35 protein-coding genes (1 of these 35 running past the window's edge) are annotated in these 57,671 nt (G+C 73.1%); 11 read left to right on the top strand and 24 right to left on the bottom strand.

What is annotated here, in order from left to right; all coding sequences use genetic code 11:
* Positions 1–370, bottom strand: partial view of a UvrD-helicase domain-containing protein gene (locus ACI2L3_RS37815; RefSeq protein WP_404756994.1) — the start only. It extends 1,697 nt beyond the left edge of the window; only the first 370 of its 2,067 coding nucleotides appear in the window; the start codon lies at positions 368–370; its stop codon lies off the left edge, out of view.
* Between the two features lie 63 nt (positions 371–433).
* Entirely contained in the window at positions 434–1,858 is a 1,425-nt protein-coding gene (locus ACI2L3_RS37810) for a dihydrolipoyl dehydrogenase family protein (protein WP_404756993.1), read from the bottom strand.
* Positions 1,859–2,022: 164 nt separating this feature from the next.
* On the opposite strand from ACI2L3_RS37810, the gene trxA reads away from it, so the two are divergent.
* Complete coding sequence (gene trxA, locus ACI2L3_RS37805) at positions 2,023–2,406, top strand: thioredoxin (protein WP_404756992.1); 384 nt, start codon at positions 2,023–2,025, stop codon at positions 2,404–2,406.
* Between the two features lie 38 nt (positions 2,407–2,444).
* On the opposite strand, the gene ACI2L3_RS37800 is transcribed toward trxA, so the two are convergent.
* Entirely contained in the window at positions 2,445–3,479 is a 1,035-nt protein-coding gene (locus tag ACI2L3_RS37800; protein ID WP_404756991.1) for a LacI family DNA-binding transcriptional regulator, read from the bottom strand.
* A gap of 117 nt (positions 3,480–3,596) precedes the next feature.
* Here ACI2L3_RS37800 and ACI2L3_RS37795 point away from each other — a divergent pair, with 117 nt between their 5' ends.
* Positions 3,597–5,033, top strand: a complete 1,437-nt coding sequence (locus ACI2L3_RS37795) for an amidase (protein WP_404756990.1) — start codon at positions 3,597–3,599, stop codon at positions 5,031–5,033.
* Here ACI2L3_RS37795 and ACI2L3_RS37790 read toward each other — a convergent pair whose 3' ends face one another.
* A complete protein-coding gene (locus ACI2L3_RS37790) occupies positions 5,034–5,837 on the bottom strand; it encodes an SDR family oxidoreductase (protein ID WP_404756989.1) in 804 nt (267 codons plus the stop codon).
* Between the two features lie 135 nt (positions 5,838–5,972).
* Between ACI2L3_RS37790 and ACI2L3_RS37785 the strand changes: the two genes are divergently transcribed.
* A complete protein-coding gene (locus ACI2L3_RS37785) occupies positions 5,973–6,911 on the top strand; it encodes a helix-turn-helix transcriptional regulator (protein WP_404756988.1) in 939 nt (312 codons plus the stop codon).
* On the opposite strand, the gene ACI2L3_RS37780 is transcribed toward ACI2L3_RS37785, so the two are convergent.
* Positions 6,809–8,212: a M20/M25/M40 family metallo-hydrolase gene (locus ACI2L3_RS37780; protein ID WP_404756987.1), complete on the bottom strand. Its 1,404-nt coding sequence runs from the start codon at positions 8,210–8,212 to the stop codon at positions 6,809–6,811. The genes ACI2L3_RS37785 and ACI2L3_RS37780 overlap by 103 nt on opposite strands.
* Before the next feature lie 140 nt (positions 8,213–8,352).
* On the opposite strand from ACI2L3_RS37780, the gene egtA reads away from it, so the two are divergent.
* The 4 genes from egtA to egtD are packed head-to-tail and all read left to right on the top strand — an operon-like array spanning position 8,353 to position 12,750.
* Complete coding sequence (gene egtA / locus ACI2L3_RS37775; protein WP_404756986.1) at positions 8,353–9,693, top strand: ergothioneine biosynthesis glutamate--cysteine ligase EgtA; 1,341 nt, start codon at positions 8,353–8,355, stop codon at positions 9,691–9,693.
* Positions 9,690–11,036, top strand: coding sequence for an ergothioneine biosynthesis protein EgtB (egtB, locus tag ACI2L3_RS37770; RefSeq protein WP_404756985.1), 1,347 nt, complete (start codon positions 9,690–9,692; stop codon positions 11,034–11,036). Before egtA ends, egtB begins: the two co-directional genes overlap by 4 nt.
* Positions 11,036–11,791 (top strand): ergothioneine biosynthesis protein EgtC, encoded by a 756-nt coding sequence (egtC, locus tag ACI2L3_RS37765; RefSeq protein ID WP_404756984.1) that lies wholly within the window; start codon positions 11,036–11,038, stop codon positions 11,789–11,791. Before egtB ends, egtC begins: the two co-directional genes overlap by 1 nt.
* The gene (gene egtD, locus ACI2L3_RS37760; RefSeq protein WP_404756983.1) at positions 11,788–12,750 is read left to right on the top strand and encodes an L-histidine N(alpha)-methyltransferase; all 963 of its coding nucleotides are present in this window, start codon (positions 11,788–11,790) and stop codon (positions 12,748–12,750) included. Before egtC ends, egtD begins: the two co-directional genes overlap by 4 nt.
* A gap of 54 nt (positions 12,751–12,804) precedes the next feature.
* On the opposite strand, the gene ACI2L3_RS37755 is transcribed toward egtD, so the two are convergent.
* Positions 12,805–14,085 (bottom strand): extracellular solute-binding protein, encoded by a 1,281-nt coding sequence (locus ACI2L3_RS37755; RefSeq protein ID WP_404756982.1) that lies wholly within the window; start codon positions 14,083–14,085, stop codon positions 12,805–12,807.
* Between the two features lie 299 nt (positions 14,086–14,384).
* Between ACI2L3_RS37755 and ACI2L3_RS37750 the strand changes: the two genes are divergently transcribed.
* Positions 14,385–14,606: a dodecin gene (locus ACI2L3_RS37750; protein ID WP_362998956.1), complete on the top strand. Its 222-nt coding sequence runs from the start codon at positions 14,385–14,387 to the stop codon at positions 14,604–14,606.
* Between the two features lie 374 nt (positions 14,607–14,980).
* Here ACI2L3_RS37750 and ACI2L3_RS37745 read toward each other — a convergent pair whose 3' ends face one another.
* Positions 14,981–15,469, bottom strand: coding sequence for an HAD family acid phosphatase (locus tag ACI2L3_RS37745; RefSeq protein ID WP_404756981.1), 489 nt, complete (start codon positions 15,467–15,469; stop codon positions 14,981–14,983).
* A gap of 23 nt (positions 15,470–15,492) precedes the next feature.
* Between ACI2L3_RS37745 and ACI2L3_RS37740 the strand changes: the two genes are divergently transcribed.
* Positions 15,493–16,089: a hypothetical protein gene (locus ACI2L3_RS37740; RefSeq protein WP_404756980.1), complete on the top strand. Its 597-nt coding sequence runs from the start codon at positions 15,493–15,495 to the stop codon at positions 16,087–16,089.
* Here ACI2L3_RS37740 and ACI2L3_RS37735 read toward each other — a convergent pair.
* The 3 genes from ACI2L3_RS37735 to ACI2L3_RS37725 are packed head-to-tail and all read right to left on the bottom strand — an operon-like array spanning position 15,974 to position 20,726.
* The gene (locus tag ACI2L3_RS37735; RefSeq protein WP_404756979.1) at positions 15,974–17,332 is read right to left on the bottom strand and encodes an MFS transporter; all 1,359 of its coding nucleotides are present in this window, start codon (positions 17,330–17,332) and stop codon (positions 15,974–15,976) included. The two genes, ACI2L3_RS37740 and ACI2L3_RS37735, sit on opposite strands and share 116 nt — an antisense overlap.
* Positions 17,329–19,341 (bottom strand): PEP/pyruvate-binding domain-containing protein, encoded by a 2,013-nt coding sequence (locus ACI2L3_RS37730; protein ID WP_404756978.1) that lies wholly within the window; start codon positions 19,339–19,341, stop codon positions 17,329–17,331. Before ACI2L3_RS37730 ends, ACI2L3_RS37735 begins: the two co-directional genes overlap by 4 nt.
* Positions 19,338–20,726, bottom strand: a complete 1,389-nt coding sequence (locus ACI2L3_RS37725; RefSeq protein ID WP_404756977.1) for an acetyl-CoA carboxylase biotin carboxylase subunit family protein — start codon at positions 20,724–20,726, stop codon at positions 19,338–19,340. Before ACI2L3_RS37725 ends, ACI2L3_RS37730 begins: the two co-directional genes overlap by 4 nt.
* A 223-nt stretch (positions 20,727–20,949) precedes the next feature.
* On the opposite strand from ACI2L3_RS37725, the gene ACI2L3_RS37720 reads away from it, so the two are divergent.
* A complete protein-coding gene (locus ACI2L3_RS37720; protein WP_404756976.1) occupies positions 20,950–21,963 on the top strand; it encodes a PAS domain-containing protein in 1,014 nt (337 codons plus the stop codon).
* 15 nt (positions 21,964–21,978) lie between these two features.
* Here the strand turns inward: ACI2L3_RS37720 and ACI2L3_RS37715 are convergent, their stop codons facing one another.
* Positions 21,979–22,494, bottom strand: a complete 516-nt coding sequence (locus ACI2L3_RS37715) for a lytic polysaccharide monooxygenase auxiliary activity family 9 protein (RefSeq protein WP_404756975.1) — start codon at positions 22,492–22,494, stop codon at positions 21,979–21,981.
* A 157-nt stretch (positions 22,495–22,651) separates the two neighbouring features.
* Here ACI2L3_RS37715 and ACI2L3_RS37710 point away from each other — a divergent pair, with 157 nt between their 5' ends.
* Entirely contained in the window at positions 22,652–23,656 is a 1,005-nt protein-coding gene (locus ACI2L3_RS37710; RefSeq protein WP_404756974.1) for an MsnO8 family LLM class oxidoreductase, read from the top strand.
* 174 nt (positions 23,657–23,830) lie between these two features.
* Here the strand turns inward: ACI2L3_RS37710 and ACI2L3_RS37705 are convergent, their stop codons facing one another.
* From ACI2L3_RS37705 to ACI2L3_RS37645, 13 genes are all read right to left on the bottom strand, one after another.
* The gene (locus ACI2L3_RS37705; protein WP_404756973.1) at positions 23,831–25,072 is read right to left on the bottom strand and encodes an ABC transporter permease; all 1,242 of its coding nucleotides are present in this window, start codon (positions 25,070–25,072) and stop codon (positions 23,831–23,833) included.
* A complete protein-coding gene (locus ACI2L3_RS37700; protein WP_404756972.1) occupies positions 25,069–25,812 on the bottom strand; it encodes an ABC transporter ATP-binding protein in 744 nt (247 codons plus the stop codon). Before ACI2L3_RS37700 ends, ACI2L3_RS37705 begins: the two co-directional genes overlap by 4 nt.
* On the bottom strand, positions 25,809–27,227 hold the full coding sequence (locus tag ACI2L3_RS37695) for a peptidoglycan-binding protein (RefSeq protein WP_404756971.1): 1,419 nt from the start codon (positions 27,225–27,227) through the stop codon (positions 25,809–25,811). Before ACI2L3_RS37695 ends, ACI2L3_RS37700 begins: the two co-directional genes overlap by 4 nt.
* Complete coding sequence (locus ACI2L3_RS37690; protein ID WP_404756970.1) at positions 27,224–27,817, bottom strand: hypothetical protein; 594 nt, start codon at positions 27,815–27,817, stop codon at positions 27,224–27,226. Before ACI2L3_RS37690 ends, ACI2L3_RS37695 begins: the two co-directional genes overlap by 4 nt.
* A gap of 146 nt (positions 27,818–27,963) precedes the next feature.
* Positions 27,964–29,331, bottom strand: coding sequence for a cation:proton antiporter (locus ACI2L3_RS37685; RefSeq protein ID WP_404756969.1), 1,368 nt, complete (start codon positions 29,329–29,331; stop codon positions 27,964–27,966).
* Between the two features lie 5 nt (positions 29,332–29,336).
* A complete protein-coding gene (locus ACI2L3_RS37680) occupies positions 29,337–29,864 on the bottom strand; it encodes a flavin reductase family protein (RefSeq protein ID WP_404756968.1) in 528 nt (175 codons plus the stop codon).
* A gap of 9 nt (positions 29,865–29,873) precedes the next feature.
* A complete protein-coding gene (locus ACI2L3_RS37675) occupies positions 29,874–31,436 on the bottom strand; it encodes a tryptophan halogenase family protein (RefSeq protein WP_404756967.1) in 1,563 nt (520 codons plus the stop codon).
* Positions 31,433–31,660 (bottom strand): ferredoxin, encoded by a 228-nt coding sequence (locus ACI2L3_RS37670; protein WP_404756966.1) that lies wholly within the window; start codon positions 31,658–31,660, stop codon positions 31,433–31,435. Before ACI2L3_RS37670 ends, ACI2L3_RS37675 begins: the two co-directional genes overlap by 4 nt.
* A 34-nt stretch (positions 31,661–31,694) precedes the next feature.
* Positions 31,695–32,900, bottom strand: a complete 1,206-nt coding sequence (locus ACI2L3_RS37665; RefSeq protein ID WP_404756965.1) for a cytochrome P450 — start codon at positions 32,898–32,900, stop codon at positions 31,695–31,697.
* A gap of 8 nt (positions 32,901–32,908) precedes the next feature.
* Positions 32,909–34,024 carry a cytochrome P450 gene (locus ACI2L3_RS37660; protein WP_404756964.1) on the bottom strand — a complete coding sequence of 372 codons (1,116 nt, stop codon included), beginning with the start codon at positions 34,022–34,024 and terminating at the stop codon, positions 32,909–32,911.
* An 86-nt stretch (positions 34,025–34,110) separates the two neighbouring features.
* Positions 34,111–35,316, bottom strand: coding sequence for a cytochrome P450 (locus ACI2L3_RS37655; RefSeq protein ID WP_404756963.1), 1,206 nt, complete (start codon positions 35,314–35,316; stop codon positions 34,111–34,113).
* 96 nt (positions 35,317–35,412) lie between these two features.
* On the bottom strand, positions 35,413–46,635 hold the full coding sequence (locus ACI2L3_RS37650) for an amino acid adenylation domain-containing protein (protein ID WP_404756962.1): 11,223 nt from the start codon (positions 46,633–46,635) through the stop codon (positions 35,413–35,415).
* Complete coding sequence (locus tag ACI2L3_RS37645; RefSeq protein ID WP_404757012.1) at positions 46,632–57,644, bottom strand: amino acid adenylation domain-containing protein; 11,013 nt, start codon at positions 57,642–57,644, stop codon at positions 46,632–46,634. The genes ACI2L3_RS37650 and ACI2L3_RS37645 overlap by 4 nt, the downstream gene beginning before the upstream one ends.
* Positions 57,645–57,671 lie beyond the last annotated feature (27 nt).

Genomic DNA, 57,671 nt, shown 5'->3' with positions numbered 1-57,671 from the left:
CGGCGGCCTTGGTGACGGCCAGGAGTCTGGCGGCGTGCTCGTCGCGCGGCTCGCCTCCGGCTCTCAGCCTGCCGTCCGCGGTCTCCGGGGCGGAGCGCCAGTTCTTGACGTCGATGACGAAGACACCGCCGGGCCCCACCAGCAGCATGTCCACGTTGGCGGTGCGCGTGCCGGGCCAGCGGCGGTCCACCAGCAGCCGCCAGCCGCGCTCCGTCAGCACCAACAGCTGGGCGGCGACGCGGCGTTCGCCCTCGCTCGCCGCCTCCCACCGGTGTGCCTGACTGCGGGCGGCCTGCCACTGTTCGCGCAGCAGCCGCTCTTGGCGCCGCGCCTCCTGCGCCCGCCGTGACGCCGACCAGCCTCCCGCCATGCCCTGCCCCCCTCGTACGCGGAGTGACGATCATAGGACCGTCCGCGACCGGAGCGGCAGGGCTCAGCCCCGGTACGTCTCCAGGAGCCGCAGCCACACCTCGCTGATCGTCGGATACGCGGGGACCGCGTGCCACAGCCGGTTCAGGGGGATCTCGCCCGCGACCGCCATCGTCGCCGAGTGGATGAGCTCGCCGACTCCGGGGCCGACGAACGTGACGCCGAGGAGGATCTCGCGGTCCAGGTCGACGACCATGCGGGCGCGGCCGCGGTAGCCGTCGGCGTAGAGGCCTGCGCCCGCGACGCCCGACATGTCGTAGTCGACGGCCCGGACGCGGTGGCCCGCGGATTCCGCTTCCGCGAGGGTGAGGCCCGCGGAGGCCGCCTCGGGGTCGGTGAAGACGACCTGCGGGACGGCGGCGTGGTCGGCGGTGGCGGAGTGGGCGCCCCAGCGGTCGGTTTCCAGGAGCGGGACGCCCTGGGCGCGGGCGGCGATGGCGGCGCCCGCGATGCGGGCCTGGTACTTGCCCTGGTGGGTGAGGAGCGCGCGGTGGTTGGCGTCGCCGACCGCGTACAGCCAGTCGCTGCCCTCCACGCGCAGGCTCTCGTCGACGGGCAGCCAGGAGCCGGGCTCCAGGCCTACGGTTTCCAGGCCGATGTCGTCCGTGCGGGGGGCGCGGCCGGTGGCGAAGAGAATCTCGTCGGCCTGGAGCGTGGAGCCGTCGTCCAGGGTGGCGGTCACCGTGCCGTTCTCGCGCTTGACGGCGGTGACCGAGACACCGGAGCGAACCTCGGCGCCCGCCTCCGTGAGCGCCTCCTGCACCAGCTCGCCCGCGAACGGCTCCATGCGCGGCAGCAGGCCGCCGCCCCGCACCAGCACCGTCACCCTCGATCCGAGCGCCTGCCACGCGGTGGCCATCTCGACGGCGACGACGCCACCGCCCACGACCAGGAGGCGGCCGGGCACGTGGTCGGCGGCGGTGGCCTCACGGCTCGTCCAGGGTTTGATCTCGGCGAGGCCCGGCAGGTCGGGCAGGGCCGCACGGGTGCCGGTGCAGACGGCGACGGCGTGGCGGGCCTGGAGCGTGTGCTCCGTGCCGTCCGTGCCGGTGACCGTCACCTTGCGGGGGCCCGCGAGGCGGCCGTGGCCCCGGTAGAGGTCGACTCCGATGCCGTCCAGCCAGCCGACCTGGCCGTCGTCCTTCCAGTGCGAGGTGTAGTCGTCACGGTGGGCGAGGACGGCGGTCGCGTCCAGGGGGCCCTGCACGGACTGGCGGAGGCCCGGGACGCGGCGGGCGTCGGCGCGGGCGATCACGGGGCGCAGCAGGGCCTTGCTGGGCATGCACGCCCAGTAGGAGCATTCACCCCCGACCAGTTCGCTCTCCACGATCGCGGCGCCGAGGCCGGCGGCGCGGGCCCGGTCCGCCACGTTCTCCCCCACGGGACCTGCTCCGATGACTACTACGTCGTACGTGATGGCATCCGTCATGAGGACAGTCTGTCGGCAGGTGTGCGCCGTGGCCACACGGGTACGCGCGCGGAACACGCCCATGTACGCACGGCACCGTCCGCGCATGCGCCGGGCGGAATACGTTCGCACCATCGGCCGTTGTGCACAGCGGCTACGCCCGACAGCAGGAAGTAGGGAACACCATGAGCAGCGCGACAGTGGAGCTCACCAAGGAGAACTTCGACCAGACGGTCACGGACAACGGATTCGTTCTGATCGATTTCTGGGCTGACTGGTGCGGGCCGTGCAAGCAGTTCGCCCCCGTCTACGAGCGGGCCGCCGAGGCCAATCCCGACCTGGTCTTCGCCAAGGTCGACACGGAGGCCCAGCCCGAGCTGGCGCAGGCCTTCGACATCCAGTCCATTCCGACGCTGATGATCGTCCGCGATCAGGTGGCGGTGTTCGCCCAGCCGGGCGCGCTGCCCGAGGCCGCCCTGACCGACGTCATCGGCCAGGCCAGGAACCTGGACATGGACGACGTGCGCCGGCAGGTCGCCGAGGAGCAGGCCAAGCAGCAGGAGCAGTGAGCGGAGAGCGGGACGGGCAACCGCAGGGGCGGTAGCCGTCAGCTGGACTCGCGGTGCACGACGTCGGCCCCGAGCACGTCGTGCACCTCGGGTTCGGTGCCGGGGTCGCGCACGACTCGGTCGACGAGTTCGGCGAGGCCGCGGCCCGACGGCAGCTCGATGCGGACGGTGCTGAGCCTGGGCCTCAGGAGCCTGCCGAGCATGAGGTCGTCCGAGCCGAGCACGGCGGTCTCGTCCGGTATGGCGATGCCCTCGTCCTGCAAGGCGCGCATCAGGAGCATCGCGTATTCGTCGTTGTAGGCGAAGACGGCGTCGATGCCGAGGGTGCGGCAGCGCACCGCGAGCCGGGCCGCGGACTCCTCGTCGTAGGCGAGGGACAGCTCGGTGACCGAGGCGCCTGCGGTGCGGGCGCGCTCGACGGCCTGCCGGGCCCCTTCGACGCGGGGCCGCGAGAAGTGCTCCAGGCCCTCCTCCGCGGGCACGACGACGCCGATGCTGCGCCGTCCCCGGGCGAGGAAGTGCAGGGCCGCCGCCTCGCCGACCCGGCGGCCGTCCATGAGCAGGGCGTGGGCGCCCTCGACGCGGTGCGGCCCGAGCGTGAAGACGGCCTTGGCGCCGGACCGCTTCAGGACCGTGACACCGCGCGGGTTGAGTGCGGAAGCGTCGGGGGCCAGGACGGCCACGGGGCGCAGTTCGGCCCAGGCGCGTGCGGCGTCCTCGCCGGTCAGGCCGAGGCTGGCGTACTGCACGACGGTGTAGTCGAACCGGCTGAGCGCCCACTGGAGTTCGTTGAAGAACCGGCTGAGGAGCGGGCCCATCGGGATCTCCGACGTGGGCATGAGGACCATGCGGCTGTGTCCGGCGCGGAGACTGCGGGCGGCCGCGTGCGGGACGTAGCCGAGCTCCCTGGCCGCGGCGTGGACGCGGCGGCGCGTGGGTTCGCTGATGCGGACGGCGCTGGTGTTGTTGAGGACGTACGAGACGGTCGCGCGGGAGACCCCCGCCAGGCGGGCGACGTCGGCGCTCGTCGGTACGGAGCGCTGCGTGGGCTGCTGCTTCGGTATCTGCACCATGACACGGGCATCCTCGCAGACGGCCGCTGGGCGCCTAACACCCCCTGCCTCGTTCCGCGTTGGGCTACTCGCCGGTTAGCGTTCGGGCATCCGTCGTCGAGCGAAGGTGCCCCCCACATGACTGTCGACCGTGCCGAAGGTCTGGCGCGCACCGCCCGCGCGCTGGCCGCGGGAGAGGTGTCCTCGCGTGCGCTGACCGAGCGGACGCTGGCCAGGATCGAGGCGTCGCAGCCTGTGCTCAACGCCTTCAAGCGGGTGCGGGCCGAGGCCGCGCTGGCCGAGGCGGACGCCGCCGACCGGGAGCTGGCGGCGGGCGGCGCGGTGGGCGGGGCCGCTTCGGAGCGGCCGCTGCTTGGGGTGCCGCTGGCCGTGAAGGACGACATGGACATCGCGGGCGAGCCGACCGCGTTCGGGTGCCGGGGCGACTTCCCGCCGAGGGCGGCGGACTCGGAGGCCGTACGTCGGCTGCGCGCGGCCGGAGCCGTGATCGTCGGCAAGACCAACACGTGCGAGCTGGGGCAGTGGCCGTTCACGGAGGGCCCCGGTTTCGGGGACACCCGCAATCCGTGGCACACGGGCCACACGCCCGGGGGTTCGTCGGGCGGCTCGGCGGCCGCGGTCGCGGCGGGCCTCGTCCCCGCGGCGCTGGGCTCGGACGGCGCGGGCTCGGTGCGGATCCCCGCCGCCTGGACCCATCTGGTCGGGATCAAGCCGCAGCGCGGACGCATCTCGACGTGGCCGTGGCCGGAAGCCTTCCACGGCATCACCGTCAACGGTCCGCTCGCCAGGACGGTCGCGGACGCCGCGCTGCTCCTCGACGCGGCGAGCGGCAGCCACGAGAAGGATCTGCACCGGCCGCCCGCCATACGGGCCGCGGAGGCCGCGACCCGCGATCCGGGGCGGCTGCGGATCGCCCTGTCGCTGCGGATGCCGTTCACGGCGACGCCCAAACGCCTGCACCCGGTGGTGCGGGACCGGGTGGTGGCGCTCGCGGACCGGCTCGCCGCGCTCGGCCACGACGTGGCGGAGGCGGATCCGCGGTACGGACAGATCGGTCTCGCGTTCGTGCCGCGCGCCACGGCGGGCATCGCGGAGTGGGCGCGGCAGGTGCCTGACGCCTCTCTCCTCGACCGGCGCACGCGCGAAGCGGCCCGCATGGGGCGCCTGTTGCAGGGCGCGCCGCTGCGTCTCGCCCGCCGCTCGGAGGCGGCGCTGCACCGCCGGGTGGGCGCCGTCTTCTCGGCGTACGACGTGGTCCTCGCGCCGACGACGGCCACTCCCCCGCCGCGCCTCGGCACGCTCGCCACGATGAGCGGCTGGCGCACCGACCGGGCGATGATCGCCGCCTGCCCCTACGCGTGGCCGTGGAACGTCCTCGGCTGGCCGGGCGTCAACGTTCCCGCGGGCCGCACCCCGGGCGGTCTGCCCGTCGGCGCGCAGCTCCTCGGCCCCGCGGGCAGCGAGCCGCTCCTCATCTCCCTGGCGGCGCAGCTGGAGGCGGACCAGCGGTGGCACGAGAAGTGGCCGGCGCCGGTCCCGGCTCCGGTCTCCTGACTACGCTTCCCGTGTGGGCAGCAGGGAGATCTGGGGCAGGTTGACGTGCCGCGGGCGCCCGACGGCGAAGGCGATGACCTCGGCGACGTCGCCGCCGGAGGGGATGCCCTCGATGGAGCCCACGGCCTCCTGGACGGCGGCGCTGATGGCCGGGTCGTCGATGTGGTCGCGCAGCTCGGTGTCGATGGTGCCGGGTTCAATGTTCGTCACGCGTACGTCGGCGGGGCTGAGCCGGGCCCGCAGATTGCGGGAGAGGTGGCTGAAGGCGGCCTTGGAGGCGGCGTACCCGGCGAAGCCGGGCAGGACGGTCTGGGCGGCCGCTGAGGAGATGTTGACCAGGTCCGCGTGGCCCCGCTCGGCCGCCGCCGCGAGCAGGTCCGGGACGAACGTCTCCACGACGGCGAACGCGCCGGTGACGTTGACGTCGATCATCCGCTGCCAGTTGGTGCCCGCGGACCCGTCCAGGAGATCGGGCAGGGCGAGTCCGGCGTTGTTGACGACGAGGTCGACGCGGCCGAGGCGGGCGTGGATGCGGGCGGCGGCCGCGGTGAGCGAGGCGGGGTCGGTCACGTCGGCCGGCAGGGCGAGGGCGGTGCCGCCGGCCGCCTCGATGCGGGCCACGTGCTCTTCCAGGCGGTCTGCGCGCCGGGCCAGCAGGGCGACGTGCGCGCCCTGCGCGGCCAATTCGCGCGCGGTGGCCTCGCCGATGCCGCTGGAGGCTCCGGTCACGACGGCCACCCGGCCCGTGAGGGGGCTGGTCTGCCGCTCGGTGGAGGTGGTCTGCTGCTCGGTGGTGATGGTCATGGTGGTCTCCCGCTCAGGTGTGTCCGCGGGCCGTGCCGGCTCGCGGTACCGACTCTGCGGGAGTTCCGCGTGCCCACCCAGGGCTCGGCTCGACCCTGGGTCTGGCAGAACCACCTTGTGAAGGACACTTGATCCATGGACTTCCGCACCGAGCTCTCCGCGTTTCTCCGCTCCCGCCGCGCCCGACTGCGGCCGGAGGACCTCGGCGTACGTCCGTTCGGCGGCCGCCGACGCGTGCCCGGCCTGCGCCGGGAGGAGCTGGCGGACCTGGCGGGGGTGAGCGTCGACTACTACGTACGGCTCGAACAGGGCCGCACCCACAACGTCTCCGACAACGTCCTGGACGCCGTCGCCCGAGCCCTGCGCCTGGACGGGGCCGAGCGCGCGCATCTGGGCCACCTCGTCCGCGCCCTGCGCCACCCGGCCTCGACGCCCCCCGACCCGCAGCCGGTCAGGGCGGGCGTGCGGGTGCTGCTCACGGCGCTCGGCGAGGTGGTGCCCGCGTACGTGCTGGGACGCAGGCTGGACATCCTGGCCTCCAACCGGGCGGCCCGGGCGCTGTTCACCGACTTCGACGCGCTGCCGCCCGGGCAGCGCAACGCGGCCTGGCTGGTCTTCCTCGACCCGGCCGTGCGCGGCCTGTATCCGGACCGGGAGGCGTGGGAGGAGACGGCGCGAGGCACCGTCGCGGCCCTGCGCACGGATCTGGGTCGGCATGCCTGCGACGACCGGCTGTGCGACCTGCTCGGCGAGCTGTCGGTGCGCAGCGAGGAGTTCCGCGCCCTGTGGGCCGAGCACCACGTGGGCGAGCACGCCCACGGCGTCGAGCGGCTGCGCCATCCGACGGCCGGTGAGCTGACCCTGCGCCGCGAGACGCTGCGCCTGCCCGACGGGGGCGACCAGTGCCTGGTCATGTACGCGGCCGAACAGGACACCCCGTCCCACGCGGCCCTGGCCGCTCTCGCGGCGCCTCAGCGCTGCGGTGCGGGGAACGCCACGGGGCTGCGCAGGCCGGAGCGGCCGACCGCGCGGACGCCGAAGAAGACGTTGTCCTTGGACAGGTCGACGGTGTGACGGGTGGCGTCGCCGACGTCGGTCGCATGGGTCCAGTCGGTGTCGGTCGTCTCGCGCCACACGACTTCGTACCCGGCGAGATCGGCCTCGGTGCCGCGCTCCCACACCAGCTCGGTCTCGTTGGTCAGCGCGGCGGTGAGGATCTTCGCGCCGCGCGGGGTGCCCGGGGCCTGGGCGAGGCTCCAGAGGGCGGCGGCGTTGACGCGGGCGACGCGCGCGACGAACGGGAAGTCGCAGAACTCCGGCAGGTCCCCGTACTGCTTGCCGTCCACCACGCGGACGTCCTGGTGCTGGTGGGCGTAGTCCTCGGCGGGCTCGGTGAACCGGGCTGCGGGGTAGGCGCGTTCGAGGAAGGGGATGTGGTCTCCGCCGCGCAGGTAGCGGTCGCGGCGATGGACGACGCGCACCCGCATCCCGGTCGCGTCGTTCGAGGCCACCTCCTTGACGAAGCGGGCGAGCTGGCGGGCCGGTGAGTCGTTCTCGCCGCCCACCGAACGTCTGACGGCGGCCTCCTCCGGCGTTTCGGACGAGGGGACGCCCTCCGCGAAGAGGCGGATCGTCCGCGGGTCGCGGGTGCCGTCGTCGGCGGTGGAGCTGCCGACGATGTCATTGGTGAACATCGCCTGGACGTCGGCCTTGCGCTGCTTGAACTGCTCTGCCATGTGCGCCGCTCCGAACAGTCCCTGTTCCTCGCCCGCGACGGCGGCGAACACGAGCGTCGCGCCGACGCGCCGGGTCGCCATGACGCGCGCGAGCTCCATGACGACTGCGACCCCGGAGGCGTCGTCGTCGGCTCCGGGCGCGTCGCTCGTGAAGTCCATGACGTCACTGGCGCGCGAGTCGTAGTGCCCGGAGACGACGTACAGGCGGTCGGGGGACGTCGAACCGCGCAGGGTGGCCACGACGTTGGTGATCCGGGTCGGGGTGGGGATGCGGGGGCCGGGTTCCTGGACGTACGACTGGAGCTCGACGGTCATCCGTCCGCCCGAGGCCCGGGCGTGGCGCCGCAGCTCGGCGAGGATCCAGTCGCGGGCGGCGCCGATGCCGCGCACGGGGTCGTCCTGCGAGGACAGCGTGTGCCGGGTCCCGAACGCGGCGAGCCGCCGGACCGTCGCCTCGATGCGCCGGTGGTCGATCTCCCGCAGTATCGCGCGCAGCTCGCGCGGCGGCTCCTGAGCCGTGAGGCCCCCGCCGTCATGCGCGGTGGCGGGACCCGTCTGCAGGGCGACGGCTCCGGCCGTGGTGGCGGCCGCCGCCGCGGCCAGGACGGTACGCCGGGAAGTGCCCGTCTGCTGCGACATGCAGCCTATGGTCATGGACACTCCAACTCGCCGCAAGGGGCGGTGAAGTGCGGCACGGGAACGGCCTGTGGGGCACTCTTGTGCGAACGCCCGTGAAGGTTTTGGGTGTGACGAGCAGCATCGGAAGGAAGGATCCCCGCATGCCTGAGGGAGACTGTACGAAGCACCGCACCGCGCGCCACACGAAGGCGCGCGACACGGTGTCGGAAGCCGAAGTGGAGGCGCTGGTCCGCGGCATCTGCTTCAAGACCGGGCCGCCCCGCACCACCGGCGTCGAGCTGGAATGGCTCGTCCACGAGCCGGGAGCGCCTCACCTGCCCGTGTCCGCCGCCCGCCGCGAAGCGGCCTACGCCGCACTGCGGGCCCTGCCCCTGCACTCGTCCGTCACCGTCGAACCCGGCGGTCAGCTGGAGCTCAGCTCGCTGCCCGCCGCATCGCTGACGGAGTGCATCTCGGCCATGCAGGCCGATCTCACCGTCGTACGCGACGTGTTACACACCCACCACCTCACGCTCAGCGGGGTCGGCGCCGACCCGTGGCGTCCGCCGACGCGCGTCCTGCGCGAGCCCCGTTACGACGCGCTCGAGTCCTGTCTCGACCGCGGGGGCCCGGCCGGCCGCCGCATGATGTGCTCGACGGCGTCCGTGCAGATCTGTCTCGACGCCGGCCACGAGGAGCCGGGCCCGCTCGGCTACGCGCGGCGCTGGCGCCTCGCGCACCTCCTTGGCCCCGTCCTGGTCGCCGCGTTCGCCAACTCGCCGCTGCAGGACGGCCGGCCCACCGGCTGGCGGTCGACCCGGCAGGCCGTGTGGGCGGGCATCGAGCCCGGCAGGTCCGCGGCCCCGCCACTCGACGTGGAGCCGCGCGAGGCCTGGACCCGGCACGCCCTGGACGCACCGGTCATGTGTGTGCGGAGAGAGCCGGGCGACGGCCCCTGGAGCGTGCCGGAGGGGCTGAGTTTCCGCGCGTGGGCCCGCACCGGCGCGCCGCGCAGACCCACCCGTGAGGATCTCGCCTACCACCTGACCACGCTGTTCCCGCCGGTCCGCCCGCGCGGCCACCTGGAGCTGCGGATGGTCGACGCGCAGCCCGGCGAGGACGGCTGGATCGTGCCGCTCGCCGTGACGAGCGCGCTGTTCGACGACCCGGAGGCGGCCGAGACCGCCTACCGCGCCGTCAAGCCGCTGGCCGAGCGGTCCGGGCCGCCGGGCTCGCCCGCCGCGCCGCACAGCCCGCTCTGGCTGGACGCGGCGCGCCACGGCCCGGCCGACCCCGAGCTGCGCGAGGCCGCCGTCGCCTGCTTCGCCGCCGCCGTCGACGCGCTGCCCCGGCTCGGGGTGCCCGCGTCCGTGCGGGACGCCGTGGCGACGTACGCCGCGCAGTACGTCGCGCGCGGCCGCTGCCCGGCCGACGACCTGCTGGACGCCCTGCGCGCCGGCCGTCGCCCCCTTGACACACCTGGGAAGGACTCCCGCCGATGACAGGCACCACCACCGACCCGGAAGCCCTCCGGGAGCGCGCGCTCGCCGCGCTCCTGGCCGCCCGGGACCGTACGACGCTCCTCACCAGCTGCGTGGAGGACACCGAACTCACCGCGCAGCACTCGCCGTTGATGTCGCCGCTGGTCTGGGACCTCGCGCACATAGGCAACCAGGAGGAGCAGTGGCTGCTGCGCGCGGTCGCCGGCCGTGACGCCATGCGGCCCGAGATCGACCCGCTCTACGACGCCTTCGAGCATCCCCGCGCCGAGCGGCCGAGACTTCCGCTGCTTGCACCCGCCGAGGCCCGCGGGTACGCGGCCGAGGTGCGGGGCCGCGCCCTTGACGTGCTGGAGAAGACGCCGTTCCACGGCACGCCGCTCACCGACGCGGGCTTCGCCTTCGGGATGATCGCGCAGCACGAGCAGCAGCACGACGAGACGATGCTGATCACCCATCAGCTGCGGTCGGGCCCGACCGCTCTCACCGCGCCCGCGCCGCCCGCCGGGGAGCCCTTCACCGGTCCCGACGAAGTCCTCGTGCCCGGTGGCCCGTTCACGATGGGCACCTCCACCGAGCCGTGGGCCCTCGACAACGAACGCCCGGCGCACCGCCGCCTCGTCCCGCCGTTCTACATCGACACGACTCCGGTGACGAACGCCGCCTACCAGCGGTTCATCGAGGACGGCGGCTACGAGAGGATGCGCTGGTGGGACCCGGCCGGCTGGGCGATGGTCCAGCGGCACGGGCTGCGGGCGCCGCTGTTCTGGCGGCGCGAGGGCGGCCAGTGGCTGCGGCGGCACTTCGGGACGGTCGAACCGGTCCCCGCCGACGAGCCGGTGCTGCACGTCAGCTGGTACGAGGCGGACGCCTACGCGCGCTGGGCGGGCCGGCGCCTGCCCAGCGAGGTGGAGTGGGAGAAGGCGGCCCGGCACGACCCGGTGGCCGACCGTTCGATGCGCTATCCGTGGGGCGACGCGGACCCCACGCCCGAGCGGGCCAACCTGGGGCAGCGGCATCTGCGGCCCGCCCCCGCCGGAAGCTATCCGGCGGGCGAATCGGCGTACGGCGTGCGCCAGCTGATCGGCGATGTGTGGGAGTGGACGGCCGGTGACTTCCTCCCCTACCCCGGCTTCGCCGCCTTCCCCTACCGCGAGTACTCGGACGTGTTCTTCGGCGGTGACTACAAGGTGCTGCGCGGCGGCGCCTTCTCCGTCGACGCGGTGGCCTGCCGCGGCACGTTCCGCAACTGGGACCATCCGGTGCGGCGGCAGATATTCGCCGGGTTCCGCACGGCGCGCGACGCCGGTCCCGCCGAGGCCTCGCCCGCCCCGGGTCCCGCCTGATGTGCCGTCACCTCGCTTACCTGGGCCCGCCGGAGCCGCTGGGAAGTGTCCTCGTGACGCCCGCGCACAGCCTGTTCCGGCAGTCGTGGACGCCCCGGATGCAGCGCTACGGAACCGTCAACGCCGACGGTTTCGGCGTGGGCTGGTACGCCGACGGGGACCCCGCGCCCGCCCGATACCGCCGCTCCGGGCCGATCTGGGGCGACGCGTCGTTCGCCGATCTGGCCCGCGTGGTGCGCTCCGTCGCGCTGCTCGGCGCGGTGCGCGACGCGACCCTGGCGGGCGCGGACGGGGAGGCCGCGGCGGCGCCGTTCGCCTCCGGGCCGTGGCTGTTCAGCCACAACGGCGCGGTCACCGGCTGGCCCCGCTCCCTCGCGCCGCTCACCGCGGCCCTGCCGCCCGAGGAGCTGCTCTCGATGGAGGCGCGCTGCGACTCCGCGCTGGTGTGGGCGCTCGTCCTGCACCGGCTGCGGCACGGCGACGAAGAGGGACAGGCCCTCGCCGACACCGTCCTGGACGTCGCCGAGGCCGCCCCCGGGTCGCGCCTCAACCTCCTGCTCACCAACGGCGACACGATCACCGCGACCGCCTGGGGCGACACGCTCTGGTACCTCGCGGAGCCCGGCCGCCGCACCGTCGTGGCCTCCGAGCCCTACGACGACGACCCGCACTGGCGCGAGGTGCCCGACCGCACCCTGCTCGCCGCCAGCCGCACCGACGTACTGCTGACCCCGCTCAAGGAGCCCCCTGCGTGAGCCCGTTCCTGCTGACCCGCACCCTGCCCGAGGACGCCACCGACGCCGCGCTGCGCGCCGACGTCCTGCACGGCCTCACCCGCACCCCGAAGACCCTGCCGCCCAAGTGGTTCTACGACGCGCGCGGCAGCGCCCTCTTCGAGGAGATCACCACCCTGCCCGAGTACTACCCCACCCGTGCCGAGCGCGAGATCCTCGTCGACCGCTCGGCACTGATCGCCGAGATCACCGGGGCACGCACGCTCATCGAGCTGGGCTCCGGCTCCTCGGAGAAGACCCGCCACCTGATCGACGCCCTCGCGGACCTGCACACCTACGTCCCCGTCGACGTCAGCGAGAGCGCGCTGACCGGCGCCGCGAACACCCTGCTCGCCCAGCGGCCCGCACTCGACGTGCACGCCCTGATCGCCGACTTCACCCGCGGCCTCGCACTGCCCGGCACACCCGGTCCGCGCCTGGTCGCGTTCCTCGGCGGCACGATCGGCAACCTGCTGCCCGCCGAACGCGCCGCGTTCCTGTCCTCGGTGCACGACCTCCTCGCCCCCGGCGACGCGCTGCTCCTCGGCACGGACCTCGTCAAGGACGAGTCGGTGCTCGTCTCGGCGTACGACGACGGGACGGGCGTGACGGCCGCGTTCAACAAGAACGTCCTGACGGTCATCAACCGTGAGCTGGCCGGCGACTTCGATCCGGACGCCTTCGAGCACGTCGCCGTCTGGGACCGCGAGCGCGAGTGGATCGAGATGCGGCTGCGCTCCACGGCCGACCAGACAGTGAAGATCCACGCGCTGGACCTGGCGGTCGACTTCGCCGCGGGCGAGGAGCTCCGCACGGAGATCTCGGCGAAGTTCCGCGCGGACGGCGTACGCACCGAACTCGCCGCCTCAGGGCTTGAACTGACGCACTGGTGGACGGACGAGAGGGCGCGGTTCGCACTGTCGCTGAGCACGGTGGCGTAGGGCCGTGCCGACGGGTGCCCGGCCCCGCCCCCCTGCGGCGGGGCCGGGCACCCGTCACAGGCCGCCGACGTCCAGCGTCTCGGTGATCCGGCGCGACGCCTCGCGCGCCTCGGTCGCCGGGTCGCCGCCCGTCAGGACCTTCGTCATGTAGCCCTTGATGGGGTTGTCCGCCTCGACGGCCGCCCAGCGCGGCGAGTTGGGCGTCGCCCGGCCGTTCGCGGCGCCGACGGCCATCGCCGCGACCCCCTCCTCACCGGTGACGGCGGGGGCCAGCTTCGCCTTGTTGGGCACGTAGTTCATGGTCCGCGCCAGCTCGGTCTGCCACTTCTTGCCCGCCAGCGCCTCGATCACCTCGACCGCGCCCTTGTGGTCGTCGCTGTGCTCGGGCACGACGAGGTCGGAGCCGCCGGTGAAGACCGCGCCGGGCTTGCCCGCCTTCTTGCCGGGGATCGGGAAGTAGCCGATCTTGCCCTTCAGTTCGGGGTTCTTCTCCTCGATGGCGCGGGCCGTGCCGGGCACCGCGACGAGCTGGGCGACGTCGCCGCCCGCGAAGACGCCGGCCTGCGACGGATGCTCCTCGTCGGCGTCGCGCGGGCCCTCGCCGAGCGCCTGCAGCCGCTGGTAGAACTCCATGCCGCGCAGCGCCGCGGGCGTGTGCAGGGCGCCGCGCCAGTCGCCGGACGACTCCTTGGTCTCCTTGGCGAGGTCGCCGCCCTCGTCCCAGATGAATCCTGCGAGGGTGTACCAGTCCTGTCCCGCGAGGTAGATGCCCTGGTTGCCACCGGCGTTGAGCTTCTCGGTGACCGTGATCCACTCCTCGCGGGTGCGGGGCGGCTTCGTGATGCCCGCCTGCGCGAACAGGTCCTCGTTGTAGATGACGACGCGGTTCGCGGCGTACCAGGGGATGCCGTACTGGGCGCCTCGGTAGCGGCCCGGCTCGGCGAGGCCGGGCAGCCAGTCGTCCATGCCGAGGTCGCGTGCGGACTCCAGGGTGAGGTCGTACAGGCCGCCCTCGTCGACGTACTGCGCCACCTGGGTGTTGCCGACCTCGATGACCTCGGGCCCCTCGGCGCCCTCCTCCTTCAGCGCCTTCTTCACCTTGGCGCCGATGCCGGTCCATTCCTGGACGCGGATGTCCAGGTCGATGCCGTCGTGCTCCTTCTCGAAGTCCTCCGTGAAGCGCTCCACGAACTCGGGCGACGCGCTGCCCCTCATCAGCCAGACCGTGACGGTCCTGCTGTCGTCACCACCGGGGAGCACGCCGCATCCGGCGAGCAGGACGGCGGAGGAGAGGGTGAGCGCCAGGGACACGGTGGCGCGGCGGTGCGGGTTCACGTGGGTCACTTTCTGCCTGCGGACAGGGAAGGTCAGCCCGACGCGGGGGGATGAGCACGTGGCTGTGCGGCTCCGTGGCTGCATGGCTGCGTGGCTCGAACGGGTTACTGGCTGGAGTTTGGTCCGTACCAATGCGCCGGTCAAGGGGCAGAGGTCATCTTGCGTGCCGTTTTGCGGTCATCGTGTTTGCCGTCTCGCGCTACTGGGCGGGTTGGGGCACGGTGGAGTGACGGTACTGCACGGAGTCGTACGACACCGGTCGTACGACTGCACCCCCGACGGCCCGGAGGAAATACCTCATGTCGAACCACACCTACCGTGTCACCGAGATCGTCGGCACGTCCCACGAGGGCGTCGACCAGGCGATCCGCAACGGGGTCGCGCGCGCCGCGCAGACGCTCCGGTCGCTGGACTGGTTCGAGGTCACGCAGGTGCGGGGCCACATCGAGGACGGGGAGATCCAGCACTATCAGGTGGGGCTGAAGGTGGGGTTCCGGCTGGAGGATGGCGACGAGGCGTAGGCGCTGCGCGGGGCGGGTGGGGGTGCGGTGTCCGGTGCGGGTGCGTTGTGGTTGCTCGCGCAGTTCCTCGCGCCCCTGGGCGTGGCTTCCCGTGCGTTGTTCGGTGCGGGCGCATCGTGGGTTTCGCGCAGTTCCCCGCGCCCCTGAGCGCGGCTTCCCGTGCGTCGTTTGCTGCGGGTGCGTTGTGGGTTTCGCGCAGTTCCCCGCGCCCCTGAGCGGGCCGTCCCGTGCGTCGTTTGCTGCGGGCGCGTCGTGGGTTTTGCGCAGTTCCCCGCGCCCCTGACCATGCCTTTCGGTGCATCGTTCGGTGCGGGTCTCTTGTGGTTGGTCGTGCCGTTTCCCGCGTCCCTGGTGGGGCGCCCCCCGGGTGTCCGTCAGGTGCGGCCGTCTCGTTCCTGGGCTTCTTTTAGGGGGGGTGGGGTTGTTGCCCAGGTGACTCTGTGGACGGGGTAGCCGGCTTGTTCTGCTGCTTCGCAGACCAGGTCGTCGTCGTCGACCAGGACGCGGATCTCGCGGGTGCGGGCGATGTCGTGGAGGACTTGCAGCTTGGTGTGGCGGGCGGGGCGGCGGTCGTTGTTGCGGCGCATCCAGATGCGGCCGGCCGGGAGGCCGTGGCGGGCCAGCCACTCCTCCGTGTCCGCGCGGCAGCGCTCGGGGCGCCCGGTGAGGTAGACGACCTCGCAGTCCCGCGCGCTCGCGAGGGCCAGTTCGACGCCGGGTGCAAGCGGGGGATCCTGCGGCGCCGCGGCGAAGAACGCGTCCCAGTCGCGGGGCTTGCGCTCCAGGTACCGCTGCCGGTGCCCGGTGTCCGCGAGGGTGCCGTCGAGGTCGAACACGGCCAGGGGTCTCTTGTCTTTCGTCACGTCGACAGCGTAGAAGACGATGTATGAAGAGATCTGCTTCCAAGGGCCGTGTGCGGGCGGGCATCGCGCTGAGCGCGGCCCTGGTGTCGACCGTGCTCTGCGCTCCGGCCGTGGCCGACGCGCGTGAACAGGGCTGTCCCGTCGTCTACTTCGATCTGGGCGAGACCCTTGTGCACACCTCCGAGGACGGTGGCGCCACCAGCTACCGGGCCGGTGCCGCCTCCTACCTGCGGGCTCTGCGCGAACGGCACATCCCGGTCGGCCTGATCACCAATGTGCCGTCCGCCTGGGGCGCGACCGACGCCGAGCGTGCCGCCAGGCTGAAGCGGGAGGTCGACGCCACGTGGCGGGGGTCCGTGCCCTTCGCGTGGAAGGACTTCGGCGACCGGATCCTCACCCCGCGCACCGAGGCGGAGCGCAAACCGGCCCCCGCCCTCTGGCAGCGGGCGAAGGCCGGCTCGGACGGCTGTCGGGTCGTCTACGAGGCGGAGACGGCCGAGGAGGTCAGAGCCGCTTCCGCGGTCGGCTTCGTGCCGTATCAGGTCGGGCGCCCGCACCGGCCCGTGTTTCTGCCTGTTGGGCTCGTGGAGCTTCTCGGGGCCCGGCACTCTCCCGCTTGACGAGCCCGCTGCGCAGGAGCAGTTGGAAGACGCCGAGCAGCACCGCCGTGGCCAGCGCGCTGTGCCACAGCAGGGCGTCCAGGCGCCCGGCGGCGAGGTACGCGCCCGCGGCGATCGCGGCCAGTGCGCACACCGCGCGGTCCACGATGCTCTCGACCGAGAGCAGCGTGGCGCGCGGGGCGTGCGCGGGCACCGCGTCGTTCACCAGCTTGCGCTGGACGGGGTACGCGAAGCCGGTCGCGGCGGCGAACAGGCACAGCAGCGCGACGACGGCCCACGGCCCGCCGAGCGTCATGGCCGCCAGGCTGCCCGCGAGGGCGAGGCTGAGGACCGAGACCCACGCGACCGGTGGGAGGCGGCGGCCCAGCCATTGCGGGCGGGCCGAGGCCACCGCCTCCGCCACCGTCATCGCCGCCATCACACCGCCGTGCGAGGCCTCCGCGATGCCGTGGTCGAGGAGGATCGGCTGGAAGAGGTTGACCTGGCAGATGCGGGACAGCGTGAAGATCGCCACGCCCTGCACCATCACCAGGGCCAGCCACCGCGAGGAGGCGACGATGCGGAGTGCGGTGCCCGCGTCCCGCAGGAACGCGCCTCTCCCGCCCTCCCTCTGCCCCGTGCCGCCGGTCGCCCCCGCCAGGCGCGGCAGTGCCACCGCGCAGGCGAGGGAGCCGGCCGCGCTGGCGGCGCTGAGCACGTACGGGGTCGGGTGCGCCACGGCCATCAGGGGCCCGACCAGCGGCCAGCACACGACCTTCGCCACCAGGCCGAGGGCCCGTGCGGTGCCCTCCGCCCTCAGGTAGTGCTCGTCGCACTTCTCGGCGCGCAGGCCGTCGTACAGGTAGGCGCTGGCCGCGCCCGAGGTGAGGGAACGGCCCGCGGCGATGGCCAGGAAGTGGACGAGGAAGCCGGTGTAGGAGGCGCTGAACACCGGGGCCAGGTTCGCCGCCGTCATGACGACCGCGCCGGCCCGCAGACAGTTGCGGGTGCCGATCCGGTCGGCGATCAGGCCGGTCGGGATCTCGAACAGGCAGAAGGCCACGTAGTAGATGCTCTGGATGCCGAAGATCTGGCCGTCCGAGAGCCCGGCCTCCTTCTGGTAGGCGTAGAAGACGGGCATCCACCACAGCAGGTTGAACAGCAGCTGGAAGCCGTAGTTGAGGCGGATGATCCGGCGGGCGGTGCCGGTGAGGCCGGCGGCTGCCGCCTTTCCAGGGGCCGCATTCCCCCAGGCCGCCCTCACAGTGCGTAGGGGCGGATCTGGACCAGCCGGAAGTCGCCCCGGTCGGTCATCAGCCACTCGATGTCCAGCGGCCTGTCCACGTCGGACCCGCTGAAGTGGGACTGCAGGAGCCGCCCGGTCAGGGACAGGTCGGCGAGCCGGGCGCGGGTGGCGGCGGAGAGTCCGTCGCCCCAGGAGCCCAGGGCGACGGTCCGGCCGCCGCCCTCCACGGTGTTGTACAGGTACTGCTGCGGCAGGACCGAACCGTCGACCACCTGTTCCGGGGAGCCGGGGGAACAGTTGAGGTAGACGTTGCGGAAGTCCTCGCGGCGGGTCGGATTGCAGGTCACCAGGACGCCGCCGAGAGAGGCGGGCACGTACTCCTGGACGATGACGCCCATGTAGGTGTCGTCCAGGGAGATGCCGACCTGGTGGCGGAGGCGGACGCTGCGGGGCGAGAGCAGGGAGGCCCACACCTGGCGTACGGCGTCCAGGAGTTCGCCGGTGCCGTGGACGGTGGTGACGGAGTCGTAGACGCCCGCCGCGGAGAAGCCGGGGAGGTCCTCGGCGTTGGACGAGGAGCGCACCACCAGGCGGCCGCGCGAGCCGGCGGGGGCGGGGAGGAAGGCCTGGCTGATCCGGCGGGTGACCGACTCGGGGACGGGAGTGTTCCGGATCAGCTGCTGCAGTTGCAGGCAGAGCGAGTCCAGGACGTCGGTGGCGTCGAGTTCGAGAGCCATCTTGAGCTTGCCGATGCCCTGTTGGAGGGCGGGCGAGGAGGCGAGGAAGTGCTGCTGGAGGGCGAAGGGGAGCGCGACGCCGTTCGGGGCGCCGACCGTGCGGGACACGAACTCGGCCGCGGCGGAGCGGAGTTCGGCCTCGGAGTGGTCAGTCAGGCCGAGGCGGGCCGCGAGGTGCCCGTAGAGGTGCTCTCGTGGCGGGCGGGGACGCCCGTAGAAGGCGGTCAGGTCGGCCGTCCTACTGTCGAGCACGTGGTGCAGCTCGCCGAGGTTGGCTGCCTTGGTGCCGTACCGGTCGCGGTCGGCGCTGCGCAGCCGGTGCAGGGCCAGTACGGGAACGTCCGCGAGCAGGGGCGGTTCCAGGCGGATGCGCTGCTGGTGCCAGGCCGGGGCGCGCAGGGCGGGTTCGTGGTCGAGGCGTTCGAGGGATATCTCGTCCTCGCGGACCCGGTAGCGGACCCACGCGCCGTCCAGGCCGTCCTTCTCGACGAGCTGTTCCAGGTCGCGCACGATCGCGTTGGGGATGCCCCAGCCGGAGGCGAGGACGTTGGTGTGGGAGAGCGGGGTGATCGGCGCGGTGTTGAGGAAGCCGGCCACCCTCGGCACGTCGTCCGGCAGGCACGGCATGGCCACGATGTCCGCCCAGCCGAGCCCGGCCTCGGCCGCCGCGTACTCCTCGTGGGTGCGGAAGAACCGCAGCCGCCCGGTGGCCTCGCCGGGGTTGAGGGGTGTCCGGGCCCGGGTGCCGAAGAGCTCGTGGCTGAGGATGCGCGGCACGCGCAGTTCGCTGATCGCCGCCAGCTCCTCCTCCTGCCCGTGGTTGGCGGGCTTGAGGAGCAGCGGCAGCCTGCCGTCGACCCGGGTGCGCACGAACTCGTAGAAGAACTGGAGGAGTTCGCCGTGCATGGTGTCGGCCTCGGTCGTCTCCAGGACGAGGAAGGTGCGTTCGCGGCCGTCGGCCTCCTCGTCGGTGTGCAGGGAGAGCACGCCGAGCAGGAAGCGGCGTCCGGGGTCCATGTAGACGGAGGCGTTGAAGGCGTCGAGGTCCGCGTCGAGCGCGGTGAGGTCCATGCCGAGGACGCGGGTGGCGATGTAGTCGACGTGGAAGGGGTGTGCGGCGGTGTCGAGCAGGTGCCAGGTGTTCTCGGTGCGGTCGACGACGACTTTGAGGTACGGGTGGCCCGCCAGGACTCCGGAGAGGGTGCGGAAGAGGGGCAGGGAGAGGTTCTCGCCGACGACCGTGCGGTCCGTGGCCGGGCGGGCGGCGCCGGTGAGCAGTTGGGTGGTCATGCCGTGACCTCCTCGGGCCGTATGAGGGAGGGCTGGGCGGCGGGCAGGATCCGGGGCAGGGCGGCCACCAGGGTCTCGAAGTCGCGGAGCACGGTCCGCGCGTCGGTGGCGGAGAGCAGGCACAGGGCCGCCATGGTGTTGGCGCCCGCGGCCGGGTCGTACACCGGCACGAGGTGGCCGTCGGGTAGTGAACTCTCCGCGACCACCGACAGGTTGCTGCCCCGGCTGAGGGGTGTGTCCGCCGTGACGGTGGGGAAGTCCCAGACCCTGCGGTCCGGCCAGGCCCGGCCGCTGCCGTCCACCGCGAGGACGACGAGGGAGCCCGCCGCGCCGCGCGCCTGCGCGGGGGTGAGGGCCTGATCGGGCCAGTCGACCGGGCGCCCGAGGAGGTGGTCGACGAGCATGCCGACGAGGTCGAGTCCGAAGACTTCCTCGATCTGCGGGACGGTCATCGCGCCGCCGAACCGGGCGGCCGTCTCGATGAGCCACATGTCGCCGCCGGCACCGAGTTTGATCTCGGTGTGGGTGCCGCAGTCGCGCAGGCCGAGGGCGTCGACCGCGCGCCGGGCCAGGTCCACGACCCGGTCCTGCGCGTCCTGGTCGAGCAGGGCGGGGGTGATGCTGGCGCGTTCGGTGAACGGCTCGACCGTGGGCATCCGGCCGCTGAGGCAGACCGGGTGGAAGGTTCCGTCCGCGACGACGCCCTCGACGCTGACGTAGTCGCCCCAGCCGGGCTCGTCGAACCAGTCCGCCGCGGTGCCGGTGACGATCTGCTCGACCACGTAGTGCGCGTCGGCCTCGGCGACGTGCAGCTCCGCGTAGCCCAGCTGCGCCGACTCGGCCATCACGTCGCGGGAGCGGGCCCAGGCGGCCGGCGCCTCGTGCGGGGAGCGGATGATCTGGTGCGCGGTGGATCCGGCGCTCCAGGCCGCCTTGAGCAGCAGCGGCCCCGGCAGGGTGCGGGCCGCCGCGTGCAGGTCCGCCTCGGTGCCGACGGGCCGGAACTCGGGCTGTGGCAGGCCATGTTGGCGCCAGGTGTGGCGCATCAGCCGTTTGTCGCGGGCGAGCGCGGCGGCGCCGCCCGCCCCCGCGAGGCCGAGCGCCTCGCACGCCTCGGCGACGGCCACCACCGCGTACTCGGAGAAGGTCAGCACGGCGTCCGCGCCGACGGCCTCGGCCCGCGAGGCGATCAGGGTGACGAGGTCGGGGTGGTGCGCGTCGGCGGGCGTCACGACCGAGGCGCACAGTCTGTGGGCGGAGCCTGCCACGGCGGGAGGAAGAGCGCTGAGCGCCAGCAGGTGCACTTCCGCCTTCGCGGCCGTCCGGGAGAGGACGTGACCGAGGGGCGGACCACCCTTGGCATGCACTAACAGCACCTTGCTCACTGAAGTTCGTCTCCATTCGTGTCGGTTGCCACGGATCGCCGTATCCGTGCGCGTTGCGGGACAAGGGCGTGGGAATCACCCGGTCCACGTGGCGGGGCGTGTTCACCCGCTCACTCAAGGGGACCAAACCCCAGACGCCCGTGACGCCTCGATGGGCGCCCACGACTCAGGCAAATGCCTGAGTGACCGGGCGTCGGTCAGTCGGATACGGATGGAGACCGCTGTGGATGATTCGAGCCTCGAGGCACCGACCCCGAGCGAGAGCCGGGCCCACAGCTTCGCGGACCTGGTCGACCTCGCCCCGGCCGCCGCTTTCATACGGGACAGCGACGGGCGCTACCTGTGGGCCAACCACGCCTACGCGCACCTGTACGGCACCGTCCCGGAGGACGTCATCGGCAAGTACATCGAGGACCTGGACGCGCCCGCCGAGGCCGGCCGGTTCCGCGCCCTCGACCAGGAGGTCCTCAGCCGGGGCGCACCGGTGCGCCACACCCTCGGCTACCGGCGCCAGGACGGCAGCGCGGGCCGGGCGGTGGGGCACCGCTTCCCCGTCCGGGAGAACGCGCGGACCTGCGTCGCCGGGATCTACGTGGACGTCACGGACCAGCTGCGCGTCACGGTGCAGTGGCAGGAGGCGGAGGAGAACCTGCAAGCCCTGCGCGACCACAGCGGTCTCCCCTGCGCGCTGCTCTCGGCGAACGGGCGCGTGGTCGAGGCGAGCGCCGCGGCCGCCGAACTGTTCCGGCTTGCCCTGCACGACCTGGTCGGCCGTCGCGCGCACACCCTGCTCGCCCCGGAGCCCGATCTCGATCTGCTGCGCCGCCGCTGGAACGGCCTGATAGCCCGCCGCACCAGACGGGTGGAGACCACGGCGGTGCTCGTGGACTCCCGGGGGTTGCAGCGCCGCGCGCAGCTCCATCTGACGACGATCGGCCACTCCGCCGCGCGGGCCCGGTACGTCTGGGCCGTCGTGACCCACCAGAGCCTCGCCCACGAGGCCCATCCGTCGCTGACGGCCGCGCAGATCCGCATCCTCTCCCTGCTGGCGGAGGGCAGCAGCAACGGCGACATCGCGACCTCGCTGAAGCTGTCCCGGCAGACGGTCGACTACCACCTCAGCCGGCTGCGGCACCTCCTCGGCGCGGCGACGCGCCCGGCCCTCGTCGCCCGCGCCTACGTCCTCGGCATCCTCGCCCCGCGCGCCTGGCCGCCGCGCTCGGCGACGGGGCTCTAGAGCGTGTGCCCAAGGTCAGCGGATGTTGACGTCGATGCACGCGTAGAAGGCGTTCGACGTGTCGCCGATGTTCCATACCGCGAGGACCTTGTGCCTGCCGGTGAAGTTGCCGAGGTTGACCTGGTGCGAGACGGTCGCCGGCGGCTGCTGGTTGCCGCCGTCGATGGTGGCGACCTTGGTGCCGTCGACGAAGTACTCGTAGTTCGCGGTGCGGTGCCGGGCGGTGAACGTCCAGGTGAAGGTCTGTGTCCTGCTGACGTCGCTGACCTTCCAGCCCTTGCTGTCGTTGTCCAGCTCGGCGAACCGGGCGTTGCCGCCGCTGCAGCTGCGCAGGCCCTTGGGGCCCTCGACGCTCTGCGGTTCGTACTTGATGTCGCCGCAGGGCACCGTGCGTGCGGCGCACTGCGCCTGGCGGCTCGCGGGGGCGTTGACGTAGCCGTGCGCACTGGCCGAACCGGTCGGCAAGGTGAGGGCGAGGACGGGCGCCAGGCAGGCGCCGATCACCGCGGCTGTCTTCCGCTTCTTGTCCATGCGTACTCCTTCACGTGCGGTGCTTCATGGGGGGGTGCGGCGTGAAGTGCTCTCGGGACGCGGGGGTTCGCGGCTGCCGATTAGTCCAGACCATAGACTTTGGCCAGACGCGGTCAAGGTTGGATTCCGGCCACGCCGCCAGGTGAAGGGGTCTCGTGTGGAAGCAGTCCGGTTCTCCGTCCTCGACCGTTCGCGGACCCGTGAGGGGCACGACGGTCCCGAGGCGCTGCGCGACACCGTGCGCCTCGCCCAGGACCTGGAAGCTCTCGGTTACTACAGGTTCTGGGTCTCCGAACACCACGGAGTGCCCGGTGTCGCGGGGTCGGCGCCCACGGTCCTCGCGGCCGCCGTCGCCGCGGCCACCCGCACCATCCGGGTCGGCACGGGCGGCGTGATGCTGCCGAACCATCAGCCGCTCGTCGTCGCCGAGCAGTTCGGCGTGCTCGAATCGCTCTTCCCCGGCCGGATCGACATGGGAGTCGGCCGGTCGGTCGGCTTCACCGACGGGGTGCGCAGGGCGCTGGGGCGCGACAAGCACGACGCCGAGGACTTCGCGGGCCGGCTCGCGGAACTGCTCGACTGGTTCCGCGGCACGTCGGGCACGGGGGTGCGGGCCCGCCCCGCCGAGGGCCTGACCGTCCCGCCGTACGTCCTGGCGATCGGCGAGGGCGCGGCCATCGCCGCCGAGGCGGGCCTGCCGCTGGTCATCGGGGACCTGCGGGGCCGCGAGAAGATGCTGCGCGGCGTCGAGCGGTACCGCGCCGGGTTCCGGCCCTCGCCGTGGCTGGCCGAGCCGTACGTCATGATCTCCGGCAACGTCGCGGTCGCGGAGAGCGAGGAGGCGGCCCGTCGGCTGCTGGTGCCGGAGGCCTGGTCGATGGCGTACTCCCGCACGCACGGCACGTTCCCGCCGCTGCCGCCGGCCGAGCGGGTGGAGTCCCTGACCATGACGGAGAAGGAACGCGGCTTCTACGAGTCGGGGCTGAGCGGCCAGGTGCACGGCACGGAGGAACAGGTCGCGGACGCGCTGGAGCAGGTGATCAAGGAGAGCGCCGCGCAGGAGGTGCTTGTGACGACCAGTACGTACGACCGCGTGGCCCTGCTCGACTCGTTCCGGCGGCTGGCGCGGGTGGCGGGCCTGACGCCGGCCGGCAACGCATAGGGGTCCGCGTCCCGGCTCTCGGGTCCCGCCCGCGTCGCGGTCCGGGATCGGCCCGGAGGCGGCGCGGACGGGCGCGGTGCCCCCGTGGCACGGGGGATGGTTCCAGCGGAAGCACCGCGGTCCCAGCGGCCCTCGCGGTCGCGCCGCGAGGGCTCTCGGGGCGAACTCAAGCGCTCACGTGGTCGCCAGTGCCTCCGTCGGGGGCAGCCGGGCCGCGCGTACGGCCGGGTAGAACCCCGCGAGGCCGCCGATGACCAGCGTGGCGCCGACGCCGCCCGCCATCGCCCAGACCGGCACGACGGACGGCCAGCCCTGGTAGGCGGAGTAGCCCCCGGTGACGGCGATGCCGAGCAGGACGCCGCCGAGGCCGCCGAGCGCGGACAGGAGCAGCGCCTCGGCCAGGAACTGGGTGCGGATCTGGCCCCGGGTGGCGCCGAGCGAGCGGCGCAGGCCGATCTCGGAGCGGCGTTCCAGGACGGAGATGACCATGGTGTTGGCGACTCCGACGCCGCCCACGAGCAGGGCCACTCCGCCGAGGCCGAGCAGCAGTCCGCTGAGGGTGTCGTCGGTGGCTTCCTTGGCGGCCAGCGCGTCCGAGGGGCGCGAGACGTTGGCCTCGTTGGGGCTCTCGGGGTTGGTGGTGGCGCCGAGCACGGCCTGTACGTCGTTGACGGCCGACTCCTCGGCCCGCGTGAAGATGGTGGTCGGGGAGCCGTCGAAGCCCAGCTCCCGCTCCGCCGCGGTCCAGCCCACGAGGGCCGACGAGTCGAGCGAGGGCACGAGTTCGTTGGGCGCGAGCAGGCCGACGACGGTGAACCAGCGGTCGCCGAGCCAGACCTTGACGTCCTCCCCCGCCCGGTGCACGCCGAGTTGCTCGGCGGCCTTCGGGCCGAGGACGACGGACGGGTAGCGGCTGTTGGCGGCGTTGAGCCAGCGGCCGTCGACGATCTCGGCGCCGACCGACTTCGGCAGGTCCGTCCTGGCCGCCGAGACGTTGAGGCCGCCGGTCTCCTCCTTGGGCGTGTGGTCGCTGCGGTAGACCTTGGCGTCGGTCTTGCCGAGGGCGGAGACCGACTCGACGTCGTCCATGTTGGCGATCATGTCGACCGATTCGACGGGCAGATGGGCCTCGCCGCCGCTGAAGTTCTGCCCGGGGGTGACGGTCAGGAGGTTGGTGCCCAGGGCCTGCAGCCTGCGGTTGAGGTCCTCGGTGGAGGAGGTGGAGATGCCGACGACGCCCACCATCGCGGCGATGCCGATGGCGATGCCGAGCGCCGAGAGGAAGACCCGCATGGGGCGGGAGCGCAGGCCGGAGCCGCCGACCCGCAGCACGTCGGCCGGGCTCATCCGGGCCGGCCGGGGCCGCCGCGCGGGTTCGGCGGCGGTGGCCCGCTCCAGCTCCTTGATCTCGGTCATCGCACGGCCTCCAGGGGCACGAGGGAGGAGGAGCTGCCGTGGGCGGCGCCCACCGAGTCGTGCTCGATACGGCCGTCCTTGAGGCGCACCTCGCGGGGCAGGTTCGCGGCGATGTCCCGGTCGTGGGTGATGACGACCACGGTCGTCCCGGCCTCGTGCAGCTCGTGGAGGAGCTCGATGACGACCGCTCCGGACCGCGAGTCCAGCGCGCCGGTCGGCTCGTCGGCGAGCAGCAGCGGCGGGTCGCCGAGCACCGCGCGGGCGATGGCCACGCGCTGCTTCTCGCCGCCGGACAGCTGGTGCGGCTCGTGGTAGAGCCGGTGGCCGAGGCCGACCCGGCGCAGCGCGCGCTCGGCGAGGCGGCGGCGCTCGCCGCGCGGCCTGCCGCTGTACAGCAGTCCGTCGGCCACGCTGTCCAGCGCCGGTACGCCGAACGCCAGGTGGAACTGCTGGAAGACGAAGCCGATGGTGTCGGCCCGCAGCGCGGACAGTTCGCGGTCGGTCAGGCCGGCCACGTCGTGTCCGTCGATGCGCACCTGCCCGGACGAGGGGCGGTCCAGAGTGCCCATGATGTTGAGCATCGTGGACTTGCCCGACCCCGAGGGGCCGACGATGGCGAGGAGTTCACCGCGCCGGATGACCAGGTCCGCGCCGCGCAGGGCGGCGACGTCCTCGTACGTCTTGGAGACCCCGGTCAGTTCGACCACCGGCCGGTCGGTCCCGCGGATTGGCAGGGTCACTTGGGGACCCCCACGACGGTGCCTTCCTTGATGCCCTCTCCGGACACCTCGACCTTGCTGTCGGCGAACATGCCGAGCTTGACCGGGCGGTACTCGGTGCCGTCGGCGGTGACGACCTCCACGGCGTACCCTCCGCCGCGCTGGGCCACCAGGGCGGCCACCGGGACGACGAGGACGTCCTTGCGGGACTCCGCCTTCAGCGTGACCTCGACGGCGGCGGCCTGGTAGCGGCCGAGGCCCTTCTGGTCCTTCACCGTCAGCTCGACGGGCAGCGTGGCCTTGTCGTCGGACTCGCCGGAACCGGCGTCGCCGGAGCCGCTCGCGGAATCGTCGCTCTGGGCGGTGGACGGCGTTCCGATGTCCGTCACCTCTGCCTCGACCGTGTTGTTGTCAGGGAGTTGGACGGTGGCCTTGGTGCCCTTCTCGACGAGGTCCTCGAACTGCACGTCGAGGTCGACGCTGACGATCCGCTCGGTGCCGGTCCAGGAGAGGACGCTGCCGCTCAGGGCGGCGCCCGGCGAGGCCTTCACGTCCGCGACGCGCCGGGCGCCGGAGGCGACCACGGCGTCCTTGGCCGACACGGTGCCGGTCTCCTCGCGGTTCAGGTCGTCCTGCCAGTCCCGCACGGCCTCGGCCGTGGCGGAGTCGTACGTCTCGTCGACGGTGAAGCCCTTGTGGCCGAGGGCGCGGAGGTTCTTCTCCAGCATCTCGACGTCGTCGCCCTCGCTGCCCGACTGCAACGTCCGGTAGAGGGGGAACGAGCCGTACAGGAGCGGGACGCGCTGCTGGTCGACTCGGTAGACGGTCTCGCCGCGCTCGACGACGGCGCCCTCCTCGGGCACCCAGGTGACGATGCCGTCGCCGGCACTGCCGCCGGAGGCGCCTTCCTGGCCGGACTGCCCCGACTGCCCGGACTGGTCACCCTGCGAGGACTGGCCGTCGCCCGTGCCGGACGGCGAGGCCGGGGCCTGCACGGTGGTCGCGTCGCCGTAGCCGAGGTTGCCGTCGACGCTCTCGGTGTCGGTCAGCGTCGTGCGCTCGACCTTCGCGGTGGCCGGCGGCCCCGCGGGCGCGGAGCCCGCCGAGTCGCCGCCGTCGCCGCCGATGGTGCCGGTGGCGGCGACGCCGGCCGCCGCGGTCACGGTGATCGCGGCGAGCACGACCAGCGAGGTACGCAGCGGGCGGCGCCTGCGGCCGGTGCCGGGGGCCGGCTCCCCCTCGTCCCCGTCCGCGACGGAGGCCGGTTCGTCGCTGGAGACGGTCTCCAGTTCGGAGGCGGTGTCCGGCGCTTCGGTCGTGTCGAGCGCGGCGCCGCCGGCCCGTTCCGTCGACACCTCGCCGGCGCCGTGGCGTTCCAGCGCGCCGGACGGCTCGCCGGGCGCGGGCGGTGCTTCGGTCTCGTCGCGGCTGGTCACTGGGGGACGCCTCCCCCTTGACCGTTGTTCATCATCATGCCGCCGCCGGGGTACTTGCTCTGGCAGGCGCCCATGGCCTTGGTGAACTCCGGGCCGCCCGGGGTGATGCCGGTGCCGTTGATGTCGATCTTCATGTTGCTGCCCTCGATCTCCGGGTCGGGGAACTTGGGCAGTCCCTTCTCGCGCAGGCACTTGGCCCAGGCCGAGACCTTCTTCGAGTCGAGGGCGGCGCCCCCTCCCCCGCCGCCGAGGCCCTGCGGGGCCTTGTCCCGGCAGGCCTCCTCGGCCTTTTTGTACGACTCCGAGTTCAGGTCGACCCCGTCTCCGGGGGTGAGCCTGACGCCGCCCGTGTCCTGCTGCGGATCGGGGTAGTCGGCCGCCCCGTTCTCGCGCATGCACTTGGAGTACGCGAGGCCCTGGTCGAACGGGCTGGTCGGGGAGGCGGACGAATCCTTCTCCGAGGAGGCGGCGGTGGAGTCGCCGCCCGAGCATCCCGTGAGGAAGGCTCCGGTGGCGAGGACGGATGCGGTGACGAGAGCGGGGGCGATGGCTCGCTTGCGTGCGAATGCTCGCTTCTGTGTGGTGAACATGGACCCAACTTCTACGCGGCGGGCGGTCACACGGCGGACACAGAGCGGGGCGTCCGCACAGTGCCGTCATGGGTGGCGGACCCCGCGCCGGGGCAGGCCGGCACGGCCGCACGCCGAGGGCGCGCGGCCGTGCCTGTTTCCGCAGGTCAGGTCTCCGTCCGCGCCGGACTCCCGCGTACCGGAGCGCCGTGCGACGCCGCGCGCCTGCGTTCCTCCTCCTTCGTGCAGTCCACCCGTTTCATGGCCGCCTTGAGCAGCGGCGGCGCCATGACGGAGGTGACCACCGCGACCAGCACGATGATCGTGTACGTCCTGGTGTCGAGGATGCCGAGGCGCAGGCCGACCATCGCGACGATCACCTCGATGACGCCGCGCGCGTTCATGCCGGCGCCCAGCGCGAGCGCCTCCCAGCGGCTCAGCCTGCTGAGCCGGGCCCCGATGTAGGCGCCCGCGAACTTTCCGAGGATCGCGATGGCGAGGACTGTCAAGGCGGCCGCGAGCACGGGCGGGTGGCGCAGTGCCCGCAGGTCGATGCGGAGGCCCGCGGTCGCGAAGAAGACGGGGGCGAGGACGGCGAGGACGACCATGCGCAGCGATGCCGTGCGGGTCCGGTCGAACTCCCCGCTGGAGCCGATGAGCATGCCGCAGAGGTACGCCCCGAAGACCGCTTCGAGACCCAGCGCCTGGGTGCCGGCCGCCGCGAGCAGGATCATCGCGGCGGCCGCGGAGACCGTCCGCTCGTCGGATCCGTTGCACAGCCGCAGGGCTCTGCGGACGAGCGGGCGGCCGGCCAGCAGCGCGATCAGGAGGACCAGCAGGAGCGAGCCGATGGCCTCGGCGAACACTCCGGCGGTCAGTCCGCCGACGGTCATCGCGGAGACCACGGAGAGCAGCAGCCAGCCGAAGGTGTCGTCGATCATCCCGGCGGCCAGGGTCAGCTGGCCCACGTCGCGGTGGATGAGGTCCATGTCCATGAGCGTCTTGGCGATGACGGGGATGGCGCTGACGCACATCGCCACGCCCAGGAAGAGCGCGAACATCTGCCGGTCGGACGCGCCGATGCCGAGCATCCGCGCCAGCGGGTAGCCGAGGCCCACCCCGAGGGCGAGCGGCACGAGGAGTCCGGCGAGGCTGACGCGCAGCGCCGTGCCGCCGCGGCGCCGGATCATCCGCAGGTCCATCTCGATGCCGGTGAGGCCGACGAGGAGGAGCACCGCGAGCTGGCCGACCGCGTCGAGGAGGTGGACCTGGCCCGGATCCGACGGCAGGAGCCAGCCGGCGGCGCCCGGCGCCACCCAGCCGAAGAGGGAGGGTCCGAGGACGACGCCCGCGCCCAGCTCCCCCACGATCGCGGGGAGCCCGCAGCGGGCCGCCAGCCTGCCGAGCATGATGGCGGCCAGCAGCAGCACGCCGACCTGCAGCAGGAAGATCAGCAGGGAGTGCGCCGCGATCGGCGGTACGGGGGCGGCGGCGAGCACTGTGTCGGCGCTCGCGGGGATCACGGCGCTGTGCACCCCGTTCACCTCCCACGTTCGGACCCGGCGCCCCGTTCACCGGCCACGGCCGGTACCCCCGGGGAGAGTTCGCTGTACCGGCGGAAGCCGTAGAGCAGGGCGCTCGTGTGGCGGAAGCGCTCGACGGACCGCACCGCCCCGACGACGATCACATGGTCGCCGGAGGGGTGGGTGCGCTCGACGGTGCACTCCGCGACGGCGTGCGCGGCCTCGATCAGGGCGGGGCTGCGCGTGCGTCCGGCCGGCCGCCAGGCGACGCGCTCGAACCGGTCGGGCGCGCCCGAGGCGAAGAGCGCGGCGACCCAGTCGGCCTCGCCGTGCAGCAGGTTGACGGCGAACGCGCCGCTGGCGAGGACCGCGCCCAGTGTCGGGCTGCCGCTGCGCAGGCACGTCAGGAGCCTCGGCGGGTTCACGCTGAGGCTGCACAGCGACGAGCACGTCATCCCCCGGGGCTCCGCGCTGTCGTCCCGGGCCGTCACGACCGACACACCGGTCGGGAACGACGCCATCATGTCGCGGAACTCTGTGTCCATGTGCCTCGCTCACACCCCGTCGCGCATGCGTTTGAAGTACTCGTTCTGCGTCGGCAGGGTGCGCACCAGCGACCGCGCCTTGTCCTTGATCGCCTGGAACTCGGCGAGTGCCTCCTTCTCGTCGACCAGGTCGAGGGCGGGTGACGCCTTGACGGGGATGCCGCCGGTGCCGAGCAGGATGCAGTTGTAGGAGTAGGGCGGCAGACCGTGGTAGCGGGGGTAGACCGTGCCGATGTCGGGGACCTTGCTCTCCCACAGTTCGAGGCGCTCGGCCAGCGCGTCGGGCACGGCCCGGGTCTTGGTGTCCCGCCAGTACTGGTTGTCGGCCCGCTTCGCGCCGCGGTAGTGCAGGACGAGGAACTCGCGTACGCCGTCCATGACATGGGTCAGCGCGCTGTTGTACTGCTCGCGGAGCGAACGGTCCCAGTCGGCGGCCGGGTAGTACTTGACCAGCTGCTCGATCGCGTAGTGGATGAAGAAGATCCCGGTCGACTCCAGGGGTTCGACGAAGCCGCTGGACAGGCCGATGGCCACGCAGTTGTTGACCCAGGAGCGGCGGCTGCGGCCGATCCGCATCCGGATGTGGTTGGCGGGCACGTCGGCCGCGGCGGGGCCGACGAACTCGCGCAGCGTGCGCTCGGCCTCCTCGGGCTCGATGTAGTCGCGCGCGTAGACGTATCCGGTGCCGATCCGGCTGATCAGCGGAATGGTCCAGATCCACCCCGCGTCCTGGGCGGTGGCCGTCGTGCAGGGGCGGATCGGGTCCTTGTCCATGTCCATGGGGACCTGGAGGGCGACCGCGCTGTCGTTGGGCAGGGTGTCCTGGTAGGGCACGAACGGTTCCTCGAGCGCCTTGTTCAGGAGCAGCCCGCGGAAGCCCGTGCAGTCGACGAAGAGGTCACCTTCGAGCAGGCCGTGCTCGGCGGTCCGTACGTGGGTGAGCCAGCCGCGCTCGTCCTGGCCGACGTCCACGACGTTGTCGACGATGTGCCGCACCCCGCGCTGTGTGGCGTACTTGGTGAGGTACTTGGCCAGCAGGTGCGCCTCGAAGTGGTAGGCGTACGGGAACTGGGCGCCCTGGTACTCGGCGATCGTGTTCGGCGGCGCCTCGCCCTCGACGAAGTCCTGTTCCAGGAGGCGGTTGTCGAGGTAGCGGGGGCTGCGGTCGGCGTCGATCACCGAGGCCATCACGAAGCAGTCCACGTCGAACCGGTCGGTGGTGGGGTGGCGCAGCCACCAGTCGGTGAGCGGGAAGCCCTTGACCGACCTGAGCTGCTCGAAGGGGTGGTAGAAGTGGTGCCCCGGCTCGCGCCAGTTCTCGAAGCGGACCGCGAGTTTGTACGTGGCGTTGCAGGCGGGCATCCAGTCCCGCTCGGCCAGGCCCAGGAACTCGAAGAAGTGCCTGATGTCGCTGAACGTGGCCTCGCCGACGCCGATGGTGCCGACGTCCGCCGACTCCACCAGCGTGATCTTCACCCGGTCGCCGAAGGCCGCCGTCAGGTACGCGGCGGTCATCCAGCCCGCCGTGCCCCCGCCGACGATGACGACGTCGCGTACGGGATCCTGCGTCATTTCCCCACCCCACTCTGTGATTGAGCTCCCTGACCGCTCAGCGTGATCGCGCCGGCCGGACACCTCGCGGCCGCGCCGCGTACCGCGGCGGCCGCACCCGGTGCGGGCCGTGCCGCTTTGAGCAGCACCTTCCCGTCGTCCTCCGACTGGTCGAACACAGCGGGTACGTAGCTCATGCACAGGCCGGAACCCGCGCACCTGCCGCGATCGACGCGCACCTCCATCTCTCGTCCCCCCTCTCGCCGGGTCGCCCCGGTGTCACCAGGTGACCGGCAGCCGCTCCACGCCGTACGCGGTCGACCGGATGCGGAACTCGACGTCCCGCGTGGGCACCGCGAGCCGCAGGTCCGGGAAGCGCCGCAGCAGCGCCGCGTAGGCGGTGCGCAGCTCCATCCGGGCCAGTGCGGCACCGATGCAGTGGTGGATGCCGTGTCCGAACGCGACGTGCGGCACGGGTTCCCGGGTCAGGTCGAGCCGGTCGGGCCCGTCGGTCAGCGCCGGGTCGCGGTTGGCCAGCGGGATCGAGCAGACGACGGTGTCGCCGGCCCTGATCAGCCTGCCGCCGAGCGTGACGTCCTCGACCGCGGTGCGGGGCGTCGGCGCATGCGGCACGGACAGGTAGCGGAGCAGCTCCTCGACGGCGCGGTCCAGTGCCGCCGGGTCGTCGCGCACCAGGGCGAGCTGGCCGGGGTTCTCCAGGAGCGCGAGGGCGCCGAGGCCGAGCATGCCGGAGATGTTGTCGAGTCCCGCGAGCATCAGCAGGATGCAGATGCCCCGCAGTTCCTTGTCGGTGAACTCGGTTCCGTGGTCGCGCACCAGCATGCCGAGGAAGCCGTCGTCGGGGTTTCTGCGCTGCCGGGCCACGAGTGCGGCGAGGTAGCGGGTGAACGCCGATCCGGCGGCCGTGCGCTCCTGGCGCCCGCCGTCGGTGGCCAGGTGGGCGTGGCAGCGGCGCAGGAAGTCGTCGCGGTCGTCGCGGGGCACGCCGATCAGTTCGCACAGGACCGGTCCCGGGATCGCCGACGCGAACAGCTCGGCCAGGTCGGCGGGTTGTCCGGCGCGTTCCATGGCGTCGAGGCGCTCGGCGACGATGGCCTCGATGCGCGGCTGGAGTCTGCGCATCCGCCGGACCGTGAACTCCGGGGTCAGCATCTTCCGCAGCCGGGTGTGCTCGGGCGGGTCGTAGTCCATGAGGAGCCCGATGCCCTCGTCGGGCCGCCGGTCGTCGTCGCCGGCCGGTGCGTGCGAGCCGAAGCGGCGGCGGGTGGAGAACCGGACGTGGTCGCCGAGGACCCGGCGCACCTCTTCGTGGCCGGTGACCAGCCACAGGGGTTCGCCGCCGGCGCCGGGGGCCAGGCTGACGCGGGTGACGGGCCCGTCGGCGGCGAGGCGGCGCAGGTCGTCGGCCGGGTCGAAGCGGGTGCGTCGGGTGTGCAGCGGTACGGGTGCGGTCTCGTGCGGCATGTCGCCCCTTACCAGGCCACCGGCAGCGTCTCCACGGCCTTGGACGTGAAGCGGAGTTCGTCGCGGGGCACGGCGAGCCGCACCTCGGGGAACCTGCGCAGCAGTTCGGCGATGGCGATGCGCAGCTCCATCCTGGTCAGCGGTGCGCCGAGGCAGTAGTGGATGCCGTGCCCGAACGCCATGTGGCGGCTGTTGTCGCGGGTGATGTCGATGGGTTCCTGCGGCTCCCCGGGCGAGGCGGTGTTGTTGGCGCCGAGCAGCGAACAGGCGATGGACTCCCCCGCCTTGACGGTCTTGCCCGCGAGGGTGACGTCCTCCAGGGCGGTGCGGGGCGAGGCGTGCGAGATGATCGACACGCTGCGGATCAGCTCCTCCACGGCGTGGTCGATGTACTCCGGGTGCTTCTTGAGCAGGGCGAGCTGGTCCGGGTTCTCCAGGAGGGCGAGGATGCCGAGGCCCAGCGTGCCGCCCACGTTCTGGATGAAGGAGGCGAGGAGCGTCGCGGCGGTGCCGGTCAGTTCGGCGGGCGAGAGGTCGCCGCCGTGCCGTTGGATGAGCCGGCCGAGCAGGTCCTCGCCGGGGTCGCGGCGCTTGCGCGCGGTGAACTTGCTCAGGTAGATCAGATACGAGTTGCCCGCCGCGTCCCGCTGGTCCCGGTCGGGGTTGTCGATGCGGTTGGTGTCGAGGTGGCGGGCCAGTTCGGCCTGGTCGTCGCGGGGTATGCCGAGCAGCGTGCAGCCGATGAGGCTGGTGGTGGGCCACACGAAGTGCGGTACGAGGTCGATCGGCTGCTCGGCGCCCTCCATGGCGTCCAGACGCTCCGTCACGATGCCCTCGACGAGGGGTTCCAGGGCGCGCACCCGCCGCAGTGTGAACTCGCCGGTGAGCATCTTCCGCAGCCGGGTGTGCTCGGGCGGGTCGTAGTGCAGCAGGTTGCCGGGCTGGACGAGGCGCCGGGAGTCCTCGACGGTGTCGGCGGGCGGCAGCGTGGTGAACCGTTCGGTGTCGCCGAGCACCGCCCGCACTTCGTCGTATCCGGTGGCGAGCCAGGCGCGTTCCATCGTTCCCGGCGGGGTCATCTCGACGAGCGGCGACTGTTCGGTTTCGTCCAATGGCTTGGGCATTCTCGGAATCCTTTCGCCCTTTCTTACGAGTCTGAATTTCGCCCCGCACACCCGTCAAGGATGTCCAAGTGTCCAAGGGGCCGCGCTCACCAGCGGACGAGGAGTTCGTCTATTCCGTAGTTGGGGGTCCAGGTGCGGAAGCGGATTTCCTCCGCGGGTACCGCGACGCTCAGCTTCGGGAACCGGTGGAACAGGGCCGCGATCGCGATGCGCAGCTCGACCCGGGCCAGCACCGCGCCCAGGCAGTGGTGGACGCCGTGCCCGAAGGCGAGGTGTCCGGAGTTGTCGCGGGTGATGTCGAGGGTGTCCTGCGGCACTCCGTCCACCGGGGTGCGGCTCACGGCGAGCAGGGAACAGATCACGGACTCGCCGGCCCGGATCAGGTGCCCGCCGACGGTCACGTCGACCAGGGCGGTGCGGGGCGTGGCGTTCTGCACGGACGAGACGTGGCGGATGAGTTCCTCCACCGCCGAGCCGATCAGCTCCGGCCTTTCCCGGAGCAGGGCGAGCTGGTCGGGGTGGTCGAGCAGGGCCAGCGGGCCGAGGCCGAGCATGCCGCCGATGTCCTCAAGGCCTGAGCCCATGATGGCGGCGGCCATGCCCGTCAGTTCCTCGTCGGTGAGCTCCGCGCCGTGCCGGCCGATCACCATGCCCAGCAGGTCGTCACCGGGGTCGCGGCGCTTCTGCCGGACGAGCCTGCCCATGTAGACCATGTACGCGTTGACGGCCGCCCGCTGCCGCTCCCGTTCCTCGCGGCTGGTGTGCCGGCCGAAGCCGGTGCCGGTCCTGCTGATGTTGAGGTTGCGGGCGAGTTCGGCCGCGTCGTCGCGGGGCACGCCGAGCAGTGCGCAGCCGACCAGGCCGGGGATGGGCCAGGCGAAGTGCCGTACGAGGTCGGCGGGTTGTCCCGCGCCCTCCAGCGCGTCGAGGCAGTGCGCCACGATCTCCTCGATGAAGGGTTCCAGCCTGCGGATGCGCCGGAGGGTGAACTCGGGGGTGAGCATCTTGCGCAGCCGGGTGTGCTCGGGCGGGTCGTACTGGCGCAGGTTGCCGACCTCGATCTGTGGTTTCCCGCCGCCCCTGCCGTCGTCGAGCGGCAGCATGCTGAACCTGTCGTCGCCGAGGACCGCCCGCACCTCGTCGTAGCCGGTGGCGAGCCAGTGGCGGGCCGGGGTGCGCCCGCCGGTGTCCAGTTCGACGAGTGGTGTGCGGGCGCTCAGTTCCGTCAGTTCGGGCACGGGTTCCATCCCGTTCCTGCGGGTGTGCGCGGAGGTGCTCACTGCCTTCGACATTCAGGGTCCCTTTCGCCCTGTGAAATGCGGAGCAATTCACGGTTCCCGGGGTGCCGCGATCCGGTGTTGCGATCCCGCCCGGTAATTCTTTTCTCCTCACTCCTTTCCGGTGACGGTGTCGGTCGCGGCCCGGAGTTTGTCCGCGACGACTGCGCCGATCTGTGCCGAGGGCGCGGGCTGCAGCATCGTGTAGTGGCTGGCGGCGACTTCGTGGGATTCGATGTCGCCTGCGACGTAGGGCCGCCAGCTCTCGCCGGAGACGGCCGCCGGGGTGTCCGCGGGCCGGTCCTCGACCGCGACGAAGAGCAGCAGGTCGCCCTGGAAGCGGCGGGGCGTGTGGCGCGGGGTGAGCCGTCCCACGTTGTCGATGACCTGCCGCATGTTGGCCCTGAGCCCCTCGTCCATGTCCTGGCCGATGCTTTCGTCGGGCGGCAGTCCGAGGTCGCTCGCCCGCGGCGCGGACGTGTCGTCCTGGCCGCCCGTCTCGGGTTCGACGTTGCTGTACTGGGCTCCGCCGAACCCTTCGGGGTAGCCGTCGATCACGGCGAGGAGCTGCACCTGTTCTCCCTGTTCCTCCAGGCGGGTGGCGACGGCCTGGGCGATGAGGCCGCCGAGGGACCAGCCGAGCAGATGGTAGGGGCCGGTGGGCTGCACGGTCCTGATCTGTTCCGCGTAGTCGGCCGCCATCTCGGCCAGGCTCTGCGGCAGCGGTTCCGGTGCGGCGAGGCCGCGGGCCTGCACGCCGTACACGGGCCGGTCCTGCGGCAGATGCCGCAGCAGGGCCGCGTACGCCCAGCTCAGTCCCGTACCGGTGTGCATGCAGAACAGCGGCGGCAGGCTGCCCTTGGGGCGCAGCGGCAGCAGCATCTCCAGGTCGCCGTGGTCGCCGCCCGCTCGCCGTCCTGCGGCCGCCCGGGTCGCGTCGCGGCCCTTGCCGCGGAGGGTGAGGAGGCCGTCGGCGGTCCGGCGCGCCCGTTCCCCGGTGTGCAGCATCCGTTCGCCGCCCGTCCCGAACGGGCAGGCGACGAACCGTTCACCGGTCAGTCCGGGTGCCTCGGCGTAGCCGCGGGCGAGGGACGCCCCGGCGACGTACAGGTCTCCCGTGGCGCCCGGTGGGACCGGCCGCAGGAAGTCGTCCAGGACGAAGGCGCGGGTGTTGGGCACGGGCCGGCCAGCGGGTGCCAGGTCGGGCAGGGAGTCGCCGGGTCCGGTCCGGTGGCCGAGCCAGGGGCCCCCGGTCTCGGCGGCGCCGTGGGCGCTGACCAGGGTGGTCCTGGGGTGGTCCGCGAGCCAGGCCCGCGTGTCGTCGACGGCCGCGGGGTCACCGGTGCCGACCACCGTGACCTCGGCGAACGGCGCCTCCCCGGCCGCCTTTCCGAGCGCGGACGGCAGCAACTCCTGCGCCGTGACGAGGTGTTGCGCGCCGCCGGGTCCGGCGGTCGGGGCGGCGTCCTCGCCGGGTGCGCCGAGGCGGACGCCGCCGCCCGCGCACAGGGCGGAGAGCAGCGGTGTCAGGAGCGCGGACACCGGGGCCCGTACGTCGAGGAGTGTCACCCCGTGGTGCGCGGGCGCGGCGTACTGGTGGTGCACCGCGTGGTCGACGAGCGTCCGGTGCTCGACGACGGCGCCGGCGACGGTGCCGTCGGCGCTGTCCGCCGCCGCGGCGCCGAGCACGAGTGCCGCCTGCCTGGGCAGGGGCGGCGCGAGCGGTGAACCGGTCTCCGGGGAGGCGCCGTTGGGAGCGGCGAGCCTCGGGTCGTCGAGCAGCAGGACGGGCACCGTCACGCCGTCGCCGAGCAGCGGCGCCATGGCCGTCGCGCAGACCAGCGCGGCGGGTGTGACCTGCCGCAGGCACGAGGCGACGTCCTCCATGGGCCGGTTCGGGTCGGCGATCAGGCAGGCGGCACCGGACCTGAGCACGCCGAGCAGCGCGACGACGAGGCCGGTGGTGGGCGGCAGCGCCAGGACGACGACGTCCTCCGCGCCGATGCCGCGCTCGGCGAGGCGCCGGGCGAGCCGGCCGGACGCGGCGTCCAGCGCCCCGTGCGTGAGCAGACCGTCGTGGTCCATGACGGCGACGGCGTCGGGGGCCAGCGCCGCCTGTTCGGCGAGCAGCTCGACGACGGTTCCGTCCGGGACCTGCGCCGCCGTGGCGTCGCGGGTCTCCAGCACCTGGCGGCGCTCCGCCTCGTCGAGGAGGAGTTCCACCCGGCTCAGCCGCAGTTCGGGGTCGTCCGCGACCTGCTGGAGGACGCGGGTGAGCCGCTGGGCGAGAGCGGTGGCGGTGGCGCGGTCGAACAGTTCGGTGGCGTAGCGGATCGCGCCGTCGACGCCGTTCGGGCCGCTGTCGGAGCCGTGCCGTTCGGTGAGGGCGACCACGAGGTCGACCTCGCCCGCCGGTGTGCCGACGGGCAGCCGGGTGGTGCGCAGGCCCGGCAGCTCCGGAGATTCCCACATCTCGGCGGAGTCGCCGAGGATCTCGAGGACCCCCTGGAACACGGGGTGATGGCCCGCCTCGGGGAGCGCGAGGGCGTCCACGAGGCGGCCGAAGGGGACGTCGGGGTTCTGGACCGCGCGCTGGTAGGTGTCCCGGGCGCGCCGCAGCAGTTCGCGGTACGTGGGGTCGCCGGAGGTGTCCGTGCGCAGGGCCAGCGGATCGGCGAACGGGCCGACGAGGCCGTCCAGGTCGCCTTCCTCGTCCCGGCGCGGCAGCACGGTGCCGAGGGTGACGTCGGTGCCGGCGCCGAGCCCGGAGAGGAGCAGCGCGAGCGCGGCCTGCACGACCATGAAGAACGTCGCGCCGTCGGCCTCGGCGATCTCGGTGAGCCGGATGTGCGTGGCGCTGTCGAGGGCCAGCGGCACCTCGTCGGCGCGGTGCGCGGGAAGCTGCGGCCGCGGCCTGTCGACCGGCAGCTCCAGCTCGGTGGCGGCGTCGGCGAGGGCCTTCTTCCAGTAGGCGAACTGCTCGCCGATCAGGCTGTCGCGGTCCTCCTCGTCGCGGAGCATCTCCTGCTCCCAGAGCGCGTAGTCGGCGAACTGGAGGGGCAGCGGTGCCCGTTCGGGTGCGCGGCCTTCCCTGCGTGCGCCGTACGCGGCCGCCAGGTCGCGGACCAGGACGATCAGCGAGGCGTCGTCGGTGGCGATCCGGTGGACGACGAGGAGCAGTACGTGGTCGGTCTCCGCGAGCGCGAACAGGCGGGCCGTCCAGGGGGTTTCCCCGGCGAGGTCGAACTCGTGCCCCGCGTGGTCGGCGAGGAGACGCGGCAGGTCGTCCTCGGTCGTGGAGGTGACGGGCAGGACGGGGCGGGCGCTCTCGGCTTCGGCGGCCAGGACCCGCTGGCACACGTCGTCCCCGGTACCGACGAACGTCGTCCGCAGGATGTCGTGCCGTGCCGCGACGTCCCCCAGCGCCGACTCCAACGCCTCCCGGTCGAGCCTGCCGCCCAGGCGCAGCGCGATCGAGGTCCGCTGGGCGGCGGAGCCGGGGTTGGCCTCGGCGAGCCGCCAGACGCGCAACTGGCCGGCGGTGAGCGGTATGTCGTCGGGGTGGTCGACCGGCCGCAGCTCCGGCAGCTCCTTCGAGGTCAGCATCCGTGCCACGCCCAGCGGCGTGGACTCGCCGAAGAACCGCCGCATGCTCAGTTCGAGGCCGAGCTCCTCGCGGATCCGCGCGGAGAGGCGCATCGCGAGGCCCGAGTCGCCGCCCAGGTCGAAGAAGTTGTTGTCGACGCCGACCCGTGCCAGGCCGAGGACCTCGGCGAACAGTGCGCACAGGGTCGCTTCGAGTTCAGTCTCCGGCTCCCGGCCCGAGATGCGTCCGGCGAAGTCGGGCCGGGGCAGCGCGCCGCGGTCGACCTTGCCGTTGCCGGTGAGCGGCAGTGTCTCCAGGACCACCACGGCGGCGGGCCGCATGTACTCGGGCAGCTCCTTCGCCAGGTGGTCGTGGACGGACTGGATCTCCAGGTCCTCGGTCTCCGGCACGATGTAGCCGACAAGGCGTTTGTCGCCGGGGCGGTCCTCGCGGGCGATGACCGCGGCCTGCCGCACCTCGGGATGCGCGGCGAGCGCCGCCTCCACCTCGCCCGGCTCGACCCGGAAGCCGCGGACCTTGACCTGCTCGTCCGCCCGCCCGACGAACGACAGCTGTCCGTCGCCCGTCCAGCGAGCCAGGTCCCCGGTCCGGTACATCCGCCCGCCGTCCCCGAAGGGGCACGCCACGAAGCGTTCCGCCGTCAGATCGGGACGGCCCACGTACCCCCGGGCCACGCCCGGCCCGGCGATGTACAGCTCGCCCGTCGCGCCGGCCGGAACCGGGTGCAGGAAGCCGTCCAGGACGTATGTCCGTACGTTGTCGAGGGGCCGTCCGATCGCCGGTGGCTTGTCCTGCGGCCTGATGTCCTCGTCGACGGGCCCGGCGGTGGCCATGACGGTGGCTTCGGTGGGGCCGTAGGTGTTCCACACCTTCGCCTGTGCCGTCCAGCGGCTCGCGAGGCCTGCGGTCATCAGCTCGGCGCCGAGGACCCAGTTCCGCACTCCGGAGGTGGAGGCGGGGTCGAGCATCGTGAGCAGGGAGGGTACGACGCTGGCCGTGCTCACCCCCGCCGACTCGATCATCTCCGCGAGCGCGGTGGGCTCCGCACGCTCCTCCGCCGATGCGATGGCGAGCGTGCCGCCACCGGACAGCGTGACCGCCACATCCAGCACCGCCGCGTCGAAACTGAACGACGCGAACTGCAACACCGTCACGCCCTCGGCCACGCCCAGCACCGGACGCATCGCCGCCGCGAGATTCGCCACGCCACCGTGCGGGACCGCCACACCTTTGGGGCGGCCCGTGGAGCCCGACGTGTAGATCACGTAGGCGAGTCGATCCGGTCCGGCGGTTACGCCCAGCGGTTCGCCGGACTCGGCCGCCAGAACCTCCGCAATGTCCGCGGCGTCCAGCTGAACCGTGCGCGCCTCGCCGACCGTCACCTCGGACAGGCTCTCCTCGACGCCCAGTACAACGGCCGCACCGCTGTCGGCCACCATGAACGACAGCCGGTCCACCGGATACTCCGGGTCCAGCGGAACGAACGCGCCGCCCGCCTTCCACACCGCCAGCTCCGCCACCACCATGTCGACACCACGCGGCAGACACAGACCCACCCTGGACTCCGGGCCAACCCCCAGCCCCACCAAATACCGAGCCAGCCGATTCGCCCGCGCCTCCAACTCCCCGTACGACAAGGCGTCCGAACCACACCGCACCGCCACCACACCGGGCGCACACTCCGCCCGCGCGGCGAACAGTTCGGGGACGGAGGTCTCCGGGTGGGAGACGTCCGTGGTGTTCCACTCCTCCAGGACGCGAGTGCGTTCGGCGGCGTCGGAGAGCCGCAGCCTGCCGACGGGGGCCTGAGGATCGGCGGCCATCTGGTGCAGGGCCCGCAGCAGCCGGTCGAGGAGAGCGTGGGCCGCCTCCTCGTCGAAGGCGTCCGGGCGGTAGGTGAGCCGCATCCGCAGCCCGTTGAGGGGGTCCACCACGAGGCCGAGCGGGTAGTTGATGGACTCGCGCATGCCCGCTTCGGTGAGCTCCACTCCGGCCGGTCCCGGCTCGCGGGTGCTCCCGTCGTCGTCCGTCGACGCGTCCATGCCGGTGGGGAAGCTCTCGAACGCCATGAGGGTGTCGAACGTCGCTCCGCGCCCTGCCACGCGCTGGATGTCGCCCAGGCTCAGGTACTGGTGGTCCATCAGGACGGACTGCCGGGCCTGTACGTCCGTGAGGACGTCGGTGACGGTCGTCGCCGGGTCGAACCGGACGCGTACCGGGACGGTGTTGATGAACAGCCCGAGCATGTTCTCCATGCCGGGCAGATCGGCGGGCCTGCCCGCCACGGAGGCGCCGAACACCACGTCCTGGCGTCCCGCCAGCTGGCCGACCACCAGGGCCCAGGCGGTCTGGACGACCGTGTTCAGGGTGACGCCCCTGGCCCGGGCGAGCTCGCCGAGCGCGCGGTCGAGCGCGGGGCCCGCCACGGCGAACACCTCCCCGGACGTGGCGTTCGGGTCCGTCCCCGCGACGGCGCCCGGCGCCATCGGGACGACCTGCGTCGGCTCGTCCGTGCCGGACAGCTCCGCCCGCCAGGCTTCCTGTGCCGCCTCCTTGTCCTGCTGCGCCAGCCAGGCCAGGTAGTCGCGGTAGGGCGTCACGGGCGGGAGTCCCGCCGCGGTGCCGCCGGCTTCGTAGCACGCCCACAGTTCGCGCCGCAGCACCGGCAACGACCAGCCGTCCAACACGATGTGATGGAGCGTCACCATCATGCGGTAGCGGTCCTCACCGGTACGGGCGAGGAGCACCTTCACCAAGGGCGGCTTCGCCAGGTCGAAGCCCTTGGCCCGCTCCTCCCTGCCGATCCGCTCGGACTCCTCCCACGCCGCTTCCTCGTCGAGTCCGCGGAGGTCCTCCTCGCGCCACGGCAGGGTCGCGCGGCCGGCGACGACCTGCACGGACTGACCGGAGCCCGCCACCTGGCGGAAACCCACCCGCAGGCTGGCGTGCCGGTCGAGGAGCGCCTGCCAGGACGCGCGCAGGCGTGCCGTGTCGAGCGGTCCTTCCAGGCCCACGATCATCTGCTCGACGTACACGTCGGTGCTCTGCCGGTCGAACAGGGCGTGGAAGAGGAGGCCTTCCTGCAGCGGTGACAGCGGCCAGATGTCCACCAGATCCGGGGCCGCCGTCTCCAGCTTCTCGACCTGCGCCTGGCCGAGGGCGACCAGCGGGAAGTCGGAGGGGGTGTGGCCGCCGGCGGTGGGCTCGTCGACGTGTGTGGCGAGGCCGGTGAGCATCGCCGCCCAGGCGTCGAGCAGCGTCCTTGCCGCCGTCTCGTCGAGCAGCCGCTCGGGCCAGGCCAGGCTCAGCGTGAGGCGCGGGCCGCCCGCGGTGTCGTGGACCACGCCGGTGACCTCCAGCGGGTGCGCCACGGGGAAGCGGCCGCCCGCGGGGTCGCCCGCCGGTGCCTCGCCGGAGTCGTCCGGCGCGGTGCCGGGGATCCGGCCGAGGTAGGTGAAGCCGATGCGGGCCTCGGGCAGGGCCGCGAGTCGGGCGGCGGTGTCCGGGTTGAGCCGGCGCAGCAGGCCGTGGCCGAGCCCGTCGCCGGGCACCGCGCGCAGCTGTTCCTTGACGCGTTTGACGGCGTCGCCCGCGACAGGACCGCCGTCGCGGATGTCTTCGAGGTCCTCGGCGTCGGCCGTCCCCACGTCGATCCGTACCGGGTGGGTGCCGGTGAACCAGCCGACCGTGCGCGAGAGGTCCATGGCCCCGGTCAGGGCCTCGCGGCCGTGGCCCTCCACGTCCACGAGGAACCCGCCGTCCGGTGTGCCGCCGTCGCACCACTCCGCGACGGCGGCGGCGAGCCCGGTCAGGAGGACGTCGTCGACGCCCGCGTGGAACGCCTCGGGTACGCCGGTCAGGAGCGCCGACGTGACGGCGGCGGGGACGGTCACCGACACCTGCCGCACAGTGTCGGCGAGGTCGACCGCCGGGTTCATGGGTACGGCGGTGAGCTGTGGGTCCGGTCCCTGGAGCAGCTGGGTCCACGCGTCGAGTTCGGCCGTCCGCCCTGCGCCCGTGGCCTGGGCCGCGAGGGCGCGCGCCCAGTGCCGGAACGAGGTGGGCACCGGTTCCAGTCCGGGCGCACGGCCCGCGGCTGTCGCGGCGCACGCCTGCTCCAGGTCGGGCAGCAGGATCCGCCACGACACGGCGTCCATCACGAGGTGGTCCACGACCAGGACGAGGCGCCCCGCGGTGTCCGGACCCAGGTCGAGCCAGACCGCCTGCAGCATGACGCCGGCCCTCGGGTCGAGCCGCTCCACGGCGGCCCTGGTCTCCTCGGCGATCGTCCGCGGCAGCTCCTCGGGGGCCGTGCCGGTCGCGTCGACGCGGCGGACGAACGAGCCGGCGGGCACGGTGCCGGGTCCGGACACGACGAGGTGGTGCTCCGGTTCGGTCTTCAGGCGGGCCCGCAGCGCGTCGTGGTGGTCGACCACCGCGCGCACCGCGTCGGCCAGGGTCTCGGTACGCAGGCCCGCGGGGGCCTCGATGACGGCGGACTGGACGACGCCGCCCAGCGCGTCGACGCCGACCCGGTCGATCAGTTCGCGCATCACCGGCGTCAAAGGCACCTCGCCGACGCCGGAGTCGCCGGCCGTGCCCGCGCTCGCGGTGTCGTACGGGACGGCGACCAGCGCGAGGGCCGCCGGGGTGCGGTGCTCGAAGACCTGCCGGGCGGTGATGGCGAGGCCCGCGCGCCGGGCGCCGGAGACCAGCATCATCGACGAGATCGAGTCGCCGCCGAGCGCGAAGAACGAGTCCTCGGCACCGGCCCGTTCGACGCCGAGCACCTCGGCGAACAGGTCGCAGAGGACGGTCTCGGCCGGGGTCCGCGGGTCGCGGCCGCCGGGCACGGCGAGTTCGGGGGCGGGCAGCGCGGCGCGGTCGAGTTTGCCGTTGACGGTGAGCGGCAGCGCGTCGAGGGCGACCACGGTCGCCGGGACCATGTACGCGGGGAGCCGGGTGGCGGCGAAGGCGCGCAGCGCTTCGGTGTCGAGGGTGTCCGTGGTGGGGACGGCGTACGCGACGAGGCGTTTGTCGCCCGGCAGGTCCTCGCGGGCGATCACCGCCACCTCGCGCACGGACACGTGTCCGGCCAGGACGGCTTCGACCTCGCCCGGCTCGATCCGGAAGCCGCGCAGCTTCACCTGCTCGTCCGCGCGCCCCGCGAACGACAGCTGTCCGTCGGCGCTCCAGCGGGCCAGGTCCCCGGTCCGGTACATCCGGCCGCCGTCGCCGAAGGGGCACGCCACGAAGCGTTCCGCCGTCAGGTCGGGGCGCCGCACGTAGCCGCGCGCGACACCGGGCCCCGCGACGTACAGCTCGCCGGTCACGCCCGGCGGCACCGGCCGCAGGAAGCCGTCGAGGACGTAGGTCCGCATGTTGCCGAGCGGGCGTCCGATGGCCGGCGGGGCGTCCACCGGTTTGATGCCCTCGTCGACCCGGCCGACGGTCGCCATCACGGTGGCCTCGGTGGGGCCGTACGTGTTCCACACCCGTGTCCGCGCCGTCCACCGGCTCGCGAGGTCGGCGGTCAGCCACTCACCGCCGAGGACCCAGTTCCGTACGCCCGGAACCGTCTCGGGGTCCAGGGTGCGCAGCACCGAAGGCACGACACTGGCGGCCTCGACTCCGGCCGTGCGGATCATGTCCGTGAGCGCCGCCGGCTCGGTGCGCTCCTCCGCGGAGGCGATGGCGAGGGTGCCGCCGGCCGCCAGGGTGACGGCCACGTCCAAAACCGCTCCGTCGAAGCTGAAGGACGCGAACTGCAGCATCACGACGCCGTCGCGCAGGTCCAGCGCGGGCCGCATCGCCTCGGCCAGGTTCAGCAGCCCGCGGTGGGCGAGGGCGACGCCCTTGGGGCGGCCCGTCGACCCCGATGTGTAGATGACGTACGCGAGTTGGTCGGTGCCGACCCGCACGTCGGGCGGCGCGGCGGGCTCCGCCGCGACGGCCCGCGCGGTCTCCGGATCGTCGAGGAGGACGACCCGGGCGGCGCCCACGGGCACCCCGGCGACGGCGGTGCCGGTGGCCAGGACGACGTCGGCGCCGCTGTCGGTGATCATGTAGCCGAGCCGGTCGGCCGGGTGGTCGGGGTCGAGCGGGACGAAGGCGCCGCCCGCCTTCCACACGGCGAGCTCCGCCACGATCATGTCGGTGCCGCGCGGCAGGCAGAGTCCCACGCGGTGTTCACGGCCGACGCCCAGCCGGACCAGGTGGTGGGCGAGCCGGTTGGCCCGCTCCTCCAACTCGCCATAGGTCAGGGTTTCTTCGCCGCACCGCACGGCTGTCGCGTCCGGCGCCCTGCGGGCCCGCCCCTCGAACGCCTCGATGACGGAGCCGGCCGACAGCGGGCGTCCGGTCGCGTTCCGGCGCTCGACCACCGAGGTCCGCTCGGCCTGTTCCAGTACGTCGATGTCGCTGACGCGGACCGAAGGGTCGGCCACGACCTGCTCCAGTACGCGTACGAACCGCCGCACGACGGATTCCGCGGCGGCCCGGTCGAACAGGTCGGGCCGGTAGTCCAGTTTGAAGCGCATCCGGTCGCCGCCCGGGACGGCGACGAGGGTGAGCGGGTAGTGCGAGGCGTCGCGGGAGGCTCCCGAGGGCCTGATGGTCACGGCGTCGGGGCCGGGCTCGGGGCCCGCGGGCGGCAGCGGGTAGTTCTCGTAGAGGACGAGCGTATCGAAGACCGCGGCGGGCCCCGCGAGCTTCTGCACCTCGGCGAGCCCGACGTGCTGGTGCGCGATCAGGCCGGACTGGGCCTGCTGGAGCCGCTCGAGGAGTTCGGCCATGGGCTGCGCCCCGTCGAGGCGTACGCGTACCGGAAGGGTGTTGATGAACAGGCCGACCATCGACTCCACGCCCGGCAGTTCGGCCGGGCGGCCCGCGACGGTCGCGCCGAAGACGACGTCGGTGCGCCCGGCGAGGCGGGCGAGGACCAGCGCCCACGCCCCCTGTACGACAGTGTTCACCGTCAGACCACGGCCACGCGCCAACTCGACGAGTCCGGCGGTCAGTTCTTGCGGCAGGTCGGTGAGCACGTGGTCGGGGAGCACCGGGGCGCGGCCCGGGTCCTTCGGCGCGACGAGCGTCGACCCGTCGGCGTCCGCGAGCTCCGCGCGCCAGGCGGCGCGGGCGGCGTCCTTGTCCTGGCGGCCGAGCCACGCCACGTACTCGCCGTAGGGTGCCACGCGCCCGAGCACGGAGGCGTCGCCGCCCGCCTCGTACACCTGGGAGAGCTCGTTCAGGAGAACCGGCATCGACCAGCCGTCGAGCAGGATGTGATGGAACGTCATGACGAGCCGGTGGCGTCGGTCGCCGAGTCGCACGAGCAGGAGCCGCAGCAGCGGAGGGACGGCGAGGTCGAAGCGCTGGGCGCGTTCGCGGGCCGCGAGGCGGTCGATCTCGGCGAGCGCCTCGGGCTCCACGAGGCCGCTGACGTCCGCCTCGTGCCAGGGCAGCGCGACCTCGCGCGGGATGACCTGCACCATGCGGGCGCCGGTCACCGGCCGGAAGCAGGCCCGCAGCGCGGCGTGCCGGGCCAGCAGCGCCTCCCACGACGCCCGCAGCCGATCCGTGTCCACGGGTCCTGAGACGTCCAGCGCCGACTGCACGGTGTAGACGTCCGGGCCCCGGTCGTCGTAGGAGGCGTGGAAGAGCATCCCCTCCTGCAGCGGCGAGAGGGGCCACACGTCCTCGACGAGGGATCGGGATCGGGTCGTCATCGCTCTGTCTCCTCATAACGGCTTGTGGCTGTGGGCCGGGGCTTCTCGCCGGCGAATCCGGCTTCGAGTTCCTCGATCTGGTGTTGTGCGAGGTTGAGGAGGTGGAAATCGGACGGGGTGTGTCCGCCTGCCGTGGGCTCGTCGGTGTGGGCCGCCAGGCCGGCCAGCATCGCCAGCCAGGCCTCGCCGAGCTGTTCGGCGTCGGCCTCCTCCAGCAGCCGGCTCGCCCAGCTCAGGGTGATCGTCAGTGCGGGTCCGTCGGCGGTGTCCCTGACCACGGCGGCCGCGTCCAGTGCGTGGGTGGCGGGCATGTCCGGGTCGACGGAGCCGCCGATCGCGGTCTCGCCGGCCATCTCCCACGGGCCGGGCGGCCCCGCGGTGCGGCCGCCGCCCGCGGCGAACCGGCCCAGGTAGTTGAAGCCGATCTGCGCGGCCGGCGCGGCCTCGAACACGGGCCGCGTCCCGGGGTTGAGCCGGCGCAGCAGTTCATGGCCGAGTCCGTCGCCGGGCACCGCCCTGGCCTGCTCCTTCACGGCCTTCACCAACGTACCGGCAGCGGGCCCCCCAGCCCTAGCGGCGTCCAGGTCGGTGCCGGTCACCTCGAGCCGCACGGGGTGCACACCGGTGAACCAGCCCACCGTCCGCAACAGGTCGACGCCGCCGAGGGGTTGGCGACCGTGGCTCTCGATGTCGACCAGCAGCCCGGAAGCCGTCTCCGGCCGCCACTGCCCGACCGCGCCGGCGAGGGTGGCGAGGAGCACGTCGTCGACGCCGCAGTGGAAGGCGGCCGGCGTGCGGCCCACGAGGGTGGCCGCATGCTCGGGCGGCACGGTCCATGAGCGGTGGCGCAGGGTACGTACGGTGTCGACGGCCGGGTCCAACGCCCGGTCGGCGACGGCTTGTTGCCCCTTGCCGAGCAGGGCGAGCCAGGCATCGGCCTCCGCGATGCGTCGTTCGTCGGCCGCCTCCGCGGTCAGCAGCTCCGCCCAGCGGCGGAACGACGTGCCGACGGGCTCCAGTTGCGGCGTGCGGCCCGCGGCCGCCGCTTCGCACGCGGCGCGCAGGTCGGGCACGAGAACGCGCCACGACACGCCGTCCACGACGAGATGGTGCACCACCAGCACGATCCGGCCGGTACGTCCCGGCCCTGCGTCGGCCCACACCGCGCGGGCCAGCACCCCGGCGGACGGATCGAGCTGCCGCGCCGCTTCCCGCGCGGCCCGGGCGGCGGCTGCGTCCAGGGATTCGGCGGTGGAAGTGGCACTCACCGCCCCCTCGGCGACGGCCGTCGCGTCGACGCGTGACACCAGGGCCGCCGCGTCGACCGACCCCCGCTCCCCCACGACCAGCTTCGGCTCGCCGGGAACGGTCCGGGCGCGCAGCATGTCGTGCGTGTCCAGGACGGCGGCGAGGCCCGTCGAAAGGACGTCGAGGCCGAGGCCGGCGGGGGCGCCGACCACCACCCACTGCGCGAACGCGGGGCTCGTCGCCCGCTCGCCCAGCGCGTGCATCACGGGCGTCCAGGGCACCTCACCGACGCCGATGTCGTCGGACGGGGTCTCCGGTTCGGCGGCCACCGTCACCTGCGCGAGGCGTTCGGGGGTCTTCTCCTCGAAGACCTGCCGTGAGGTGAGGGTCAGCCCCGCCCTGCGCGCCCGCGACGCCAGCTGCATCGACATGATCGAGTCGCCGCCCAGCTCGAAGAAGCTGTCGTCGACGCCGACCCGGTCCAGGCCGAGCACCTCGGCGTACAGCCCGCACAGGGTCCGCTCGGTCGCCGTCCGCGGCGCGCGGCCGGTGACCCGCCCGGTGAAGTCGGGCGCCGGCAGGGCGGCCCGGTCCACCTTCCCGTTGAGGGTGAGCGGCAGCCGCTCCAGGGGGACGAACGCCGTCGGCACCATGTACTCGGGCAGCCGGTCGCGTACGTATGCGGGGAGCCCGGAGAGCCCGGGGTTATCGGGGGCCTCGGGGCTGTCGGCGAGCCGCTCGCCGTCCGTGACGACGTACGCCACCAGACGGTGGGCGTCGTCGGGGCCGTCGCGGCGTGCGACGACGACGGCCTGCGTGATGTCCGGGTGCGCTGCGAGGACCGACTCGATCTCCCCCGGCTCGATCCGGTGGCCGCGGACCTTGACCTGTTCGTCGGCGCGGCCCGCGAAGTGCAGTTCGCCCTGGTCGGTCCACCGGGCCAGGTCGCCCGTGCGGTACATCCGCTCCCCCGAGCCGAACGGGCACGCCACGAACCGCCCCGCCGACAGCCCCGCGCGGGCCAGATAGCCGCGGGCGAGTCCCGCGCCGGTCACGTACAGCTCGCCGGTCATCCCCGGCGGCACGGGCAGCAGGAACTCGTCCAGGACGTAGGCCTGGACGCCGGTCATCGGGCGTCCGATGGGGACGACGTCGCCGCCGGGTGTCAGCGGCTCGCTCATCGCCGCGCAGACCGTCGTCTCGGTCGGACCGTACGCGTTGACCATGCGCCGCCCGGACGACCACCGGTCCACCAGCCCCGGCGGGCACGCCTCCCCGGCGACGACCAGCGTCTCCAGGCCGTCGGGCAGGGCGTCCTCGGCCGCCAGTACGCTCGGCGGCACCGTCACATGGGTCGCGTGCGTCTCGCGCAGGGCCGCGTCCAGCGACACCCGCGGCGGCAGTTCGTCCGCGGCGGCGACGATCAGCGTCCCGCCCGAGAGCAGCGCCATGCACAGCTCCGAGACGGCGGCGTCGAAGCTCAGCGAGGCGAACTGCAGCACGCGCGAGCCCGGCCGCACGCCGAAGCGGTCGATCTGGGCCCGCGCGAGGTTCTCAAGACCCGCGTGGGTGACGACGACGCCCTTGGGCGCGCCGGTGGACCCCGAGGTGTAGATGACGTACGCGGCATGGGCGGCCGTCAACGGCGCCGACCTCTCCACGTCCCGGACGGGACCTGCCGGGAGCCGCTCGATCGCGTCCGCCACCACCGGGTCGTCGACCACCACGACCCGCCCCGCGAAGCCGTCGGGCACCGCGCCCCGCGAGGCCGACGTGCACACCACCACCGACGGATCCGCGTCACGGAGCACATACGTGACCCGCTCCGCCGGATATCCCGCGTCCACCGGAACGAACACCCCGCCCGCCGACGACACCGCGAGCAGCGAGACCAGCAAGGAAACGGACCGCTCCCCCACCACGGCCACCCGCACCTCGGGCCCCACTCCCACGCCCATCAGGTACCGGGCGAGACGCCCCGCCTCAGCACCCAACCCCGCGTAGCTGAACTGCCGTTTGCTGCCGGAGGTCAGCGCCACCGCGTCCGGTGTCGCCGCCGCCTGCCGGGCGAACAGCTCCGGAAGCGGCGCGGCGGCCGCGGGCGGTCCCGTGGTGCTCCACTCGCGCACGACCCGGTCCCGTACGGCGGTGTCGGCCACATCGATCCGGCCGACGGGAACCGACGGGTCCGCGACCAGTTGCTCGAGGACGCGCACCAGCGAGGCGACCATGCCCTCGGCGCGGGCGCGGTCGCACACGTCGGGCCGGAAGACGAAGTCGCCCCGCATGCGTTCGCCCGGCGAGACGACGAAGGTCAGCGGGTAGTGGCCCATGTCCTGCGGCATGCCCGCGGGGCGGATGGTGAGGGACTCCGGGGACGTGTCGTCCCTCGCGGGCGGGTGCGGATAGTTCTCGTACACCACGAGGGTGTCGAAGTCGGCGCCCGGTCCGGCGAGTTGGCGTATATCGGAGAGGCCCACGTGTTGGTGGGCCATCAGGGCGACCTGGCGTTCCTGGAGGCCTGCGAGCATTTCGGCGGCCGGCTGCCGGGCGTCGAGGCCGACCCGCACCGGGAGGGTGTTGATGAAGAGGCCGATCGCCGATTCCGCGCCCGGCAGGTCGGTGGGCCGCCCCGCCACGGTGGCGCCGAATACGACATCGGCGCGCCCGGCGAGGCGTGCGAGCAGCAGCGCCCACGCGCCCTGCATGACGGTGTTCACCGTCAGTCCGCGGTCGCGGGCCAGCGCGGCGACGCCCCGCGACAGCTCCTCGGGGAACGCGAAACGCACCCGGTCGGGCACGACCGGCACCCGCACCGAGTCCGCCGGCACGACGAGTGTCGGCTCGTCGAGGCCCGCCAGCTCGGTGCGCCAGGCCTGCCGCGCCTCCTCCTTGTCCTGGCGGTCGAGCCATGCCAGGTACTCGCGGTAGGACGTCACCGCCGGGAGGTCCCGTTCGTCGCCGCCCGCCGCCAGGGCCTCGTAGGCGGCGGACAGGTCGCCGATCAGGACGGGCAGGGACCAGCCGTCCATGATGATGTGGTGGCTGGTGATGACGAGGTGGTGGCGGTCGTCGCCGAGGCGGATCAGGAGCAGCCGCATCAGCGGCGCCTTGGTGACATCGATCCTGTCGGCCCGTTCGCTCGCGGCGAGGCGCTCGGTCTCGGCGAGCGCCTCGGCCTGCGTGAGATCCGACAAGTCAGCCGTCCGCCAGGGGAGTTCGACGTCTCGCGCCACGGCTTGCGCGGCCCGGCCGGAGGCCAGGCGGTGGAAGCTCGCGCGCAGGGTCGGGTGCCGGCGCAGCACGATCTGCCACGCGTCGCGCAGCCGCGCCGCGTCCAGCGGCCCTTCCAACGCCATGGCCCGCTGGCCTTCGTAGACGTCGGGGCCGTCCTCGTCGTACGTGGCGTGGAACAGCATGCCTTCCTGCAACGGCGACAGCGGCCATACGTCGGTCAGCCCCGGCACCGCGACCGCCAGCTCCTCCACATCGCCCTGCGTCAGGGCGCTGCCGACGAGGGGGAAGTCGGACGGCGTGTGCCCGCCCGCGTCGGGGTCGGCGGCGGTGTGCGCCGCCAGACCGTCCAGCATCGCCGCCCAGGCCCGCCCGATCCGCTCGGCCTCCGCCTCGGGCAGCAGCTCGCCCGCCCAGCTCAGCGTGATCGTCAGCTCCGGGCCGTCCGGGGTGTCGCGTACCGCGGCCCCGGCGTCGAGGGCGTGCCGCAAGGGCATGTCGGGGGAGACCGTGCCGCCGATGGCGGTGTCGCCGGTCAACTGCCAGGCGGCCGTGGGCTTTTCGGGCTTCTTCGCTGGGGCTCCTGCGGCGAAGCGACCCATGTAGTTGAAGCCGATCTCGGGGGCGGGGCGGGCGCGGAGCAGGGGGCCGGTCTCCGGGTTGAGGTGGCGCAGCAGCTCGTAGCCGAGGCCGTCGCCCGGTATCGCGCGCACCTGCTCCTTGACTGCCTTCAGCAGCGCACCGGCCGCTGGACCACCCTTGAGGACCTGGTCCAGAGCGATACCGGCCGGGTCCGTCCGTACGGGGTGCCCGCTGGTGAACCAGCCGACGGTGCGCGACAGGTCCACGTCGCCGATCGGTTCACGGCCGTGCCCCTCGACCTCCATCAGGAGTCCGGCCGCCGTCTCCGGCTTGCAGTGCGCGATCGCCCCGGTGAGGGTCGCGAGCAGGACGTCGTCGACGCCGCAGTGGAAGGCGGCCGACGTCCGGCTCAGCAGCACGTCGGCCTGTTCCGGCGGCACCACCCAGCTGCGGCGGCGCGCGGTCCGGGCTGTGTCGAGGTCCGGGCTCAAGGGGCGTGCGCCGAGGAGCTGTTCGGTCTCGCCCAGCAGCGTCAGCCAGTCCGCAAGCTCGGCTACCCGGCGCTCGTCGGTCGCTTGCGAGGTCAGCAGCTCCGACCAGCGGCGGAACGAGGTTCCCACCGGGTCGAGCCGGGGCGTCCGCCCCTCGGCCGCCGCCTCGCACGCGGTCCGCAGGTCCGGGACCAGGACGCGCCAGGAGACGCCGTCCGTCACCAAGTGGTGGGCGACGAGAATGAGTTGCCCGGGGTTGCCGGGCCCCGCGTCGACCCATACCGCCCGCACCATCACACCGGCCGCGGGGTCGAGCCGGTTCGCCGCCTCCCTGGCCAGCTCGCCCAGGTCCGGGCCGTCCGGGCCGACGCCCGGAGTGTCCGGGCCGACGCCCGGCGTGTCCGGGCGGGAGCCCGACCTGTCCCCGTTGACGCCCGACGCATCCACGCCGGCGCCCAACCCATCCGCGCCGGGGTCCGACGCGTCTACGCGGGTGTCTGTCCTGTCCGCGTTGATGCCCGATACGTGCACGCGGGTGCCCGACCTATCCACGCGCGTGCCCGAGGCATCCACGCGGGCGTCCAACCCATCCGCGCCGGTGCCCGACACGTCTACCCGGGTGTCCGACCTATCCACGCCGGTGCCCGACACATCCACGCGGGTGCCCGACCCATCCGCGCCGGGGTCCGACACGTCTACCCGGGTGTCCGACCTATCCACGCCGGTGCCCGACACATCCACGCGGGTGCCCGACCCATCCACACGCGTGCCCGAGGCGTCCACGCGGGCGTCCAACCCATCCGCGCCGGTGCCCGACGCATCCACGCGCGTGCTCGACCCCTCCACCCGCGTGCCCGACCCATCCACGCGCGTGCCCGACCCCTCCGCGCGCGTGCTCGACCCCTCCACGCGCGTGCCCGACGCATCCACGCGGGTGATCAATCCCGCGACGTCGAGCGCCCCCGGCTCGGCGACGATCAGCTTCGCCTCGCCCGGGACGGTGCGGGCCCGCAGCATGTCGTGCGTGTCGAGTACGGCGCCCAGGCCCGTCGCCAGGACGCCCGCGCTCAGCCCGGGCGGCGTGGTCAGCGCCACCCACTGCGCGAAGCCCGCGCTGGTGACGTGGTCGCCGAGCGCCCGCATGACCGGCGTCCAGGGCAGCTCGCCCACGCCGACATCGGCCACCGCGACCTCGCGGTTTCCCGTTGCGACGACGAGCGCCAGCCGTTCCGCGGTCTTCTCCTCGAACACCTGGCGGGGCGTGATGACGAGGCCCGCCTGACGCGCCCGCGAGGCCAGCTGCATGGAGCTGATCGAGTCGCCGCCCAGCTCGAAGAACCCGTCCTCCGCCCCGACCCGCTCCAACCCCAACACCTCGGCGAACAGAGCGCACAAGACCCGCTCGGTCTCCGTACGCGGCTCACGTCCCGACACACGCTCAGCGAAATCCGGAGCAGGCAGAGCAGCCCGATCCACCTTCCCGTTCACCGTCAACGGCAAGGCCTCCAGAACCACCACCGCCACCGGCACCATGTACTCCGGCAACCGCCCCGCCACATACGCCCGCAACACCGCCGAGTCGACACCTCCCGGGCCATCGGACACGACATAACCGACCAGGCGCCTCTCGCCAGGGCGGTCCTCGCGGGCAATCACCGCCGCCTGCCGCACGCCAGGATGCGCGGCGAGCGCCGCCTCCACCTCACCCAGCTCCACCCGGAACCCACGCACCTTCACCTGCTCGTCCGCACGCCCCACGAACAGCAGCTCACCCTCGCCGGACCACCGGACGAGATCGCCGGTGCGGTACATGCGCCGCCCAACCGCACCGAACGGACACGCCACGAAGCGTTCCGCCGACAAGCCCGGCCGCCCCAAGTAGCCGCGCGCAAGGCCGGGCCCCTCGACGTACAGCTCGCCCACGGTTCCCGGGGCCACCGGTTTCAGGAAGTCGTCGAGCACGTACGCACGGGTGTTGGTCAAGGGGCGGCCGACCGGCACCGGGTGGCCCTCCCCCGCCGTCGGCCGCAGGGGTTCGCTCATCGCCGCGCAGACGGTCACCTCGGTGGGGCCGTAGGCGTTGACGAGGCGGCGGTCCGACCAGCGCCGCGCCAGCCAGGAGGGGCACTCCTCGCCGGCCACCACCAGCGTTTCGACGCAGTCCGGCAGCGCGTCCACGGTCCCGAGGACCGAAGGGGGCACGGTCATGTGCGTGACGCCGAACTCGGCGGCGACCTCCTCAAGCCTGCCGTGCGGCGGCAGCCTTTCACCGTCGACCACCACAAGCGCCGCGCCGGACAACAGGGCCATGCACATTTCGGAGACCGCGGCGTCGAAGCTCCATGAGGCCAGTTGCAGGACGCGGGAGTCCGGTCGTACGGCGAAGCGTTCGATCTGGCCGGTGGCGAGGTTGCCGATACCGCCGTGTGTGACGACCACGCCCTTGGGCTCGCCGGTCGAACCGGACGTGTAGATCACGTACGCGGGGTCCTCCACCGCGGGGTCCTCCATGTCGCACGCCGACGACCCTGTCGGCCGGGTCGCGTTCCGCGTGGACGCGGCGGAGACGGCGGACGCGGACGCCGGGGCATCGAACACCCAACGGGTGGCGTCGCCCTTGGGAAGCACCGGCTCGGTCGTGGTCGTGCACACGACGAGCGCGGGGTCCGCGTCGGCGAGCACGTGCGCGATCCGCTCCGCCGGGTACGCCGGATCGACCGGCACGAACGCCGCTCCGGCGCGGGCCACGCCCAGCAACACCGCGACCACGTCCATGGAGCGTTCCATGACCACGCCGACGAGGTGCCCGCGGCGGACGCCGCGTGCCCTCAGCTCGGAGGCCACGCGGTCGGCGGCCCGGCCGAGTTCGGCGTACGACCACTGCTGCCGGTAGGCGCCGATGACGGCCGGCGCGTCCGGAGAGCGGCGCACCTGTGCGTCGAACAGCTCCCCCAGCGTCCCGGTGGGGACGGGGTGGCCGGTGTCGTTCCACCGCTCCACGACCGCGGTGCGCTCGGCCGTCTCCAGTACGTCGATGTCGCTCACCCGTAGCGCCGGGTCGGCGGCGAACTGTTCGAGCACGCGCATCAGTTGTCGGCCCACCTGGAGGGCCCGCTGCCCCTCGACCACGTCCGGCCGGTACGTCACCCGGATCTCGATGCGGTCGTCCGGGACGACGCCGATGGCCAGGGGGTAGTGGGTGCCCGCCTGGCTGCTGAGCTGGGTCAGCGTGACCGGGGCGGAAGCCTGCCCCGGGGCGTGGTCGGCCTGGTCGGGGCCCGAGAGCCGGGAGGTGTTGCGCGGGTAGTTCTCGATCATCAGCATCGTGTCGAAGACCGCGCCGGGTCCGCCGAGCGCCTGGATCTCGGCGAGCCCTGTGTGCTGATGGGGCATCAGTGCTGCTTGCCGCTCTTGCAGTTGGGAGAGCAGGGTGCGGACCGGCTGCCCGGCGTCGAGACGTACCCGCACCGGCAAGGTGTTGATGAACAAACCGATCATCGACTCGATGCCGGGGATCTCCGGCGGCCGCCCCGCCACCGTCGTGCCGAACACGACGTCCGTGCGCCGGGCGAGCCGTGCGAGGACCAGCGCCCACGCGCCCTGCATGACGGTGTTGACGGTCAGCCCCTGGGAACGTGCCAGGCCGTTGATGGCCCGCGTCGCCTCCTCGGACAGCCGCACCGAGCATTCCTCCGACAGGACGAGGCCGCCGCCGAGGTCCGCCGGGGCCACGAGCGTCGGCGCGTCGGCCCCGGCCAGCTCCGCCCGCCAGGCCGCCCGCGCCGCCTCCTTGTCCTGCACCTCCAGCCAGGCCAGGTAGTCCCCGTACGAGGCGGTGCGGCCCGGCACGGGAGCGGTGCCGTCGGCCGTGCGGGGCTCGTGGGCCGCGTAGGCCGCCGCCACCTCGTTGAGCATGACCGGCGTCGACCAGCCGTCGGCCACGATGTGGTGGCTGGTGACGACGAGCCGGTGCTGTTCCGCGCCGAGGCGGATCAGCAGCAGCCGCAGCAGTGGCGCGGCCGTCAGGTCCAGCCGTTCCGCCGCCTCGTTCCCGGCGAGCCGCTCCGCTTCGGCGAGCGCTTCGGTCCGGTCGAGAGCCGTCAAATCAACCTCGCGCCAAGGCAGTTCGACGCTTCGAGCCACGACCTGTACGGCCTCGCCGGAGGCCAGGCGGTGGAAGCCGGCCCGCAACGCGTCGTGCCGGGCGATCAGCGCTTCCCAGGCCGCCCGCAACCGCCGCGCGTCCAACGGGCCGTCGACCGCGAGCACGCGCTGGCTCTGATACGCGTCGGGGCCTTCCCCGTCGTACGTGGCGTGGAACAGCATGCCTTCCTGCAACGGCGACAGCGGCCATACGTCGGCCGGCCCCGGCACAGCCGCCTCCACCCTGTCGACGTCGGCCTGCGTCAGGGCGGCACCGAGGAGAGGGAAGTCGGAGGGTGTATGCCCGCCCACGGCCGGACCGGCGGTGACGTGCGCGGCGAGCCCGCCCAGCATCGCCACCCAGGCCCGCCCGAACCGCTCGGCCTCCTCCCGCGCCAGCACTCCGCTCGGCCAGCTGAGACGGAGCTCGAGCTCGGGCCCGTCGGCCGTGCCCCGCACGGTGGCGTTCGCCTCCAGGGCGTGCGGCAGGGGCAAGTCGGGGGCGACGGTGCCGCCGATGGGGGTCGTGCCACTCAACTGCCAGGCGCCGGACGTATTTTCGGGGTCGCCTGGCACCCCTGCGGCGAAGCGGCCCATGTAGTTGAAGCCGATTTCGGGGGCGGGGCGGGCGCGGAGCAGGGGGCCGGTCTCCGGGTTGAGGTGGCGCAGCAGCTCGTATCCGAGGCCGTCGCCTGGTATCGCGCGCAGCTGTTCCTTGACCGTCTTCAGCAGCGCGCCCGCCGCTGGACCGCCCGCCACGGCCTGCGCCAGATCGATCCCACTGGGGTCCGTCCGCACCGGGTGCGCACTGGTGAACCAGCCGACCGTGCGCGACAGGTCCACGTCGCCGATCAGCTCACGGCCGTGCCCCTCGACATCTACCAGCAGCCCGGCCGCCCTCTCCGGCTTGCAGAGCGCGATCGCCCCGGTGAGGGTCGCCAGCAGGATGTCGTCGACGCCGCAGTGGAAGGCGTCCGGCGTCCGGCCCAGCAGTGCGCCGGCCTGCTCGGGCGGCACCACCCAGGTCTGCTGGTGCAGGGTCCTGGCGGTGTCGATGCGGGGGTCGACCGCGCGCTCGCCGAGGGGCTGTTGCCCCTCGCCCAGCACCGCGAGCCAGGAGTCGAGCTCCGCGACCCGGCTCTCCTCGATCGCTTGCGCGGTCAACAGTTCCGACCAGCGGCGGAACGAGGTCCCCACCGGCTCCAGCTTCGGCGCACGCCCCTCCGCCACCGCCTCACACGCGGCCCGCAGATCCGGCACCAGCACCCGCCAGGACACCCCGTCCACCACCAAGTGATGCGCTACGAGAATGAGTTGGCCGGGACGGTCGGGTCCCGC

This window comes from Streptomyces sp. NPDC029674 (assembly GCF_044903205.1).
Taxonomy (GTDB): Bacteria; Actinomycetota; Actinomycetes; order Streptomycetales; family Streptomycetaceae; genus Streptomyces.
This window is presented reverse-complemented; position numbering and strand designations above follow the sequence as displayed.

Bases quoted from the DNA above. Each gene is read 5' to 3' on its own strand.
- ACI2L3_RS37810 (WP_404756993.1), bottom strand. From the start codon at position 1,858: ATGACGGATGCCATCACGTACGACGTAGTAGTCATCGGAGCAGGTCCC.
- trxA (WP_404756992.1), top strand. From the start codon at position 2,023: ATGAGCAGCGCGACAGTGGAGCTCACCAAGGAGAACTTCGACCAGACG.
- ACI2L3_RS37800 (WP_404756991.1), bottom strand. From the start codon at position 3,479: ATGGTGCAGATACCGAAGCAGCAGCCCACGCAGCGCTCCGTACCGACG.
- ACI2L3_RS37795 (WP_404756990.1), top strand. From the start codon at position 3,597: ATGACTGTCGACCGTGCCGAAGGTCTGGCGCGCACCGCCCGCGCGCTG.
- ACI2L3_RS37790 (WP_404756989.1), bottom strand. From the start codon at position 5,837: ATGACCATCACCACCGAGCAGCAGACCACCTCCACCGAGCGGCAGACC.
- ACI2L3_RS37785 (WP_404756988.1), top strand. From the start codon at position 5,973: ATGGACTTCCGCACCGAGCTCTCCGCGTTTCTCCGCTCCCGCCGCGCC.
- ACI2L3_RS37780 (WP_404756987.1), bottom strand. From the start codon at position 8,212: ATGTCGCAGCAGACGGGCACTTCCCGGCGTACCGTCCTGGCCGCGGCG.
- egtA (WP_404756986.1), top strand. From the start codon at position 8,353: ATGCCTGAGGGAGACTGTACGAAGCACCGCACCGCGCGCCACACGAAG.
- egtB (WP_404756985.1), top strand. From the start codon at position 9,690: ATGACAGGCACCACCACCGACCCGGAAGCCCTCCGGGAGCGCGCGCTC.
- egtC (WP_404756984.1), top strand. From the start codon at position 11,036: ATGTGCCGTCACCTCGCTTACCTGGGCCCGCCGGAGCCGCTGGGAAGT.
- ACI2L3_RS37750 (WP_362998956.1), top strand. From the start codon at position 14,385: ATGTCGAACCACACCTACCGTGTCACCGAGATCGTCGGCACGTCCCAC.
- ACI2L3_RS37740 (WP_404756980.1), top strand. From the start codon at position 15,493: ATGAAGAGATCTGCTTCCAAGGGCCGTGTGCGGGCGGGCATCGCGCTG.
- ACI2L3_RS37730 (WP_404756978.1), bottom strand. From the start codon at position 19,341: ATGACCACCCAACTGCTCACCGGCGCCGCCCGCCCGGCCACGGACCGC.
- ACI2L3_RS37715 (WP_404756975.1), bottom strand. From the start codon at position 22,494: ATGGACAAGAAGCGGAAGACAGCCGCGGTGATCGGCGCCTGCCTGGCG.
- ACI2L3_RS37705 (WP_404756973.1), bottom strand. From the start codon at position 25,072: ATGACCGAGATCAAGGAGCTGGAGCGGGCCACCGCCGCCGAACCCGCG.
- ACI2L3_RS37690 (WP_404756970.1), bottom strand. From the start codon at position 27,817: ATGTTCACCACACAGAAGCGAGCATTCGCACGCAAGCGAGCCATCGCC.
- ACI2L3_RS37680 (WP_404756968.1), bottom strand. From the start codon at position 29,864: ATGGACACAGAGTTCCGCGACATGATGGCGTCGTTCCCGACCGGTGTG.
- ACI2L3_RS37675 (WP_404756967.1), bottom strand. From the start codon at position 31,436: ATGACGCAGGATCCCGTACGCGACGTCGTCATCGTCGGCGGGGGCACG.
- ACI2L3_RS37670 (WP_404756966.1), bottom strand. From the start codon at position 31,660: ATGGAGGTGCGCGTCGATCGCGGCAGGTGCGCGGGTTCCGGCCTGTGC.
- ACI2L3_RS37665 (WP_404756965.1), bottom strand. From the start codon at position 32,900: ATGCCGCACGAGACCGCACCCGTACCGCTGCACACCCGACGCACCCGC.
- ACI2L3_RS37660 (WP_404756964.1), bottom strand. From the start codon at position 34,024: ATGCCCAAGCCATTGGACGAAACCGAACAGTCGCCGCTCGTCGAGATG.
- ACI2L3_RS37655 (WP_404756963.1), bottom strand. From the start codon at position 35,316: ATGTCGAAGGCAGTGAGCACCTCCGCGCACACCCGCAGGAACGGGATG.
- ACI2L3_RS37650 (WP_404756962.1), bottom strand. From the start codon at position 46,635: ATGACGACCCGATCCCGATCCCTCGTCGAGGACGTGTGGCCCCTCTCG.